This is a genomic window from Pseudomonas sp. PS01297 (genome assembly GCF_029959305.1).
Classification (GTDB): Bacteria; Pseudomonadota; Gammaproteobacteria; order Pseudomonadales; family Pseudomonadaceae; genus Aquipseudomonas; species Aquipseudomonas helleri.
The window spans coordinates 1-46325 of record NZ_JASCPQ010000039.1; the positions used below are offsets into that span (position 1 = coordinate 1).

Annotated in this window: 55 protein-coding genes and 2 pseudogenes; 30 read left to right on the forward strand and 27 right to left on the reverse strand. The window is 59.1% G+C overall.

The genetic code is table 11. The features are described 5' to 3' along the window. Positions 1 to 128 (forward strand): annotated as a pseudogene (locus QMX84_RS13385) (IS5/IS1182 family transposase); the annotation flags it as partial. Here the strand turns inward: QMX84_RS13385 and QMX84_RS13390 are convergent. From QMX84_RS13390 to QMX84_RS13410, 5 genes are all read right to left on the reverse strand, one after another. Beyond that, positions 125 to 607, reverse strand: a complete 483-nt coding sequence (locus tag QMX84_RS13390) for a hypothetical protein (protein WP_078457182.1) — start codon at positions 605 to 607, stop codon at positions 125 to 127. The pseudogene QMX84_RS13385 and the gene QMX84_RS13390 overlap by 4 nt on opposite strands. A gap of 116 nt (positions 608 to 723) precedes the next feature. Next, positions 724 to 1521: a SprT-like domain-containing protein gene (locus QMX84_RS13395; RefSeq protein ID WP_078457181.1), complete on the reverse strand. Its 798-nt coding sequence runs from the start codon at positions 1519 to 1521 to the stop codon at positions 724 to 726. 131 nt (positions 1522 to 1652) lie between these two features. After that, positions 1653 to 2045: a hypothetical protein gene (locus QMX84_RS13400; protein WP_078457180.1), complete on the reverse strand. Its 393-nt coding sequence runs from the start codon at positions 2043 to 2045 to the stop codon at positions 1653 to 1655. A gap of 3 nt (positions 2046 to 2048) precedes the next feature. Beyond that, on the reverse strand, positions 2049 to 2768 hold the full coding sequence (gene stbB / locus QMX84_RS13405; RefSeq protein ID WP_078457179.1) for a StbB family protein: 720 nt from the start codon (positions 2766 to 2768) through the stop codon (positions 2049 to 2051). Next, positions 2765 to 3238: a hypothetical protein gene (locus QMX84_RS13410; protein WP_282363997.1), complete on the reverse strand. Its 474-nt coding sequence runs from the start codon at positions 3236 to 3238 to the stop codon at positions 2765 to 2767. The genes stbB and QMX84_RS13410 overlap by 4 nt, the downstream gene beginning before the upstream one ends. A 433-nt stretch (positions 3239 to 3671) precedes the next feature. On the opposite strand from QMX84_RS13410, the gene QMX84_RS13415 reads away from it, so the two are divergent. Genes QMX84_RS13415 through mobF form a run of 3 tightly spaced genes read left to right on the forward strand, consistent with a single transcriptional unit; the run spans position 3672 to position 8553 of the window. Further along, positions 3672 to 4055: a hypothetical protein gene (locus tag QMX84_RS13415; protein WP_225231712.1), complete on the forward strand. Its 384-nt coding sequence runs from the start codon at positions 3672 to 3674 to the stop codon at positions 4053 to 4055. Beyond that, entirely contained in the window at positions 4055 to 5605 is a 1551-nt protein-coding gene (locus QMX84_RS13420) for a type IV secretion system DNA-binding domain-containing protein (protein ID WP_282363998.1), read from the forward strand. Before QMX84_RS13415 ends, QMX84_RS13420 begins: the two co-directional genes overlap by 1 nt. A gap of 11 nt (positions 5606 to 5616) precedes the next feature. Beyond that, complete coding sequence (gene mobF, locus QMX84_RS13425; RefSeq protein ID WP_078457176.1) at positions 5617 to 8553, forward strand: MobF family relaxase; 2937 nt, start codon at positions 5617 to 5619, stop codon at positions 8551 to 8553. A 135-nt stretch (positions 8554 to 8688) separates the two neighbouring features. Here the strand turns inward: mobF and QMX84_RS13430 are convergent, their stop codons facing one another. The 15 genes from QMX84_RS13430 to QMX84_RS13500 all read right to left on the reverse strand — a co-directional run bounded on the left by QMX84_RS13430 (position 8689) and on the right by QMX84_RS13500 (position 21175). Then, complete coding sequence (locus QMX84_RS13430) at positions 8689 to 9225, reverse strand: hypothetical protein (protein ID WP_078457175.1); 537 nt, start codon at positions 9223 to 9225, stop codon at positions 8689 to 8691. Positions 9226 to 9271: 46 nt separating this feature from the next. After that, complete coding sequence (locus QMX84_RS13435; protein ID WP_282363999.1) at positions 9272 to 9904, reverse strand: hypothetical protein; 633 nt, start codon at positions 9902 to 9904, stop codon at positions 9272 to 9274. A 12-nt stretch (positions 9905 to 9916) separates the two neighbouring features. Beyond that, positions 9917 to 10528, reverse strand: a complete 612-nt coding sequence (locus QMX84_RS13440) for a phospholipase D family protein (RefSeq protein WP_282364000.1) — start codon at positions 10526 to 10528, stop codon at positions 9917 to 9919. Then, positions 10518 to 10853: a TrbM/KikA/MpfK family conjugal transfer protein gene (locus QMX84_RS13445; protein WP_078457174.1), complete on the reverse strand. Its 336-nt coding sequence runs from the start codon at positions 10851 to 10853 to the stop codon at positions 10518 to 10520. The genes QMX84_RS13440 and QMX84_RS13445 overlap by 11 nt, the downstream gene beginning before the upstream one ends. A gap of 28 nt (positions 10854 to 10881) precedes the next feature. After that, the gene (locus QMX84_RS13450) at positions 10882 to 11799 is read right to left on the reverse strand and encodes a lytic transglycosylase domain-containing protein (RefSeq protein ID WP_078457173.1); all 918 of its coding nucleotides are present in this window, start codon (positions 11797 to 11799) and stop codon (positions 10882 to 10884) included. Continuing rightward, positions 11783 to 12811, reverse strand: coding sequence for a P-type DNA transfer ATPase VirB11 (gene virB11, locus QMX84_RS13455; RefSeq protein WP_282364001.1), 1029 nt, complete (start codon positions 12809 to 12811; stop codon positions 11783 to 11785). The genes QMX84_RS13450 and virB11 overlap by 17 nt, the downstream gene beginning before the upstream one ends. Before the next feature lie 9 nt (positions 12812 to 12820). Continuing rightward, positions 12821 to 14083, reverse strand: coding sequence for a TrbI/VirB10 family protein (locus tag QMX84_RS13460; protein ID WP_078457171.1), 1263 nt, complete (start codon positions 14081 to 14083; stop codon positions 12821 to 12823). Positions 14084 to 14085: 2 nt separating this feature from the next. Beyond that, a complete protein-coding gene (locus QMX84_RS13465) occupies positions 14086 to 14871 on the reverse strand; it encodes a TrbG/VirB9 family P-type conjugative transfer protein (protein WP_078457170.1) in 786 nt (261 codons plus the stop codon). 27 nt (positions 14872 to 14898) lie between these two features. Then, entirely contained in the window at positions 14899 to 15573 is a 675-nt protein-coding gene (locus tag QMX84_RS13470) for a type IV secretion system protein (protein WP_102886334.1), read from the reverse strand. Beyond that, positions 15573 to 16436, reverse strand: a complete 864-nt coding sequence (locus QMX84_RS13475) for a type IV secretion system protein (protein WP_102886335.1) — start codon at positions 16434 to 16436, stop codon at positions 15573 to 15575. Before QMX84_RS13475 ends, QMX84_RS13470 begins: the two co-directional genes overlap by 1 nt. Further along, on the reverse strand, positions 16424 to 16816 hold the full coding sequence (locus QMX84_RS13480; RefSeq protein ID WP_282364002.1) for a hypothetical protein: 393 nt from the start codon (positions 16814 to 16816) through the stop codon (positions 16424 to 16426). Before QMX84_RS13480 ends, QMX84_RS13475 begins: the two co-directional genes overlap by 13 nt. Further along, positions 16809 to 17021, reverse strand: a complete 213-nt coding sequence (locus QMX84_RS13485; protein WP_102886337.1) for a hypothetical protein — start codon at positions 17019 to 17021, stop codon at positions 16809 to 16811. Before QMX84_RS13485 ends, QMX84_RS13480 begins: the two co-directional genes overlap by 8 nt. Before the next feature lie 27 nt (positions 17022 to 17048). Continuing rightward, complete coding sequence (locus QMX84_RS13490; RefSeq protein WP_102886338.1) at positions 17049 to 17738, reverse strand: type IV secretion system protein; 690 nt, start codon at positions 17736 to 17738, stop codon at positions 17049 to 17051. Then, positions 17738 to 20422: a type VI secretion protein gene (locus tag QMX84_RS13495; protein ID WP_282364003.1), complete on the reverse strand. Its 2685-nt coding sequence runs from the start codon at positions 20420 to 20422 to the stop codon at positions 17738 to 17740. The genes QMX84_RS13490 and QMX84_RS13495 overlap by 1 nt, the downstream gene beginning before the upstream one ends. Before the next feature lie 291 nt (positions 20423 to 20713). After that, positions 20714 to 21175, reverse strand: a complete 462-nt coding sequence (locus QMX84_RS13500) for a TrbC/VirB2 family protein (protein WP_282364004.1) — start codon at positions 21173 to 21175, stop codon at positions 20714 to 20716. A 991-nt stretch (positions 21176 to 22166) separates the two neighbouring features. Between QMX84_RS13500 and QMX84_RS13505 the strand changes: the two genes are divergently transcribed. From QMX84_RS13505 to QMX84_RS13545, 9 genes are all read left to right on the forward strand, one after another. Next, on the forward strand, positions 22167 to 22934 hold the full coding sequence (locus QMX84_RS13505) for a ParA family protein (RefSeq protein WP_102886343.1): 768 nt from the start codon (positions 22167 to 22169) through the stop codon (positions 22932 to 22934). A gap of 10 nt (positions 22935 to 22944) precedes the next feature. Next, positions 22945 to 23892, forward strand: coding sequence for a ParB/RepB/Spo0J family partition protein (locus QMX84_RS13510; protein WP_282364005.1), 948 nt, complete (start codon positions 22945 to 22947; stop codon positions 23890 to 23892). Then, on the forward strand, positions 23889 to 24239 hold the full coding sequence (locus QMX84_RS13515) for a TrfB-related DNA-binding protein (RefSeq protein ID WP_102886345.1): 351 nt from the start codon (positions 23889 to 23891) through the stop codon (positions 24237 to 24239). Before QMX84_RS13510 ends, QMX84_RS13515 begins: the two co-directional genes overlap by 4 nt. Further along, on the forward strand, positions 24236 to 24643 hold the full coding sequence (locus tag QMX84_RS13520; RefSeq protein ID WP_282364006.1) for a hypothetical protein: 408 nt from the start codon (positions 24236 to 24238) through the stop codon (positions 24641 to 24643). Before QMX84_RS13515 ends, QMX84_RS13520 begins: the two co-directional genes overlap by 4 nt. A gap of 240 nt (positions 24644 to 24883) precedes the next feature. After that, positions 24884 to 25519 (forward strand): recombinase family protein, encoded by a 636-nt coding sequence (locus QMX84_RS13525; protein WP_028691927.1) that lies wholly within the window; start codon positions 24884 to 24886, stop codon positions 25517 to 25519. A gap of 456 nt (positions 25520 to 25975) precedes the next feature. Continuing rightward, the gene (locus tag QMX84_RS13530) at positions 25976 to 26533 is read left to right on the forward strand and encodes a helix-turn-helix domain-containing protein (RefSeq protein ID WP_256824074.1); all 558 of its coding nucleotides are present in this window, start codon (positions 25976 to 25978) and stop codon (positions 26531 to 26533) included. Between the two features lie 28 nt (positions 26534 to 26561). After that, the gene (locus QMX84_RS13535) at positions 26562 to 26852 is read left to right on the forward strand and encodes a hypothetical protein (protein WP_051555725.1); all 291 of its coding nucleotides are present in this window, start codon (positions 26562 to 26564) and stop codon (positions 26850 to 26852) included. Next, entirely contained in the window at positions 26845 to 27390 is a 546-nt protein-coding gene (locus tag QMX84_RS13540) for a hypothetical protein (protein ID WP_282364008.1), read from the forward strand. Before QMX84_RS13535 ends, QMX84_RS13540 begins: the two co-directional genes overlap by 8 nt. Before the next feature lie 139 nt (positions 27391 to 27529). After that, positions 27530 to 28801: a DUF1173 family protein gene (locus QMX84_RS13545; RefSeq protein ID WP_282364009.1), complete on the forward strand. Its 1272-nt coding sequence runs from the start codon at positions 27530 to 27532 to the stop codon at positions 28799 to 28801. Positions 28802 to 28835: 34 nt separating this feature from the next. Here the strand turns inward: QMX84_RS13545 and QMX84_RS13550 are convergent, their stop codons facing one another. Further along, complete coding sequence (locus tag QMX84_RS13550; protein WP_282364010.1) at positions 28836 to 30119, reverse strand: Y-family DNA polymerase; 1284 nt, start codon at positions 30117 to 30119, stop codon at positions 28836 to 28838. Next, on the reverse strand, positions 30109 to 30537 hold the full coding sequence (gene umuD / locus QMX84_RS13555) for a translesion error-prone DNA polymerase V autoproteolytic subunit (RefSeq protein WP_282364011.1): 429 nt from the start codon (positions 30535 to 30537) through the stop codon (positions 30109 to 30111). Before umuD ends, QMX84_RS13550 begins: the two co-directional genes overlap by 11 nt. Positions 30538 to 31550: 1013 nt before the next feature. Here umuD and ligD point away from each other — a divergent pair. Together ligD and QMX84_RS13565 are read left to right on the forward strand one after the other, a co-directional pair. Beyond that, a complete protein-coding gene (gene ligD / locus QMX84_RS13560; RefSeq protein ID WP_282364012.1) occupies positions 31551 to 32498 on the forward strand; it encodes a non-homologous end-joining DNA ligase in 948 nt (315 codons plus the stop codon). A 30-nt stretch (positions 32499 to 32528) separates the two neighbouring features. Next, positions 32529 to 32804 carry a hypothetical protein gene (locus QMX84_RS13565; RefSeq protein WP_282364013.1) on the forward strand — a complete coding sequence of 92 codons (276 nt, stop codon included), beginning with the start codon at positions 32529 to 32531 and terminating at the stop codon, positions 32802 to 32804. Positions 32805 to 33903: 1099 nt separating this feature from the next. Here QMX84_RS13565 and QMX84_RS13570 read toward each other — a convergent pair. The 4 genes from QMX84_RS13570 to QMX84_RS13585 all read right to left on the reverse strand — a co-directional run bounded on the left by QMX84_RS13570 (position 33904) and on the right by QMX84_RS13585 (position 35355). Further along, the gene (locus QMX84_RS13570) at positions 33904 to 34221 is read right to left on the reverse strand and encodes a hypothetical protein (RefSeq protein WP_282364014.1); all 318 of its coding nucleotides are present in this window, start codon (positions 34219 to 34221) and stop codon (positions 33904 to 33906) included. A gap of 294 nt (positions 34222 to 34515) precedes the next feature. Further along, on the reverse strand, positions 34516 to 34737 hold the full coding sequence (locus QMX84_RS13575; protein WP_282364015.1) for a hypothetical protein: 222 nt from the start codon (positions 34735 to 34737) through the stop codon (positions 34516 to 34518). A 19-nt stretch (positions 34738 to 34756) separates the two neighbouring features. Beyond that, a complete protein-coding gene (locus QMX84_RS13580; protein ID WP_028692295.1) occupies positions 34757 to 35056 on the reverse strand; it encodes an addiction module antidote protein in 300 nt (99 codons plus the stop codon). Next, the gene (locus QMX84_RS13585) at positions 35053 to 35355 is read right to left on the reverse strand and encodes a type II toxin-antitoxin system RelE/ParE family toxin (RefSeq protein WP_028692294.1); all 303 of its coding nucleotides are present in this window, start codon (positions 35353 to 35355) and stop codon (positions 35053 to 35055) included. Before QMX84_RS13585 ends, QMX84_RS13580 begins: the two co-directional genes overlap by 4 nt. A 202-nt stretch (positions 35356 to 35557) precedes the next feature. On the opposite strand from QMX84_RS13585, the gene QMX84_RS13590 reads away from it, so the two are divergent. From QMX84_RS13590 to QMX84_RS13660, 15 genes are all read left to right on the forward strand, one after another. Further along, positions 35558 to 35926: a hypothetical protein gene (locus tag QMX84_RS13590; RefSeq protein ID WP_256806710.1), complete on the forward strand. Its 369-nt coding sequence runs from the start codon at positions 35558 to 35560 to the stop codon at positions 35924 to 35926. Continuing rightward, the gene (locus QMX84_RS13595; RefSeq protein ID WP_282364016.1) at positions 35926 to 36276 is read left to right on the forward strand and encodes a theronine dehydrogenase; all 351 of its coding nucleotides are present in this window, start codon (positions 35926 to 35928) and stop codon (positions 36274 to 36276) included. Before QMX84_RS13590 ends, QMX84_RS13595 begins: the two co-directional genes overlap by 1 nt. A gap of 55 nt (positions 36277 to 36331) precedes the next feature. After that, the gene (locus QMX84_RS13600; RefSeq protein ID WP_280044012.1) at positions 36332 to 36550 is read left to right on the forward strand and encodes a hypothetical protein; all 219 of its coding nucleotides are present in this window, start codon (positions 36332 to 36334) and stop codon (positions 36548 to 36550) included. A 64-nt stretch (positions 36551 to 36614) separates the two neighbouring features. Continuing rightward, positions 36615 to 37706, forward strand: coding sequence for a hypothetical protein (locus QMX84_RS13605; protein ID WP_282364017.1), 1092 nt, complete (start codon positions 36615 to 36617; stop codon positions 37704 to 37706). Positions 37707 to 37851: 145 nt separating this feature from the next. Next, positions 37852 to 38094: a hypothetical protein gene (locus tag QMX84_RS13610; RefSeq protein WP_028692289.1), complete on the forward strand. Its 243-nt coding sequence runs from the start codon at positions 37852 to 37854 to the stop codon at positions 38092 to 38094. Positions 38095 to 38145: 51 nt separating this feature from the next. After that, a complete protein-coding gene (locus QMX84_RS13615; RefSeq protein WP_282364019.1) occupies positions 38146 to 39828 on the forward strand; it encodes a DNA cytosine methyltransferase in 1683 nt (560 codons plus the stop codon). 86 nt (positions 39829 to 39914) lie between these two features. After that, positions 39915 to 40136, forward strand: a complete 222-nt coding sequence (locus QMX84_RS13620) for a hypothetical protein (protein WP_028692287.1) — start codon at positions 39915 to 39917, stop codon at positions 40134 to 40136. 3 nt (positions 40137 to 40139) lie between these two features. After that, positions 40140 to 40580, forward strand: a complete 441-nt coding sequence (locus QMX84_RS13625) for a hypothetical protein (RefSeq protein ID WP_282364020.1) — start codon at positions 40140 to 40142, stop codon at positions 40578 to 40580. Positions 40581 to 40591: 11 nt separating this feature from the next. Then, positions 40592 to 40855, forward strand: coding sequence for a hypothetical protein (locus QMX84_RS13630; protein WP_282364021.1), 264 nt, complete (start codon positions 40592 to 40594; stop codon positions 40853 to 40855). Positions 40856 to 41524: 669 nt separating this feature from the next. Then, entirely contained in the window at positions 41525 to 41920 is a 396-nt protein-coding gene (locus tag QMX84_RS13635) for a hypothetical protein (protein ID WP_282364022.1), read from the forward strand. 24 nt (positions 41921 to 41944) lie between these two features. Beyond that, positions 41945 to 42487, forward strand: a complete 543-nt coding sequence (locus QMX84_RS13640) for a single-stranded DNA-binding protein (RefSeq protein WP_282364023.1) — start codon at positions 41945 to 41947, stop codon at positions 42485 to 42487. Positions 42488 to 42676: 189 nt separating this feature from the next. Then, positions 42677 to 43504, forward strand: a complete 828-nt coding sequence (locus tag QMX84_RS13645; RefSeq protein WP_102886353.1) for a DUF932 domain-containing protein — start codon at positions 42677 to 42679, stop codon at positions 43502 to 43504. A 58-nt stretch (positions 43505 to 43562) separates the two neighbouring features. Continuing rightward, the gene (locus QMX84_RS13650; RefSeq protein ID WP_282364024.1) at positions 43563 to 43985 is read left to right on the forward strand and encodes a hypothetical protein; all 423 of its coding nucleotides are present in this window, start codon (positions 43563 to 43565) and stop codon (positions 43983 to 43985) included. Between the two features lie 23 nt (positions 43986 to 44008). Next, positions 44009 to 44323 carry a TrfB-related DNA-binding protein gene (locus tag QMX84_RS13655; RefSeq protein ID WP_028691955.1) on the forward strand — a complete coding sequence of 105 codons (315 nt, stop codon included), beginning with the start codon at positions 44009 to 44011 and terminating at the stop codon, positions 44321 to 44323. Between the two features lie 21 nt (positions 44324 to 44344). Then, a complete protein-coding gene (locus QMX84_RS13660) occupies positions 44345 to 45364 on the forward strand; it encodes a hypothetical protein (protein ID WP_282364026.1) in 1020 nt (339 codons plus the stop codon). Positions 45365 to 46197: 833 nt separating this feature from the next. Here QMX84_RS13660 and QMX84_RS13665 read toward each other — a convergent pair. Further along, a pseudogene (locus tag QMX84_RS13665) lies at positions 46198 to 46325 on the reverse strand (IS5/IS1182 family transposase); the annotation flags it as partial.

The window sequence follows — 46325 nt, forward strand, 5'->3', positions numbered from 1 at the left end:
TTGGCTGGCTGAAAGAAAATCGCAGGATCGGCACTCGCTATGACAAGCTGGCCAAGAGCTTTGCAGCCATGGTCACCTTGGCCTGCAGCCTACGTTGCATGCGGCAATACTTTTCGTACAAAGCCTAGGGCTTGAACCGGCGATGTGCTACGCAGTCATCGAAGTCATCCCGATAGCGGACCCGGATCTCTGTCATGGCCATGACCAGGGCTTGCACCATCGGCTCCAGAGTCGCCTCCAGCTGATCCAGGATCTCAGGACCGACCTTTGATTTGTTGGCGGCTGTGCGCCCTTCCGTTGCGAATTTCTCCAGCGCAATCCGTACGTCCACCCCTCTCCCGAGCAGCTTGGCGCAGAGGTTTTCTGCCAGGGTCGGAGTTATGTCCAGCCCGTTCAGCCGTTCCACCTGCAGGAATGAAAACACCAGGTCGCGCTTGCAGCGCTTGTGCGCTGCACCGAGTTCCGCGCCGCAGTGGCTGGCCATCTGGCGCAAGCTGCCTTCCCGATTTTCCAAGTAACGGCGGTAACCATCGAGCCGGTCGGCGTACGCCGATTTAACGTCGTTTTCGTACAGCTGCAGCAAGTCGTCGCGTGACGGTATGTACATGGGAGGTGATCTCCTGCTGGTTCAAAGCCCTAACGCATACATACGTTAGGGCCTCACCGGCAGCAAGTCGCCTCGCCGGCAGCGGCCAGGCGGGGGCAACTGACGCCCTACGGTTATCAGTCGTCCCCGCCCGGCTGGGCATCAGCGTCGGGCGGCACTTCCACCAGCTCGCCGGCCTCAAGGAAACGTACGTCGCAGTCCAAACAGAGCAGCCGCCCGCTAAGGCCTGGCTTGCCCCACACGTTCAACTTGCAGCTGGGACAGGTGTACTTGCGCTTGTTCTTCGGATCCTCAGCCGGCGTTGCCGGCTGAATCAGACCCGCAACAGTCAGCGCCGGTATGTCGATGGTCGGATCCTCGGGCTGGGGTAAAGGCTCCCCACCTGGCCCGTACAGCTGCGTTGCGGACATTGGCACCCGCTGGGTGACGATATCGATCCAGGAAATCATGGCGCCGGTTGCGAGTAATTCGTCGCATGCCACATCGAAGGGACCGCCCTCGATGATGTAGTGCGTCATCTGCTGCCCGCACCGGCGCCCGCCAGGCTCACCCGTGTGCGAAGGCATCAGCCCGATGGCCTCCATTTTGTCGGCCCACTCGCGGTTGTGGTACCCGCCGCGAGACTTCTTCCCGAAGCAATCCTGCCACTGGTGCGCCTGTTCATGCACCAGCGTGGACAGCGTTTGCTTGATGCTGCGATGCGCGAAGTAGGCGCAGTTCAGCGCGATTTCATCGCTCTTACCCGAGCCATTGCGGCGCAGGAAGCGCGATGGCGAGTAGTAGCCGAAAGTGTTGGCCTTGCGCTGCAGGGTGAAGATGCAGCCAGGAAGCTGGCCACCGTACAACCGATCATTGAACCAGTTGTACGCGCCTTCGATTTCGTCATAGAGCAGCTGGCTTGGGGTTGCGGACATGCGGCCTCCATTTCTCGCACGCGAGAATCCCCTATGCTGATCGCTCGGAGTCAGGGGGGATGAACGTTACAGGCATTGTAACCTGTATCGTACGATACAGGTTACACATCAAAAAAAGGGGGCACGCCCCCTCACCGCCCGATCATAAAGCCGGCACCAACAGCAGCCAGCACAGCAGCGGCGCCGAGCGCCGCGCCGACCAGCAGCAACAGCGCCGTATACCGAATGGCCCGGCGTTCCGCCTGGGCACTGACTAGGTTCGCGGTGCTGCGGTTGATCTCGTTACCGATCCGTGCCGCCGCTTCACGCCCGGCCTGCACCAGGGCGTTGCGCTGTTCCTCCATCATCGACTCAAAGTTCAGCTGCGTTTGCAGCAGAACTTTGCCTGCTGCATCGCGTACGGCCTCGGACGTTTTAGCCGCCAGGTCGGCGTCGACCTGTTCCAGGCGCCGCACGATGGCGTCAAAGTCCTCCATCATTTGCGCGACCATCGCTTCGCGGGCCGTGGTCGGGTCCTTGGCCATCGATCACTTCCCCTTGCCGAACAGCGAGGCGTACACCTGGTCAAGGTTACGCGATGCCGACTTGGCCAGGCGCTGCGCGGAGATCATGCGAAGCGCATGATCTTTCTCGGTATCGTCCTTGGCATCGCGCAACTGGGCGCGGTAGTCCGTGGAGTCCTCCAGTACCTGCGTGACATTCATTTTCAGCGGGCGCAGGCGCTCGAAAATTTCGTTCGCGTACACCACAGCATCGCGCTTGAGGGTGAATTTCTTCTCGACTTCGTGGAAGCCGAACAGCGCCGCGAACGTCTGCGGGATATCGTCGGCGTCATCGATCTGGACCTTGTTGAAGACGACCAGGATCTTTTTCGCTGGCACGCCGAGCGCGGCCAGGGTCTTGATGGTGTTGATGGTGTCGACCTGCTGCTTTTTCTCCGGCACAGCCGGCACCACGAAGAAATCGATATCTTCGTGGGAGCCGTCGTACTGGCCCATGAACTTGAAGAAGTCTTCGACGTTGGACGCGCCAACGTCGACCACCACTTTGTCCTCGGTCAGCAGGATCTCGGACAGCTCGCCAAACTGTTTGCCCTTGAGGCGTTCGATCTCGGCGGCGGTATCCGACGCACCAGCATTGATGGTTTCAATCGCAAACCGTAAGCCGCCGACTCGCGGCCAGATCAGGTTGTCGGAGAGTGTGGTTTTACCGGAGTTGCCGGTGAAATTCACGGTGACGGTTCTCATGTGCGTTTCCTTCTGCTGCGCGCTGCGCTTTCATATCGATCCAAGTCCGAGGCGTTCTGATCGTCCCCGGGATTCATGAGCCTGCTCAACTCTGCCGGCCCCACATGGGGCCGTTCGTCCGCATCTTGGCTCGGGTCTGTATCGTACGATACACCTCCTTCAACTGGTGGCTCGACCTGCCGTGCTGGTTCTACCGTCCGTTGCTCTGGTACTGGATTTTGCGGTGCCGGTGCTGGGTTGGCCACGGGCGTGCTGTTCTCGCGCTGGGCTTTGCGATACCGGTACAGGTAGCTCTTGAGCGTGTCCATGCTCACCTCGATGCCTTGGGCCTTGAGCACATCCAGAATCGCCTGGCGTCGAACACCTGCCTTCAGTTGCTTCTCAATCACTGGCATGACCTGGCGTATTTTCGCTGCCTTGGTCACTGGTTCGACTGCCAATAGTGCTGCCTCAATATCCTTGCCTGCCATTTTGCACCCTACCTGCACCTACATTGCATTTATACAGCATCCTACTCACCCCCCACCTGTAGTCAAGCTAAACCCCCTTTGCGCTCAATCTACAGCCTTACAGCACCCTAATTGCCTACCCCTAGTCCTCCGCATGCTACGGCCTTCGGCCTAGGCCCTAAAAACGCCCTTAACAAGAGCATCAACTTCGACCCTTAACAGGGTCAAAGTCTCAATACACAACACGCACCTCCCTGGCGGGAGGTGGAAGCCGCGCCGTGCCTGCGTCAGCGGCGTTTTGTCTTGATTGGTGCCGTGATACGATTGTATTACAAAGTAGTCATTTGAGCCATATAAATCAAGGTTTTTGTGTGATACGTTTGCATTACAAGAAAAGTGCGTTACCTTTGGAGGTGTGTGACACCTATTTTCCAGGGGAATTTGAGGGAACAACGTGGGCAAAACAGTACCCATTCGATTCAACACCGAGCAGCTGGCCAGGGTTGAGGAAGCCGCTGCGCTGGCCGGCTACAAGCACTTGTCGAGCTACATTCGTGACCGCGTGCTGGCCACCGACAAGGGGGGGCGGCAGCTGGATATGGACAGCTGGGCAGAGCAGCAACGCATGCTTGGGTTGCTGGAAAACATCACCCAGGAACAGGCACGCAGCAGAACCATTCAGGCCATAGCGGTCTATCTGCTGCGACAAGGAACGGCACAGGGCAAGATCAATGCGCTACGCGCTGAACTCCAGCACCTGGTCAGCAGCGAGGATGCGCTGGCAGCACTATTGCCCGACCTGGCCGAGGACATTGAGCGTCTATCAGGAGAGGACTGATGCACAAACAAGAGGTTGATTCAGCCGCTATGACAGCGGGCTTTGGTTTACCGATCGCTGGCTGGCTGGCCGGTACCCAGTTGGCGCAGCTGCCACTGGCTCCGTTCCCCGCAGCATTCAAAGACACACTGCACAACGGCTGGCACGAACCTCTAGTGCTGGGGACAACCATTGCTGCATCCGTGGTTGCTGCAGGGCTGTGTTACTACCTGTACGAATATTGTGATGACGGTTTCCGGGGTGAACGATTCCAGCAGTGGCTGCGCGGATCCCGCATTCGCAACTGGCATTTCGTGGAACGGAAAGTCAGCGCCCGCAACGCCAAAACCAACCGTGAACGCCGCAAGAAGGGTCAGGAAAAAGCAGCGCCAATCATGATCGGCAAGCTGCCGATGCCCTTGCACCTGGAAGACCGCAACACCATGATCTGCGCGTCCATCGGCGCCGGTAAGTCGGTGACCATGGAGGGCATGATCGCCTCGGCACTCCGACGCAATGACCGGATGGCCGTGGTCGATCCCAATGGTACGTTCTACTCCAAGTTCAGTTTCAAAGGCGATTACATCCTCAATCCCTTTGACGCCCGCTCTGCAGGTTGGACGATCTTCAACGAGATCCGGGGCGTCCATGATTTCAACCGGATGGCCAAGTCGATCATTCCGCCACAGGTCGACCCCAGCGACGAGCAGTGGTGCGCGTACGCTCGCGACGTGCTGTCGGACACAATGCGCAAGCTCATGGAAACCAACAACGCCAACCAGGACACGCTGGTAAACCTGCTGGTGCGTGAGGACGGCGACACCATCCGGGCGTTCCTGGCCAACACCGACTCTGAGGGTTACTTCCGCGACAACGCGGAAAAGGCCATCGCCAGCATCCAGTTCATGATGAACAAGTACATCCGACCCCTGCGCTACATGGGCAAAGGTGACTTTTCGATCTACCGCTGGGTGAATGATCCCGACGCCGGCAACCTGTTCATTACCTGGCGTGAGGATATGCGCGACACCATGCGACCGCTGGTGGCCACCTGGATCGACACCATCTGCGCAACGATCCTCAGCTCCGAACCAATGACCGGTAAGTGCCTCTGGCTGTTCCTTGATGAACTGCAGTCGCTGGGCAAGCTGGAGAGCTTCGTACCTGCAGCGACCAAGGGCCGGAAACATGGCTTGCGCATGGTCGGCAGTCTGCAGGACTGGTCCCAGCTCAACGCCAGCTATGGCCGGGACGATGCGGAAACCCTGCTGTCTTGCTTCCGAAACTACGTCATCCTGGCCGCAGCGAACGCCAAGAATGCCGATATGGCCAAGGAAATTTTGGGTAATCAGGAGGTCAAGCGGTTCCGCAAATCGTGGACGGCAGGCCGCATGACGCGAGCCGAGGAAATCAAGCTTGAACCGGTCGTGATGGACTCGGAGATTTCGAACCTCAACGACTTGGAAGCCTACGTCAAATTTGCCGAGGACTTCCCCATCACCAAGATCAAGACGCCATACGTCGATTACAAGGAACGGGCACCGGCAATCGTCATTGGCCAAGCTGCTTGACGGGGTAAGCGATGTTCAACGTGACGCTGATCAAAGGTGACAACCAGTACGCGGCGGCGGGCTACTTCTCCAACGCTGACGATTACTACGCCAAGGAGGCACACGGCGAGTGGCAAGGCATCGGTGCCGAGCTGCTTGGCCTGGAGGGTGCCATCGACCAGAAGGAACTGGCCCGCCTGTTTGATGGAAAGTTGCCCAATGGCGACCGAATGGCCAAGACCTTCGACAAGGAAACCGGCACGCGGCGAATGGGCCTCGACCTCACGTTCTCCGCGCCAAAGTCCGTCTCGATGCAGGCCCTGATTGCCGGCGACAAGGATGTTATGGCCGCGCATGATCGGGCAGTTACCAAGAGCATGGAGGAAGTCGAGCGCCTGGCCCAAACCCGTTTGAAGGTAAACGGCAAAACCATGCTTGAGCGCTCGGGAAACCTGGTCATTGGCAAGTTCCGGCATGAAATGAGCCGGGCCAAGGACCCGCAGATGCACACGCATGCCGTGGTCATGAACATGACCCGGCGCTCTGACGGTAAATGGCGGGCCTTGCGCAATGACGACATTTACAAGATCCAACCCCAGGTCGATGCCATGTACAAGGGCATTCTGGCTCAGGAACTCCGGGCGCTGGGGTATGAAATCCGGGTGTTGGACAACCAGGGTAATTTCGAGCTTGCCCACATATCGCGTGACCAGATCGAGGCGTTTTCCAGCCGCTCCAAGGTCATCGAGGATGCGCTGGCCAAAGACGGGAAAACCCGCGCTGACGCGACTCCGCTTGAAAAGCAGATCATTGCGATGGCCACCCGGCCCCGCAAGGATGAACGCGACCGCCATCTGGTCAAAGAGTATTGGGTTACCAAAGCCCGCGAGCTGGGCATTGATTTTGGCGCCCGCAGCCACCTGGATAACCGCGAGTATGCGCCACGCAATAACAGCCACGCCGAATACAGCCTGCCCGAAGGCATCACCCCCGGCCAGGCTGTCGTTCAGTACGCCATCAACCACTTGACCGAGCGTGAACAAGTGGTCGGAGAGAACGACCTGCGCACGGTCGCTCTACGGCGAGCTGTTGGGCTGGCCACCCCGGATCAGGTCAGTGAAGAGATCCGGCGCCTGGTCAAGCAAGGGACGTTGATCGAATCCCCACCGACCTATCGCATGCCCAACGGCGATCTCGATTCGCCGGTGCTGTCGCCTGCAGGATGGCGGGCGCACCTGCAGGAGCTGAAAGGCTGGAGCGAGAAAGAGGCCCGGCAGTACGTGGACAGGGCTATCAAGCGCGGCTCGCTGGAACCCGCCGAAAAACGCTACACCACGCAGAAGGCGTTGAAGCGCGAGAAAGCCATTCTGGCTATCGAGCGGACTGGCCGTGGCCAGGTCGAACCATTGATGACCAAAGAGCAGGTGGCCAAAGCACTGGAGGGATCCACCTTGTCTGCAGGCCAGTACCAGGCCGTAGAGGTGATCGTCAGTACCAACAACCGGTTTGTGGGCATTCAGGGTGATGCGGGTACCGGCAAAACCTACTCGGTGGACCGGGCCGTCAAGCTGATCGACTCCGTGAATGCGGCGATGACCAGCCGCGACTTGCAGGCCGGTACAGGCTACCGGGTTGTTGCCCTGGCGCCGTACGGTAACCAGGTGACCGCCTTGAAAAACGAAGGACTGGACGCGCATACGCTGGCCAGCTTCTTCCACACCAAGAACAAGGCACTGGACGCCAAGACCATTGTAATTCTCGATGAAGCCGGCGTAGTCGGCGCTCGCCAGATGGAACGGCTGATGCGAGAGATCGAGCAATCAGGCGCCCGCTTGATTCAGCTGGGTGACACCAAGCAGACCGAGGCAATCGAGGCCGGCAAGCCTTTCGCCCAACTGCAGCTAAGCGGGATGCAGACCGCCCGAATCAAAGAGATCCAGCGGCAGAAAGACCCCGAGCTGAAACTGGCAGTGCAGCATGCCGCCGAGGGACAACCCACCAAGTCCCTGGACCACCTGAAACACGTTGAGGAATTGCGCACGGCCAGCGAGCGGCACCAGGCCATCGTGCGCGACTACATGGCCCTCACCCCAGACCAGCGCAAAGAGGTGCTGATCGTTGCCGGCACCAACAAGGACCGGAAAGAGATCAACCAGATGGCCCGGCAGTCGCTCGGGCTACTGGGCAAGGGCAAAGAGTTTGAAACCTTGAACCGTGTCGACTCGACCGACGCGGAACGTCGGTACGCGCCCAGCTACAAGCAGGGCATGATCATTCAGCCGGAGAAGGACTATAAGCGGGCCGGTTTGGTCCGGGGCGAGCTGTATGTGGTCGACCAGGCGCTGCCTGGCAATGTCCTTGTGGTCAAGGACCGGAGCGGCAACCGGTACGAGTTCAATCCCCGGCAGGCTACCAAGCTCAGCGTGTACAAGCTGGAAAAGCCGGAGCTGTCAGTAGGCGATCTTATCCGCATCAACCGCCAGGATCCCAAGCTAGACCTCACCAACGGCGACCGCATGCGCGTTGTCAGCATCGAGGGCGGCGTGGTGCAGCTCGCGTCACTCAAGGAAATCAACGGTCAGCCCGAGCGCACCGTGAGCCTGCCGACCAACAAGCCCTTGCACCTGGAACACGCCTATTCCGCGACCGTACACAGCGCGCAGGGCCTGACCAATGATCGCGTCATGATCTCGCTCAACACCAAGAGCCGCACCACCTCGCAGAACCTTTGGTATGTGGCGATCAGCCGGGCACGGCACGAAGCCCGCGTCTATGCGGACTCCATCAAAGGTCTGCCGGCAGCGATTGCCAAGCGCTATGACAAGACCACAGCGTTGTCGCTGCAGCAGGAACGCGAGCGTCAGCGGAGGGAGTCGATTCAGCCGCGAAATGTGGCAGACGGGCAGGCATTGGAGCGCAAGCAACGCACCCGCCTGGAAGGGCCGAGCAGCGGGCATCCGAGGGTCTAATACAGCGCCTCCCAGCTCCATCCCCCCCCCGCCTCCGTGCGGGGTTTTTATTGTGGAGTGTCGGATCGGGGCCGGTACGTCGTGATCCCCAGCAAAAAAAGGAGCCTAACGGCTCCTTTCCCTTCTTGCACCGATCTAGCGAGAGAGTCCGCCCATGCCTTTCGGCGTATGTGACAAGCTACGGTCCCCCAACTCTTTCACCTCTTTGCCGACTCCGATCCCCTGGGCAGCGTAGCGGATATCAATCACCTTGCCGGAGGGTGCGAACGTATCTGCCTTCGTGCTTACAAGGTCTTTTAATTGGTGGACTACCAGGGCGTTCTTACCTTCGTGCTTGATGGACTGGAAGGCTTTGTCTCCGTCCACATCGACAATCGGCCCCTGATAGGACTTCCCGACCTCTGGAGTCAGGTACTTCGTCTGGAGATTGTGTATCGCATCCTCTTTTCGACCAATCGCCCATTCGGTTTTTGCATCTGCTCGGCCTTCGTCAAACGCTTTGGACAGCTGCGGTATATTCGCCAACAACGGTGATTTCTCATTACCGCCGAAACCCGCAGCAACTGCGCTGTTATAGGCCTTGTCTGCATCTGCCTGGTTGCCTGTGATCCTGAATTTCTCCCAATCAGCTCTGGCGTCGATCTGATTATGCAGGTTGGATTTTTCAGCCATGCCTTCACCCTCTCAGAATTGCCCCTGACGGGGGCGTTGTGAAATCTTAAAAACCTTTGCCGCCAAATCCTTTTGGCTGGTGTGCCGGCACTTTGCGTTCGTGCTGCAGCTGGCGTTCCTGCACGATTCCAACCCCGGAGAACGGGTAGCGGATGGACAGATCCTTGCCCTGATGCAACAGGCCAGCTTTGGCGCTGCTCAAAGCTGCCCGTTCGTGCGCAACGTGGATGGTCTTCTGGCCGTCCATGACGGCTTGAATCACCTGGTTGTTGTGGAAGCCGACGATCTTGCCGTCATAGGTTTTGCCCTGCTCAGCTGCCTTGATGGCGGGCATATCCACCGGCTTCGCAATGGCCATCGGTTCGCCAGGCTTGCCCGAGGCGATGCCGGCCTGCTCGGCCTTGCGCAGCTCCAAGGCGTCCTTGAACGAGGCTTTGAACTCGGCGGCACCTGGCATGTTGTCGAACGGCAAATCCTTGTAATACTGCGTGCCCTCTTTGCCGACCTGCGCGAACACACGGGCGGCTTGCCCGCCCTGTTGAACCGTCATTACCGATTTATCTGACAGCTCAGCCTTGAACCAGGCGGCGCCGGCTTGCTTGGCGTCGGTGAACGTCTGCGGCTCCTGGCCTTTCTGGAGCAGCTGGTAAGTGGTCTGATCAGAGGTTTGCTTGTCCATGTGCATGCCTTCTCAGTAGGTTGGTTTGAATGCTTGGCCCTTTTCCCACCGGCTTTGCCAGTGGGCCAGGTACTGCTCAGCGAGTTCGGCGTCGTTCCAGACCACCAAAGCGTTTTCGCTGTTGTTGCGTGCAGCGGCGGCGGTGTAGTTGAAACTGCCCGTCTCAACGGCCTTACCGTCAATCACCATGAACTTGTCATGGTGTATGGCGTACGCCTTGACGGTGCGGGTCGGGATGCCTGCGCGGGCCAGCAGCGTCAACGCATGCTGGCCAGCCCGAGCGGCGCCGCCCTGAAGGTTGCCTTGATGATCGGCCACCACCGCCACATCGACGCCGCGCTGCTTGGCCGCGATCAACGCCTTTGTCACTTCGGGGCTGGTCATCATGTACGCCGAAAGGCGAATCGAGTTTTTCGCCACGCTGATGGTGCGCAGAACCAGGTCCTGCGCCGAACCTTCGGGAGAGAAGCCAACCTCGATCCGGCGCGCGCCGTCGATCAAAACCGGTGCAGAGGATGATTCCGGCTGATCTGCCGGCGCCTGGTCGGCCCTGCTCAGGGGAGTAGCCACGGCCATCGCCACGGCCAGGGCCAGGGATGCGAATGCGGACAACTTAGAAGCCACGCTGCACGCCCCCCCATTTGTCGTTGGCCGACTTCGCGCTGCTCTGGTCTTCCACGCACTGCGCTACAAAATCGCCCCGGGCTTCGGCAGTACGGGAAGGGCTGAACTTGCCGTGCTTGGTGCGGATGATGCTGAAATACTTGGTGACGTACTTGTCGCAATCGCCATCGCGGGTCATGCCCAGCAGGCACAACGTGGCCCCACAGGCATCGGAATCGCTTTTCGAGCCGTAGTCGTAATTGGTTGGCGGCTGCGGCAGTTCGGCGGCATGCGCCACGCTGGCGAAAGTCAGCGCAGCGAGAACAGTCAGAATTGGTGTGCGCATAGGAACTCCTTTTCTCGCGTGCGAGAAATCAGTTGATGATCTGGACAAAGGCCGGCGTCGATGGTTGTTGCTCCGCAACCGGCTGCGCCTTGGCTTGTTCGAACTGATCCGGCGACGGCTGCTCAAAGCGCTTGAATTCGCGCTTCGGCGGCTCTGCCTCGGCGTCTGTGTTCAAGTGAACCTGGATCTGCGGCTTGCTGGCTTGCTCAGGCTTCGCAGCGGCGACGGCCTGGCCGTTTTCATCGGTAAACGTCAGCCAAGCACCTTCCTGCTGATCAGAGGCCCTACGAGCGCGCTGGGGCGCTTTTCGGGCCGGTGCGCTGGTAGCGACTACCGCAATCGGCTCAACACCTTCTGCGCCCGCTACAGCCGGCACAATAGGGTCCTCAGCCGTAGGGTTCAGGGCACGGTCTACTACTTTCTCGACGTACGACATTTCACCAGGACGATCAGGCTTGAAGCCGCGCAGCTCGTTGCCGCTGTAGTACATCGAGAAGGCTTTCAACAATGCTTCCTGCTTGTCGCTGCTGGTAGTCAGCGCCTGCTTGTAATACTCCACAAGCAGGTTGCTGATGGCCTGCAGGTTGCGGCATGGCTCAAACACATCCTCATAGCTCAACCCGCGTGCGCGCATGTTGGTGACCAGCAGCTGGCCCAGGCCCATTGCGTACCGCTTGCCATCCCGTTCCAGTTGCTCAGCCGTGGCGATGGCCTCGCTCAAGGACTGCGGTTGACGCTGCAGGTGCGTGCCCACTACACCAATGGCGTATGGGTTGAAGGTCGATTCATTGCCGATCAGCGCTTTGAGCGTGGACGGGTGGACGGTCGGCGCGCATTTAGCGGCAAGCTCCGAGAACCGAGTCGGCTGGGCTTCCTCAGCATGCGCGAGCGCAGTAGCGCAGACGCTGGCCAGCAGCGCCAGGGTGAATTTAGGCAGCTTTCGCATATTGCACCTCCGTGATGATGCGTCGGCCATCAAAGCCGTACTCCCACTGGATCACTACGTCGATCAGATGCCGAGAGAACTCGATCAACTGGTTTTTGTTCATGTCCGCACCGCCACGCGAAGCCATCGACGCCAGGCGGTCAAACATCAGATCCGGCGAGTCGGCGTGAATCGAACTCATGGTGCCGCTGTGGCCGGTGTTCATCAGTTCCAGGAACGGGAACGCCTCACCGCCGCGAAGCTCGCCCATGATTGCCCTGTCGGGCGTCAGGCGCAGGATGGATTCCAGGTGATCAAACGGCGTGACACGGGCCTTGCCTTGGCCACCCCGCGAGTAGATCAGGTGAACCACGTTCTCCCCTGGCGGACGCAGCTCGCGGGTGTCCTCGATGGTGACGATTCGCTCATTGCGTTCAACGTGCTGCATCAGCTCGTTGAGGAAAGTCGTTTTGCCGGCGTTGGTACCGGCAGAAATCATGATGTTCTTGCGCGCTTTGACGATGCCCTTGAAGAACTCGACCCAACGCTTGGCCCTGTACAGCTCCACCAGGTGATCATCGCTGTACTGGCCGTGGTCGCGGGGCTGGTTGATGAACTCGAATGCGCCAGAGGCTGCGTACTGATCCAGGGAGATCTGCTTACGGCCAGGCTTACGGATACACACGATCCCGCCGATGTGCTGCTCTACAGCCGGGGCCAACACGATCTGTACGCGGTAGTCGCCGCGCTCGTTGTCAGCCACGTTGTCGTCAAGGTTGATCGGTATACGACCCGACAGGATTGGGGTGTAGGCGCTCACCTCCTGGTCAGTGTGAGCGGCAATCAGGCTGGCCAGCGATTTGATCAGCCCAAGCGATACACCTTGAACCGCGACCGGGCGCATGAACCGGCTATTGCGGTAGCCGGCAAATACGTTGTCTGGACCGTTGATGGCGATCTCCGTCACTTCCGGGTCATCCAGCATCGGGGCAAGCGGACCCAGTTTTGTGCGAAAGGATGCAATCTCAGACATAACCCGTCCTCAGTTGATGAAGGTGACGCCGCCGCTTTCGGCGCGTTCGGCCTGCTTGGTGAATACCTTGGTGAAGTCCAGGTCGCGCTGCAGGTAGATCACGACACGCGACCCATGCGGCACGGTCACAGTCGGCTGGATATTGGCGTAGCGGCCCAGGATGGTCTGTGCCGAATCGGCGGCGGCTTCCTGCACCTCACTGCGGTAGCGCGACGACGAGTTCTCCTGATCACCCGAGGAAACGCCGCTGTTGGAGGCACCGGCGCCGATGATCGATACCGCTGCAGCTACCCCGAAGATCTGCGCCCAGTGGTTGTCGACCACACCGCCCTGGCCTGCTGTCCCCAACTGGTCGGTGCCGGCGCTGTTCAGTGGAATCTCCATGGGCGGGCGACCATCCAGGCGCGGAATCCGCACAAAATTCCAGATGGTGAACAGGCGCTCTTGGCCTGGCATCAAGCTGGCGTTGTAACTGCCACACACCAACGATCCCCACGGGATCATTACGAGGCGACCTTCTGCGGCGAACACGTTCTGCGCAATGGACGCGCAGATCTGGCCCGGCAACTGGCTTTGTGCGCGTGGCTGCAAAGTCGCCTCGATGACGGCGCCCTGCAGGACCTTGTATTGCAGGTTCTCCATGGCGCGGGCTTCGGTGAATGGCACGCTTTCGCTGTAGGTGGAGGCGGCGAATGCGTCATTCGCGTTCATGTGGCCCTGTGAGCCACGGCCACCGCCCAACAGCGACCCACCACCGGCCTGCTGACCATCACCACCCTGCTCTGCCCCTTGGGCAAAGCCTTCATCCTTGGCGGTCGCGAAGATGGCGGAACGCTGCCGCGCAGCAAGCATTTTTTCCCGCTCTAACTGGGCCTGCATTTCCAGCTGTTGCCGGCGCCGTTCTTCATCGCTCATGCCGGCCCCTTGCTGCTGCCGATCAACGACCGAACGCGGCGTGTCAGCCGGAGCGCCTGGCTCGTTGCTCACCGGCGCGACCTTTGCGGCCTCCCGGCGCGGTGGCGGATCCTGCACCTTGCGCGGGCTGGCCGCGACCAGTTCTTCCTTCTTCAAGGTGTCCTTGTTCTCGGTTTCTTCATCGCCGTGGGTAACCATGTACGCGAAACCGCAAGCCACTACTGCCGCCACAGCAATCGCAATACCACTGCGCTTGCTGTTACCCGGCTTGCCCTTGAGCATCGAGTTAGATTCGTTCCACTCGCGGATCTCTTCGTCGCGGGTCTTTTCTTGAGGTTGAGTCGGTTCGTTGGCCATGCTTATGCCCCCCCGCCATCACGGGCACCACGGGTAACAGTGCGTTTGTAGGGATTAGCCAGGTTTTCAACGCAGACGTAGGCATTGCCACTGCGAACAACGAACATGCTGGCCAGGCGCTTCACGACCATGTAATCGCCTTCACGGCGAGAATCGACCATCGCCTCGGTGCCATCCGGCAGGACGCGGTAGAACTGCGGCAGATCTGCGCCCTTCTTCATCAGGAACTTGGTGAACTGCCCGTCATCCATCACGCCTTGCAGGCCGATGGCTTCCTTGTCGCCCGAGTAGCCGTAGTTGATGTTGGGCGATGCCGGCGTGCCCGAGCTGGTGACCGGCGCGGTGCCAGCTGGGGTTTCACCCTCGGGGTTGTACGAGGCAATGCGGGCGTTCGGGTAGACGAAGCGGACCAGGTACGACTGGCCCGACTTCGCCTTGGTGCTGTTCAGCTGGAAGTAGTAGGTACGCTTGGAGGTGATCACCGTCATGTTGGTGTCGGCGTTGTCTTCAACCGGCTTGAGGAACACGCGGTTGCGAAACGGCATGCTCTGCCAAGCGATGGTGTCGCCCAAGGCCACGACCTTGACCATTTCATCGGCTTCAAACTCGATAGACGTTTGATAGCCGTAAGTGCCAACCAACTCGTAGACTTGGTTCGGATCATATGGCACTTGCTTGACCCGGTTGTCACTCGACAGCGCTTTTGGCAACTTTGCCGCATGGGTGCTAAATGCGCAGAGAGACAAACTCAGGGCAATAGCGGTCGGCAAAACAAACTGTTTTTTCATGATTAGTTTCCTTGTCAGTTCAGCGAATTACCGGCGGCTCAGTTCTTCGCTTTTGCGATATACAGTGGCCAGCGTACCGAAGGGATTCTCCCAACGGTCCCCGAGGGCACGCGGGACCAAGGTATGCGCAACCTTGATAGTCGCAAGGTAACGACGCTCTACAGGTTCTTTGTCGCCCCACTTATGATTGATTGACTTGAACGAAACTTGATATTCGTCGCCAACCTTATTCATCAAGTACGGCTGTCCTTCGATCCAATCATTTTCACCCAGCAGAACATATGGGTTCTGCGGGTTTTCCGGGTTGGTGACTTCCTCATACTCCCGAGCGACTTGCTGCGTCTGGTAGGTGTGGCAAGTATCCGACAGTTGCTGCTTACGCTTGGGGTCAAAGGTTTCACAGGCGCGGATCATGTCGAATAGGGTTTTCTCGATGATCGCTTGTTCCTGATCAACGTTGTCTTGGTCGATGACGCGCTGTTTCAGGACCTCGCCGTCAGCTCCCAGCACCGTGACAACCGGGATGTAGGTCTTGGAGTTCGCCAGGCTTGCCACAGCGAAGCCAAGGCCCAGGATCACAGCTGCCTGTACACCCTGGAAGAACAGCGAGCGGTTACGCTCTTGGCGAGTCTTATTGCCCTCGACTTCACGCTTACGACGGGCTTTTTCAGCCTTATCAAATTGCTTGTCTTGTTTGTCCATTATTTACGAACTCCTAAAGTACGCAGTGCCATCAGAACCAGCGATGAACCACCAACTGCCGCGCCCGATGACAATGCTGCTGCCCAACCGCGCACCTGCAGCATGCAAATGATCATGACCCCCTCAACAATCACCAACTGGCCCCATTGCTGCGCAGTGATCAGGGCCGCATCAGTAATCGTCGCCGCTGTTGCAGCTTCCTTGATTGCGTCCCCGAACACGGAATAACCGAAACGGACAACTGCAATCGAAAGGATGTAGATCAGTGAGAAGTTGAGCATCTTGCTAAACCAGTTCATTGACCACTGACGCACCGCATCGAAGAAAATGAAACCAACCATGACCGGCAAGATGGCCATGATGATTGCCGCACCAAACTTGGCAATCAGCATGTTCAAGACCGCAGCGATGAACAGGATGCAGTTCAGTACAAACAGACCCGTTCCCATGATGATCATCGCTATCTGCCGCCAGCCAACATTCATCAACGTGCTGGAGACTTTGCCAATGTCCGTATACAACGCATCGAGCATGGTGTTGGTACTGGCACCGCCGCCCATGATCTTTGCCGCGATCCCTTCGGTCCAGGCGCCCCAGGCTTGGTAGAGCACCGTGCCGCCTTGTGACCAGTTCAGACAGGTGAACACCAGGGCAGTCAACATGGCCCGCTTGACGATATCCCAGCCTTTGACTGAAACATGGCCGTTGTACATCTGCAGGCCCAATGCGACCCAGTAGCCAACCGCCAGAGTCCATATCAGCGGCTCTACCATGCTGGCCAGGTTGGGAAAAACCTCACTGACAAAGGAAGTGGTTACTTCGTCAGTCGCCCCAACCAGGCCTTTTAACGTTAGCTGCGCCATGGATTCCCGGCCCCGTACACGGTCTTGAAGTGGGAGATCACTTCGGGCGACCGGAAGTCCTCAGCGCTCAAGGCAGCACCCGTTTGTGCTTTGATCTCCTGCGCGGTTTTGTCGATGCACCCCTTCACCAGCCCACCGTCATACGAAGGGTTCTGCATGTAGATTTCGGCAAAGCAGGTACCGGGGAACCAGTCGGCCACATCGTCCTTGCTGGCCTTGAGCAATGGGTTACCGGTCTGCACCTCGGCTACCGGGGCCGATTCGTCAGCCGGGGCCGAACTGAAGTTGATGTTGGTGATGTTGACGTAGATGATCGATCCCACGACAAAGCCGCCAACGCCCAGGCAGATGATGTTGGTCAGGGTGAAGAACTTACGCATTGCGGGACTCCTTGTGCTGGATGACGAATGGGGTGAATTCACAGGCGCATGGGGACTTGTCGATGGTGCCGCTGTTGGTCACGCAACCCGAGGCAGCTGACACCAGCACCAGGACCAGCAGGAGCTTGCCAAGCTTCCAGGTCAGCCATAGCGGCCCCCACACTGGGAAAGTGATTACTCGGAAGATCAACCAGAGCGCTTTCATAGGGTTCTCCTTTCTCGCATGCGAGAATCAGTTGTCGTCCTTCCAGCGGAAGAACTGTTCGTTCTGTGCCGTGGCTTGGTTTTCCTGGTTGGCCAGGTTCGCTTGCAGGTTCATGTTCAGGGCCTGCAGCTTCGATTGGGCCGAGGTCAACATGCCGTTTTCCGTAGCGATACGGTTCTGCAGGTCGGCGGCGTCCTTCGCATTGGTCGTAAGATCGACTTGCGATGACAGGGTGGCCAGGTTGTTCAAATGGACCTGGACCTCGCTGTACAACGCGTCACCAGCGGACAGCGCAGCGACGACCGAGTTAGAACTCAACTGGTAGTCCTTTGCGCGGCTGCTGTCTGGAGAGGCAAACAGCTCCTGCGGCAGCGTGTTGATCAGTTGCTCGTAATAGCTCTGCTTGCTGCCATAGGCGCCCGAGTTCTGGCGGGATACCACTTCCTGCCAGGAACCCGGCACGACCGAGGCCGAGTTGATCGACTCGTTCAGGCCGATGGCGCCACGGCCATAAGTGCCCTGCAGGTTATTCAGGATGTTGCCTTGCGTTTCATACTGATCTTTCAGCGTCTGGTACTGCTGCTGCAGCACAGCCAGGTTTTGCGCAAGACCAGCCCAAGTGCCGGCGTCACCAGTGGGCACGCCCGTGGCTTGCGCCTGGCCAGCAATGGCCACCGACACCGCGACCGCCAAACCGAGTTTCTTGATAGTTGTCATCATCGAACCGCCTTCAAGTTGTGGGTGTTTTTGGCCTTGGCTTCCTGCATGAACACAGGCACCCAGACCGCTGGATCGTCGGTGCCAAGGCGCTCGATGATCTGATCCATCAGGGCGACACCAACGTCATTCGAGGACAGGACCGGAATGAAATCGGACAGGTCCTCATCAGGGTTATCCGACGAGAGATCGAAGCAAGCCCGCACCGATTCCCGGCCACGACGGATCAGGAATTTGTGTTCTTTCGGATTGAGCTTGCGCAGCCATTCCCGCTCGGCCACCGTCAGGTTTTCGTGGTCTTCATCTTTCACCTGGTCGCTCGCCAGGTAGATCTTGGTAACGGTCTGTTTATCGATGGAGTCCGTTTCGCTGCGGAAGTACTTGGCATCCGGCGTCACGAAGATAATCAGCCCGTTCTTACGGCGGATCTGCATGATGAAGTTGTCGATTTTCTTCCGCCAAAACTCGTTTTTGACCAGGTTCTGGCCTTCCTCCAGCACCAGGATGAAGGGCCGGCCATTCATGGCCTGCTCGATCCGGTGCAGCGGGTAGCTCATGACGACAGGCAGTTCAGGCCGCGCCTCGCCGCCCTTGAGCAGTTCCATCATTTCAAAGCAGTAGTGCCGCGCTTGGGTGAAGTCGATGGAGTCTTCGGCATTGTCGAAGACTCCCGCATTGGCGCCGGTGACACCTTTGGCGCCATGCCAGATGGCCATAATGTCGGCCAGCTCGCCTTGACCGTAGGTCCAGACCACATTGCGCAGGCGGCGGTCTACGAACGGCAGGTCATAGTTCTCCTGCACTGCTGCCTTGAAGCGGGTGATATCTTCGGCGCTGGTTGGCGTCGAGGCGTAGCACTCGCGCATCTGGACTTGCCAGTCCACCAGGTACGCACGATTTTCTGGCGTATCGGGCAGCTTGAGCGGGTTCCAGCGCATGTGGCTGTGCGGGGAAAGCGTGGTATGGACGCCGCCCATGGACTTCATGAAGACCTTGGCGCCGTAGCGGTTATCGAACCAGAACACCAGCGGCAGGGCCTTGTCGGCCTCTGCAATCAACATGGCCAGCAGCGTGGTTTTACCCATGCCGGTATCAGCTGCCATGCCCAGGTGGCCGGCTACCATCCCTTCCATTTCACGATGGAAATTGAAGTTGTATTGCGTGTAGCTCTCGGTTTCGAAAGCCGTGATCGCAGGCCCCCACAGGTTGCCGTCGCGACGGCCACGGGCGTAGTTGTGCAGGGAAGCGAAGCCGGCAAAGTTGCTGGACTTGATCTTGCCACGGCGACCGATCAGGGCCTCTTTCTGGCCCGGCAGCTGCGACCAGAAGAAGGTTTCCAGGGCGAACCATTCCCGCACTGGCTTGACCAGCATTTCCACGAAGCAGCCTTCTACAAGGCCCACGGCATGATCCAGACGCTTGCGGTTGATCTCCCGGTTTGCTTCGGTCGTCATCGGCAGCGACGACACATGCACGAAGATAGTCAGGTGATGTGCGCCATTGACCGCGTTGCCACGGCGCAGGTCGCTGATCCCTTGCTTGAGTTCCTTCTGGTCATCCTCCGAAATGTTGTGCTTGTCATCCACCGTCATGCGGCGGGTTTCGTCCAGCATGCCCTGCTCGGCCTCGATCCTGTTCTGGAACGTGAACGACTGGGTGATGATGAACTCCACCGGCTGCTGCAGGAACTTGTCGAGCATCCGCGAGGGCGTGCGGCGCGGCCACTCACCCATGCTCAGCATCGCGCCGATTTTCGATTCGGTACTGCCCCGGATTTCGCACATATTGGCCAGCACCCGGAAATTCAGGCGGGCGTACGGTAGCGATTCCCTGATCAGCAGGTCCGACACCGGCACCTTGCGATTGTCGAGGTTGATCAGGTAGTTGAAGAAACCGCTCAGCTCACAGTGTTCCTCACCCAGGAAGTCATGCACCGCTTCTGCTTCGTAGACTTCGTGATCACCGACCGCAGCCTTGAACTCGTGCCACTGGAGCTGGAAGCGCTGGACGGCATTGAACGCGGTTTCACGATCAACCCGCCCCATGCGCGACTCAGGATGCCGTTGAACCCGCAGGCGGCGCGTGCCGTAGTCGGCCAGGCTGCGCAGTACCAGGTTGGACGCCTTGTAGAGCGAGTCAGCCATCGCATCCAGCGATTCGGCTTCGTTCTTGCTGGCCTCGGTACCGGTCATCAGCGCGATGGCCCGATCCATCAGGCCAGGCATGCCCGCGCGGAAGCGCCTTCTAACCAACGAAATGTAGATATCGTTGATGTAGAAACCACGGCTTTCGTAGCGGCGACGCAGCCGCTTGTTGAACTGCTGGGAGAACCAGGTACCGCCAACGCCGTCTGGAAAGTCAGTCACCTTGCGGCGTACGAACGTGACGTAGACAGTCAGGTCACTGCTTGCGATGGTGCGGAACACCGTGTTGCGCTGCTGCTCGAAACGCTTGATCTGCTCGGCTGAAAGCGAGTCGAACAAGAGGCCGTCCACCTTGATGACCTGCACCAGCGCTTCCTCGCTGGTGATAACGGTTTCGTCATCGTAGTGAACGTCATACGGCACCATTGCGCTCACCAGCATTTCATCATCATCCAGCGCCGCAGCTTCTGGATGTTGAACACCGAGCGAAAGATCCATATTTCGCGTCAGCTTTTTGAATGCTTTATCAACGAGGCGCATAACTGCGATACCCCCAAAGTTTGCGTAACCGTGAAGCTTTCAAGTTACTTGCTGCCTGTAAAACTCCGAACAGATATACGTCTTTGCTGCATATCCAATACGAAACGACAAACAAGACTGGGATAAGCCCCAACGGATACAGTGAACGAATCAACAGTGCTAACAGCACGGGTGCTATCAGACTTATAAGAATGCTCGACAGTGTGAATGGTCCGACCATAGATGGTCGGGCCATTGCCAATACGAGCACTTCACCTTCTTCAAGGTCGTCGTACTCGGCCATCGCTTACCTCACTTCAATGCGGTTTGCGCACCGGTTTTGATGGTATCGACCAGGTTTGGCGAGAAGAACACCAGGAACACACCGGCAACGGCCCAGCCGAACTGACCCCACGACATACGGCCCGACTTGGCCTGGAAGCCGCAGAATGCAATGGCTGCGATGCCCAGGTAGTAGCCGATATCGAAGATCAGGAAGGACACAACGTCCTTGGCCAGGTTTTTCAGGCCGCTGAAATCCATTGCCGCGTTGGCGATTTCAGGGAGAATTGCGAAGGAGAACAGCGACCCCAACACTGCGATCTTGGTGGCTTTGGCCATCCAGTCATCGCGCATCAATGCCTTGTGCGATGGAGTCTTTTGCGAGAGAACTTGTTTCAGGGTTGCAGTGGCTTTGTCCTTGAGCCAGGTCCGCCAGGTTTGTTTGTTGTTGATACCTACGTTGCGTTGAGTTTTGCGAGCAGAGAGTTGCATACCATTGCCTCTTTCATCATGACGGGGAACCCCCGTACGTTACGGTTATTGCCTTATTTGGATTGTTAGGGCAGGTTTCCTTGATGAAGTCGATAGCAGTATCGGCATTCTTAAATAACCTGGTCTTCCCTAACGCGGTTACTACACTGAAACGTTGTCCTGTCGAAGGACTCTCAATGATTAATTCCCATTTTCGACCGTCGCTTTCCGAGCGTTCATTTAGAACAACTCGATAGTCCGGCTGGGCGACGGCGAAAACCGCCAGTTCTTTCTTGTCTAGGCTCTGCATCTCTTCCCCTGGGCAGCTAGTGGCCAAATACAGGGGCGATACTGGAGTCCTCTTCGATTTTGTTCTAGATCCCACCTCTCATTTCTTCCCTCTTTCGGGTTTTATTCCATGAAATCCGTGTTTCGTGATTTACAATAGAGCTTTCATTTCACGAAATCAATGTTTCATCGCTAGAAATTGCGGGTCCATCACATTTCTCGACGAACGGACAAGCCCCTGGCCAAGGCCTGGTAAGCGTCTGTATTGGTTAACTAACTGTTTAGAAAGGAAAATATCCATTTTTCTGCATCTGCAATGCGGGCGGGCACCGGGTCCGTTCCGGGCGATGTGTATCGCAGGCGATACACCACGAGCAGAAGACAGCAGAAATGGAAAAGTGCTCAAACGAGCCGACAGATGGTCATGCAGGGAGGTCGGGTGAGCAGCTGGGAGCCGCCCCAGCTGTCACCCTGGCCAACAGATACCGAGCGCAAGGAAACCAACCCGCACGACCCATGCTGACGTGCGCGCAGTGTAGCAATACTGCTGCCTGCGTTTCTCGCACGCGAGAATGCTTGCCGCGTAATACGTGACCCCTATCAATTTCCCGCATGCGAGAAAATCCCGGTAAACCCTTTTTAGGGGTTGACTACGGGGTTTACTAATGGAAGGATGATCCCACTTTCAATCAACCGCTTCACCGGAGACAACAGGAAGGTCACCATGAAACGCACAGCCGTTGCGAACCAGAAGGGTGGCGTTGGCAAAACCACCCTTGAAGCCCACCTGGCCTGCTACGCCGCCGAACAGGGTAAGCGTGTGCTTGTCCTCGACCTGGACGAGAGCGATCTGTCGCAGTTCTTCCCGCCCATCGAGGATGACGACGACACGCCTTACCTGCTTGCTAGCCAGTTGTTCACCAATGAACATGAAGGCTACCAGCCGCGCCAGGTCGCGCAGAACATATGGCTGATTGAGGCCGATGTTGCCCTGCTCGATGTGGACGACATGGATCTTGATGTGGTGACCAACCTCGGCAAAGCCCTGGACCGCTTCAATGGCGAGTTCGATTTGTGCCTGATCGACACTCCACCAAACCTGCAGCGCCGCATGATTGCCGCGCTAGCTGCCTCGGACTCGGTTGTCACCCCCTTCAACATCAGTGCCTTCACCTTGGCGCGCATGCCCAAGCTGATGGCCACCATTGAAACCGTCCGTGAGCGGTACAACCCTGCCCTGCGTTTCCTTGGATTCATGCCGAATCTGATCAACAGCCGCTCACCCGAAGAGCTTGAGATCCTGCCAAGCCTTCGTGAAGAACACGGCGATGCCATGTTCAACGAGCAGATCACCCACCGCCCCTGCATCAACAAAGCACTCGCCAATGGCAATCCAGTGTGGCGCAAGGCTCGCAGCGGCAGTCAGCGTGACGCAGGAAAGGAAATGAAAAAGGCCTGTGCAGCGGTGCTCAGCAAGGTCTTTTCAGCGTGAGGATTGAATCATGACCGAGAAGAAAAATTCCTTTGGCCGTGTGGTTAAAGCCACGGCTCAAAAGCTTTCAGACTTCCAGAAACGCCCGGCTATCAACGATGGTTCCCGCGTCGAATCGATCAGCCCTGGCGAGATCGAATGCGTAAAGCAGATCCGCCGCAAGGACAACCCGGGATTTTCTCAAGAATCGCTTGAGGAACTGGCTAAGGACATTTTGGCCAATGGCCAAATCGAACCCTGTGTCTTGCGTCCGCACCCGAATCCAGAGTCCGGGTACAAGTTTCTGATGGTGGCCGGCGAGCGCCGCTATCGGGCTTGCATCATCGCAGGCGTATTGGTTCAGGCCGTCGTCAAAGAGCTTACCGACGCTCAGGCGAAGCGTATCCAACGCTCCGAGAACGTCCACAGCGAAAACCTCAGCCAACTGGATATCGCCCTGGCTCTGAAAGAGAGCAAGGAAGAACTGGGCACCTTGGAGAAGGTGGCCGAGGATTGGTCGAAAAGCATCAACTGGGTTGCCGAGCGCCTAGCCTATCTCGAAAACGTCACCCGTGATGGTGCGAGCCGGGAAGCCGTGACCCGTGGTGTTACTGCCGACATTTCAACGGTGAATGATATTGGCCGGTTGGAACGTCTGGACCCACAAGCCGCGGCTGATCTGGTGCAGCGCGCCGAGGACAATCTGGATCTGAACCTTCGCCAGGAAGTGCGAACCACCTTGCGCAATACCAAGGCCTTGCGCGTGCATAACGGCGGATCAAAAAAAGGCGCGGATAAGGGCGGTCCACAGGCATCGACCCAACAAACCCTGCTCGATGACCAGCTGGGCAAACTGCGCGAAGCCAACACCGTGCTTGAAGCCCAGGTCAAAACGCTTTCGTCAGAGAACACCTACCTCAAGGCCGAGCTGGAGGAAGCACGCAAGCAGCTGGCCGAGCGCTGGAAAGATTCTGAATGAGCGTCCGCCACACTGACCAGGACCTGCGGATACCGCGTGAGGAATTTGAGCGGATCCGCACCAAGTCGAAAATGCACTCACGCAGCCTCGACGTTGCCTTCGAGATCCTGGTCGAAGGCAAGGGCCTTGTTGCCGTCGCCAATGCACACGGGCTTACCAAGCAGCGTGCCTTGGCGATTCGCGACAAGATCTATTCCAGCTACCTCACACAAACGCCGGAAGGATGGCGGTGCGCGCAGATCTGCGCACCCGCCGAAATGATTGACCGCTTCGTGCTGGAGGCCGATGCCGAAAGGCTGCGGTACTGGCAGACCCATTCCATGACCACCAAGGACGTTGACCCATGACCACCTCGACAGAAAAGGACCTTGCTCAGTTACTGCAGCCGCTGCAGGAAAGTTTCGCGGGCATTAACCGCTCGCTGCGCATCCTGGCTGATAGCAAATTGCTGGAAACATTCGGGCCAGAGCTGGCTGACCGAAAGGGCTGGACTGAAAAGTTGAAGCAAGCGCACGAAGCTGATCAGCAGGCTCTGGTCGACCTGCACCAGGCTGGAGGAATGGCCCGATACCCAGGCGGCTATGACCAGATCGTGAAAGACCACGGCGAGGACGAAGCCAAAAAGCTGGCCGCGCCCGTGGTCAGCGCCTTGGAGCATCGCCAGGTTACGTCTGCAGAGCTTGCAGAACTGGAGGCCGCTCAACCGGTGCTGGCCCGGTTGTATCAGGAATATCGCCGGCTGGTTGGCTGATCCACGCGAGCGGTCCCTGAAGTGACGAATTGATTCATGAGGTATGGCATGGTCGCAGTGGTAGCGACCTGGACCGCCCTCTAATTCGTCACTCGGGGGACCAGTAGATCAGGCCGTCATTTATGGGTATACCCCATATGGCACAGATATGTCCTGCCCTGCCCCTTCGGCGCAGAAACAAAAAAAACACCCATTCTGATACACTGATTTGAGTACACCCATACTGATACGGTATCCCCAATGTTCATCCGCGCTTACCTACGAGCTTCGACCGATGATCAAGACGCTAGCCGCGCCCGTGATCAGCTGGAAGCATTCGTCGCCGGCTTCGGCCTCGCCATTGCAGCCAGTTACATGGAGAACGCCAGCGGCTCGCATGCCAACCGACCCGAGCTGATCCGACTATTGAAAGATTCAAGGCGGGGCGATGTGTTGCTGGTGGAGAGTATCGATCGACTATCGCGCATGGGCGATCAGGATTGGCGGGAACTCAAGGGCGCGATAGACCAGCGAGGTTTGCGTATCGTCGCCATCGATCTGCCGACCAGCCATCAGGGCATGACATTGCCCACCAACGATGAATTCACAGACCGCATGCTGTCGGCCATCAACTACATGATGATCGACATGATGGCGGCAATTGCCCGTAAGGACTATCAGCAGCGCCGGGAGCGACAGCACCAGGGCATCGTCAAAGCAAAGGCGGCGGGTGTGTACAAGGGCCGGCCCGTGGACGAGGATCTGCGCAAGCGTGTGCGCGAGCTGCTGGGTGCCAACCTCGGGATCCGCGCCACGGCCCGCCATGCCAACTGTTCAACCACAACTGTCATGCGTATTCGTGACGAGCTTTCAGTCGAGCCGGTCGGGAATGGTTGACTAGCGCAGGCGAAGCCGGAGTCTGTCAGCCATTCACGACTGGCCGCCGCCGGCCAGGCGACTTTGAGGCCCTAACAGCCAATACAAATGGAGCAAGCGTTAGGAGATCATAAGAACGACGACTACAAGCCCTTGTAATACGTGGCCTGCAGGGCAGCACCTCGCTCACCATATGCACGAACCTCCGATCATGATCCGTGAGCGACCATCGCTCACTATCTATGACCTACCCCTAGCTCATTATCCGTGAGCTAGGTTAGCTCACCCTATGAGCTACCCCCCCTCCGTGAGCTACCCCTAGCTCATTCGTGAGAGATATCGCACAAGATTTGAGAGATAACGTGCAAGTATGAGCTACCCATCGCTCACCATATGAGCTAGGGTATGCGTGACTCATGAACGATATCTGACAAATTTGCTCGATATCGATCAAGGAATAGCACTGTAGGAGGCCCAATGGCCAGTGACAATAACGAGATCCGCGCCTATGCGCAGCCTGCTCAGCGCGGCACTTGGGTGCAGACTGAACGCGCTGGCCACGAAGCATGGGCCGCGTTGACAGCGCAGGCTCCCCGCGCTGCCCAGTTGATGCACATCCTGGTGCAGCACATGGACAAGCAAGGCGCGCTCATTATCAGCCAGGCCACGCTGGCCAAACTGATGGAAACATCGGTGGCCACCACAAAACGCGCTATCGCCATTCTGACCAAGCACAACTGGATCCAGACCATCAGCGTAGGTGGCCAACGCGGTGGCACGCTCGCTTATGTGGTGAACAGCCGCATCGCTTGGGCCGACAAGCGGGACAATCTGCAGTACGCCCTATTCAACGCACGGGTGCTGGTTTCGACAGAGGACCAGGCCGATTTGGGCAATGCCAAGCTCAAGCAGCTGCCAACGATGGAAGACGGCGACATTCAATTGCCTGCAGGCCCTGGCATGGACCCACCCGCCCAGGAATCGCTGGACGGCATGTTGCCTGATATGCCGTCGATTCCGCACAACAACAGCTAACCGCGATCATCATTCAGGGAGATTCACGATGCCACAGCCAAGCAACAGGACTTTCGAAGAACAGGAGCTGCACGCCAAGGCCCAGTGCTTCGACTGGAACAGCGACTACCCACATGGCGCCTTGGTCAGCTACGAAGAACTATATGGCCAGGGTGAAACGCACCGCGACGAAACGCGAGGCAAAGCGTGGGTGATGTGTGGCCAAGCCGTGATTTTTGTTGCTGGTTTGTCCGGTGCTGTATCGCTCGACCACTGCACCGTCGTTGCGGCCCTGGAGGCCAAGCAAGAACCGGCAGCTGGGGAAGTCGATCATGTCTGACGAGCGCTATGCACAGCTGCAGCGGACGCTGATCGAATCCGCCAAGCAGCACCTGGTCGAGCTGACCGGTGCCTTGGCGCTGCCCAACGGTGTGGACCGCAACGAGGGTGTTTCTTCGGCCTGGTGGCAACTGACCGCCCTCACCCAGCTGACCAACTTCGACAGCGGGCTGGACGAGGCGACCAAGCATGAACTGCGTGCCATCGATCAGTTAGCCATCCAGGCGACAACTCAGCCGGTAGACAAGGCACTGGTGGCCAGCGAGGCGGACAGTGATATTGCAGCTGCGTTGGCCGATCCCACCAGCTCGAACTGGTTTAGGCACAGCTTGCAGCAAGCGTTACCGCGTGATCCGGTGGATGCGGTCAATGATGCCGAGTGGCTTTTCGAGTTGTTGAACAAGCGCTGCGTGGCCCAGCTGCAGGACGATCCTGCACCGCCTATGAACATGGCTTTTCGTACGGCTGATGGTCGCACCACGCAGATCGACATTGCACAGGCTACGCCAGTCATCGAGCTTGGCGACTTCAAGGCCTGATTTAGCCAGGCCCCAAAAAGACGAAACCCGCAGCACGGCAATGCTTGCGGGTTTCTAGGTTTTTGCGAAGGAGCAAAAATCCACGTGCTCATTGTACATCGAGCACAGGAGATTTCACAGCGTCACGGAGGAAGCAGCTATGGCAGATCAACGGTATGCGGTAAGCATCGGGCTTGGCGAAAAGGCCGAGCAGTATTCGGAGGCTTACCAGACCCAGCCAAGCTATGCGGTGCAGTGGAAAGGCGTGCTGCAGAAGGCACACGGCCATGCCCTGGTCCGCTGCCTGTGCCCAGGCAAAGGCACGCGGAGGTTGGCCGTACGGCACAGGTCAGATAAGGATTCGTTCCACCTATCCCGTTATCCCCACACCGGCGCCGAGCATGCGCTTGATTGCCTGTACTACTCGCCCGACCCCGACAAGTCTGGCTTAGGCGGCTACAGCAAAGGTGTGGTCGAGGAAACCAAGGACGGGGACCTCAAGGTCAAACTCACCTTATCGCTGCGCAAGAAGGATCCGGCAGAAGTTCAGCCGATGGAGGGCACCGCCCCTGCCCCATCAAGCGGAAAGCCCACGAAGCCGGCGATGACCTTGGGCGGCTTGCTGCATCTGCTATGGAGCGAAGCGGGCCTCAATCAGTGGGTGCCAGGCATGGCCGGCAAGCGCGGCCTCGGGCTGATTCACAGTCGGCTGCAGCAAGCTGCCGACCGCATGCTGGCTTCGCGCATGAGGATTGGCGATGCCCTGGTCATTGCGACGAACTCAGCTGGCCAGCAGGCCGACGCCAACAGCCTCAAGGTGGCCAGCGCAATGAGGAACAGCCGCCGCTTGGTCGTCATTGCCCCGCTGGCCGGCTACTCCGAGGAACGCGAGCAGACCATGGACCGGTACATCACCATCACCGGCTTCAACGGTATTCCGCGTCTGTTCACTGACGGCGATCTTTGGCAGAGAACCGCCCGGAGCTACGAGGCTGCGTTGCGCGGTTGGCGTGAAGGCCGGCGCGTCATCGCTATTGTTCAGACCGATCAGCCCACCTCAGCCAGCAAAGCCCAGGCGCTCAACGTCGCCCTGATGGTCGTCAGTGATGAATGGATCCCCATTGAATCTGGCTACGAGGGTGTGATCGAGGCGCTGTTGCGCGAGCAAGGGCGCCGGTTCGTCAAACCCATGCGATTCGATGCAGGGCAGGAGCAGGTCTTTCCCGATTTCTGGCTTATGGACGTCGGCGCCGGCAGAGAGGTGCCGATGGAAGTGTATGGCCGTCAGGATCCGAAGTACCTGGCCCGCAAGCAGGTCAAATGCGCTTACTACGCCCAGCACTACGGGCCAACCGGCTGGTGGTCTTGGGATGCCAGTTCAGATCCGCGTGGCCTGAATATTCCAGCCTTCCCACCAGCTCGGCATCCGTAGCATGGCGACGAAAGCTGATTCTCGCACGCGAGAATTACCGGCATTGTACTTTCCACAGCTGGTCCCAGCTGGTCATGTAACTGGGGCTTAGCAATGCTCGCCGCATCCCCCAATCCGGCGTCAGCGGGACTGCGGCAGTCCGCAAACAGTCGTGGCCCCATCGTCGGTTGATCTTGTCCATGGTGGCCATCAGAGCGTCCGAGCGCTCGGGTTGGCTCGGGCTGAACAGGTCCTGCGTGTACTCCCCCCGCTTGCGCAGATCCATCAGCAGTACCTCGGCCTTGCTGTAAGCAAAGCCGGGCCGATAGATCTCCCCTACCGCCTGCAGCGCGTACTTAGTCAGCTGCCGAACGTCATCAGTTGGGTATGCGGGTATGCAGGTAGCCGCGTTGGCGTACTTTGGCCCGTCGCCATGGAATGAAGTCTGGATGCCGATGCGCAGGGCACCGCACAGCGAGCGCTGCCGGCGCAGCTTCTCGGCGGCGCGGTGAATGTAGGTCGCCAGCGCCTCCTGCAGGCCCTGGAGCGTATGCACACGCTGGCCAAACATCCTGCTTGAGCAGATCGATTGCTTGGCAGGCGTGGACTGTTCAAGGTCCATGCAGGATTCGCCCTGCAGCTCCCTGATGGTCCGTTCAAGCACAACGCTGTACTTGCGGCCCATCGCTCGCGCTTCGGCCTGCGACAGCTCCCAGGCCGTGCTTATTCCGTCGCGGGCCAGGTTGTCACGCATACGGCGACCGATCCCCCACACTTCATCAACCGGCATTCGCCGGAGCAGCCATTCGACCGCCTCGGGCTTGCGCAGGTCGACCACGCCGCCTGTTTTCTCTCGCCACACTTTCGAGGCGTGCTGCGCCGCCTTTGCCAGGGTCTTCGTGTGGCCGATGCCTACTCCTACCGGTAGGGCAGTCCACTGCAGCACTCGGGCTTGAATCGCCCGGCCTACATCAATGATCGGCTCAGGTAGCCCGTCGAGTCGCACGAACAGTTCGTCAATCGAATACCGTTCCCAGTCCGGTACCAGGGATTCGATGGCCACACCCACGCGATGACTCAGCTCGCCATACAACGTGTAATTGCTGCTGAAAACGGCGACGCCGTTCTGCTCCAAGAAGCCGCGCACCTTGAAGTAGGGGTCCCCCATCTTCAACCCAAGGGCTTTCGCCTCGTTCGTACGAGCCACAATGCAACCGTCCGAGTTGCTCAAAACAACGACTGGGCGTTGCCGTAGCTCCGGTCTGAAAATGCGCTCACAACTGCAGTAGAACGAGTTCACATCCACCAGGCCGAAGACGGGCCGAGGTTCACTGTGCATGCTGCGTGAGATCCCAAGTCACAACCCCGAACACCTCGATGGTGCCGTACTCGCTGGGCGCGATGCTCTTGTACGCCGGGTTTGCCGATTCAAGAATCCAGCCTGCCGGCGACCTGGCCAGCCGCTTCACCAGCGGCTGGTTATCGACGTAGGCCAGCACGATATGGCCAGAGCTGGGCGTGATCGAGCGGTCGACCACCAGGCGGCTCCCATCGAAGATGCCGGCATCGCGCATGCTGTCGCCTTCTACCTGGACGATCCAGACATGCGGGGCGCGGATGTTCATCAGTTCATCCAGGGAAAGCGGTGGCTCGTAGTAGTCAGCTGCTGGACTCGGAAAGCCGCCTGCAGCACAGCCGGCAAGCACCTGCAGCAGCTGATCGGAAGCCGCGAGGGGGAGGGGAGTAAGCGCGTTCATAAGGCACCGTGAATTACTGTATCCATATACAGTAATTCAGGTCGAGCGATGCGGCTAGAGCCGCTGGTATAAAAGGCTCAGCCCACACCGGCGAAGGTATAGTCGTTCTCGGTCATGGTGTTCGTGCAAACCTGGGAACGAACGGCCTATGATAGGCGCTGCTACGCACCGAACGCCGAATTGACCGGCGAATTCACCGGCGAAGTCGGCGGCGAATTTCGGGCACAAAAAAACCGCCTGGACGGGCGGTTCGTTTGTGCGAATCGAATGGACGTTCGTTTCGCGGTTCGCTGATAGCGTCAACAAGGCCGATAGTAAATACAGTGGTACTGTTGCGCAATAGCCGAACAGCGACCGGCGCAATGATCAAAATTGATCATCGGAAGATTCACCGAAGCACCGAGTAAAGCGATCATCATTTTGGCTAACGCAATTTTTTTGGGAGTTTGGGCGAATATGCCCAGTTTATCAGCCTGTTGCCGCCACCTAGCGGCATTGCTAGGCATCGTCAAGCCCCCGTCGTCATTCGGAAAAATAAACTTCACAAACACGTAAAAAGGCTTTTTTCGGTCATGGTTTTTGCAGTATGAAGTAAAGCACCGGGCGGCTTGCTGCCTTGGGGGGCCTTTCCACCGCGTCTGGACAACGCGCCGGGAATGGAGAGGGCCGATGAACACTCTGGTTCGCTGATAGCGTCAACACCCTTACGGGGCTGATCAGTGAAACCGTTGCACTGTCCGGTAAGTGCGGCGGGCCAGGGACCTACCTTTTTGGGGGTTCTATGAAAACGCTAAAGCGTCTCATAGAGGTGGTCAACGTGGCTGATTTCCTGGCCAAGCTGACAAACGTTTACAGGGCCTGGCTCTGGATTCGTGACCACCTTGATTGATAAGTAACACAGCTGCAGGCCCCGCTACTTGTTAGCGGGGTTTTTTTTGCCCGTGGGCGGGCCGGTGGACCTTTTCAACGCTACCAGGCATCCATCGCATATACCCGGCATGAGGCGCAGCACTATGCGAGGAGCCAAGAACTTTCCACACCGCATCCAGCCCCAATTGGTCAGCCTGCTAACCAGGCCACCACGCGGCGATTGGGTGTACGAAATCAAGTTTGATGGTTACCGCATGTTTGCGCGCATCGATGGTGGCGTGGGCCTGTTCACTAAGAACGGCTATGACTGGACGAAGCGCATGCCGCGACTTGCCCAGGATCTGCAGTCGCTTCCCGTCCGTGGCACCTGGCTGGACGGTGAAGTGGTGGTGCAGGACGATGATGACCGTCCAGCCTTTCAGGCGTTGCAAGAGGCCTTTGCATCCGGCAAGACCGACCGCTTGATCTACTACGTCTTTGACCTGCTTTTCATAGACGGCGTGGACCTGCGGCCACGGCCCGTCGAGCAGCGAAGGGACCTGCTGCGCGTGCTGCTGGAGCAGGTCGATCTTGATCAGGTCCGCTTCTCCGAAACCCTCGACGCGGATCCGGCCCACTTGCTGGCCAGCGCTTGCGCAATCGGGATCGAGGGCATCGTCGGTAAGCGACTGGGCAGCTCATACGTGGGGGAGCGCGACGGTTCATGGATCAAGCTCAAGTGCCAGCAGCGCCAAGAGTTCGTGGTCCTCGGCTTCACCCGAAGTTCTGCCGGCATCGGTTCGCTGCTGATCGGCCTGCACGACGACGCCGGCCAGCTGCAGTACGCTGGCCGTGTGAGATCCGGTTTCACAGGGCGCGAGCTGGAAAGGCTCATGGACCGGCTACGCCCCTTGATTCGGACCACACCCCCACTGCAGGCGCCGCCAAAGTTGAGTGTCGCCGTGGTGTGGGTAGACCCGCAGCTGGTGTGCGAAGTGAAATTCGCGGAACTAACACCCGCAGGCAAGGTGCGCCACGCCGTTTACATTGCGCTACGCGAGGATAAGCCCGCCTCCGCAATCAGCCTGGAAAGTGACACCGACCCTGTTTGACCCACGGCCCCGTTGGGCCGGGAGGCGAGCGTGTATGAGGTGCATATCGATGCCGAGTCGTGCGTCATCCAATGTGAGATTCTGGATGTGATCGAGGCCGAGTCCAACCCAGGACTTTGGACCAGCGACTGGGATGCCCAGGGCTACCGCGAGCTGGAGTTTCGAGTGGAATCGGGCGTGGCGTACGACGCTGACGGGCAACCCAGTGAGCTGGGACGCAACGGGTGCGCCGAGTTGGTGGACAGGTACGCCGAGTTCATCGAGGACGAACTGTGGTTGCAGCTGGACAAGGAGAGGGGAGGGTAGCGAGCAAAAGAAAACCCGCGTTGGCCAGGCCGCAGCGGGTTCCTCCGTCAGTCAGGTGTTAGCCGTTCCAACTATCGCGGATCCACTCAACCAGGAGCTTTGCAACAACCTGGATGGTGAGATCTTTAAGGAATTTATGCATTCCAAGGACCCTCACGGTGCAGGCCTCTGTCTCTATCGCAGCTTTTCCGGAACACAGGCCGACGACGAGATAGCAAGTCAGATGATCTCTGCGAGACGCGGGCGGGGCTGATGTTAACCAGGGATCAAATCCGCGCGGATTCCTAGGCCCGCGTCCCCAGCAGTGTTTTGAATCTTTAGAACGGGGGCACCCCACCCGGTACAAACATGCCACATACGACTGCCCGCGATATTACCGGCTCCGCTGTCGCTGTGCCATCACAAAAGGGGTTGACCAGGCTTTTTTTGGGCGAAAAAAAACCGCCGTAGGAGGGCGGTTTTCTTCGGCATCGCGGTTAGGAGCCGCTTTGCCAGGTCTCGCAAAGATCATCTGACTGGGTTAATAGTCGCAAGAGTTGACAGGTATGGCAACTATTTTTTGAGTAATCCACCAGTAAACGCTGGGGTAAATGGGCCTGCGCGCCATGGGCGTGCCCCCATCCGGGGGGCGGCTGTCGTGAACCAAGCCCCGGCCAAAAGCACGCCGGGTCTTGGCCCTGCGGGCTTCCATCCTCACGCCTCCGGCCTTCGGCCTGCGCGCTCCGCTTGCCGGTCGTTCCAGGGACCATCGCGGCTAGCTCAACAGCCCTCGGCAGGAAGCGGACGCCCCAATGGCCTATCCGCCACCAGGCCTTGCCTGCAAGGGGCTTTCGCGGCATATCCTCACTCGCTGCGCTCCCTGCGGTATTCCACGGTCCCCTTGCACGCGGCCTGGCTCTGGATAGTCCGGGCTTACCGCGTCCTACCGAAGGCTGCCGAGCAGATCCACCCAGCGGTGGCGCGCTTCCATTCCCAAAGAGCAGGGCGGCATCCGCTTCGCGGCTGCTGCTTTGAAAAGCGTTTGTTTCCCGCGCCCAAACGCTCGGCATTAAAGCAGATCTGCAAGAGCGCCTGCGGTCAAGCGCTCTGAACAGTTGATTCAGCCGATGAATACACGCACCAGGGGGCTGTCGAGAATGGAGACGTGCCGTGACAGCAAACAGGCAAAAAGCCCCAGCGTGATCAGCGTGTAGATGTAGCGGCGTTTTCTCTCCGGCGTCAGATCAAGATCCGTCATCGCAGGGAAGTCACCCATAATCCCCTTGGGGACTATGACCAGGAAGGCGAATAACACATAGTCCCAGCCAGTGAATCCAGGGTAGGGGGAATGTAGCGATGCCCACGCGGCGACACCCACCCATACCGCCCAAGCGAGGGCGTAGCGCGGCCTTTTGGTCATGCAAGCGATGTTTTCCATGTGCCAAATACTCCTTGTGTGGATGGTGCCTATTTCACGTAATAGCAGGGGTCTTGAGCACGGGCAGCTTTGGTTTTACCAGGTAGCTTGGCCATTGCCTCAGCCAGATCTCGCCAAGGAAACTGATGGTTTGGGGTTTGAAGGCTGCACCCATATCCATGCACGAATATTCTGTCCGGTTCACTGGCTCGGGTTGCCATCCGGCATTCCTGGCAGGAAATGTCGTCGCCTTGCAGTATCCATAAGCGAGACCAGTCACGCAGTCTGTTGCTAAGGCTTATTCTCGGCATGGGCCTATTCCTCCCGCTTGGCCGAGCGACCTTCCTTCCAGGTCATCGCGTAGAAAATGACGATGCCCACAATGGCGCCGATAGGGCCAGCGCGCTCAATCCATGTGCTTGAAAATGTCGGGAAGGCCAGTTTTAGCCCTATGAGAATCATGGCGGCAACGAGCCACCCAAAGCCTGCTGCCACGGGTGTGAGCAAAATCCGTTTGACGATCAGATCCGTGTTCATAGCGACTCCATTTGGGTTGTTAGTGTGCCGGTTCAACGTGCTTGCGAGTTGTCAGGTCCAGGCCAACGGCACGCATCACGGCCAGCAGGGTTTTCAAGGTCGGGTTGCCCTTGTCCGAGAACGACCGGTAAAGGTGTTCGCGGGAAAGGCCAGATTCATTGGCAAGGGCGGTCATCCCTTTGGCGCGGGCCACGACACCCAGGCATTTTGCGATATAGGCCGCATCGCCTGTTTCGAATGCGTCTTCCATGAATACCGCGATGGACTCAGCATCGGTCAGCGCATCAGCGGGGTCGTAGTCGTAAAATTGTTCTTTCATTCATCGTCACTCCACTGGCTGGCCAAGGACTTGGCGGTTTCGATATCCCGCGCTTGGCTGCTCTTGTCCCCACCACACAGCAACAGGACCAGCTGGTTACCGCGCTGCTGGAAATACACGCGGTAGCCGGGGCCGTGGTGGATACGCAGTTCGCTGATCCCTTGGCCCACTGGTTGAACGTCTCCAAGCAGACCATGCGCAACGCGGAAGACTCGCGCAGCGATGATGGCTTTGGCCTGCTTGTCTCGCAGCTTGCGTTCCCAGTTCCTGTACGTGGCGGTTTGTTTAATTGTCTTCATGGGATTGATTGTAGCTTATAAATCACGAACGGACAAGATTCTCGCATGCGAGAAAGTCAATTAATGGTAAATATAGATTTGACTTAAAGTTGACGCAAGCGGTTTTTTTTGGGATACTGAATCCGTCGAAGTAATCCCGCCTCGACAGCGAGCCTGGAACCAGCGGCGGCAACCGCTCCGGGCACACTGCGAAGGAGTTTCCATGAGCGCCTATATCATCAATCGTTTTCACATCTCCGCCATTCTCATGTTCCGCTGCAACGGCAAGCCGGACGCAACCACCTACCAGATCCTTGCCGATCAAGGCCAGCAGCTGCTTGACGAAAACATCCGCTCCGTACGCACGCGCTACCCTGGCGAAACGTTCAAGGCCGAGCTGTTCGGCCTGGATGAAACTGTGCGCAAGCCCAGCCCGCTCGAAGTCCTCAAGCTCATCCAGTGCCTGGAATATCAGTCCAATCAAAACCCCGACTATTACGCGACCCAGGCATTCCGCACGCTGCATGAAATTCGCCGCATAGCCCAGTCCAAGCTGCCGGGCTGGGATCAGGCGAGTTGGGATTTGGTCTGATGGCTGGCAATGCCCAGCAGGTAGCGCCGCCCATGTGGCGCTACTCCCTGCGCTGGTGTATGCCTCACCTGCCTTGCCCTGGCGACTTTGAGTTGCTGGTGATCGAGGCGCCGGCAGGGCAGAAGCTCCCCGAGGAAATGCGCAAGGCGTGGGAGGCCCGCCCAGCAGGTTATGGCGTCTGCCTGGACTTCCCAGCCTCGCAAGCGGTAAGGCGCTGGAGCGACGAGGCCAAGGGCAAGGTACGGCGCAAGAACCTTGAGCGGCGGATAGAGAAACAAGCGCCATTGTTTGCGGATGAATTGATTGCCCGCGAGCTGGCCCAGCGACCCACCTATTTCGAAGACAAGTAACCCTAGCCGGTACACGCGGCGGCAACCGCTCCGGCACTGCGAAGGAGAAACCCCAATGCCTAGCTATCGAGTTGTATGGACTGTTGATGTTGACGTTGAAGGCGACCACCGGGCGGCAGCACAGGCCTGTGCCCGCCACTACTTCCAATCGCGTATTGCAGATGGCGATCCCGACAGCGCCTGCGTGTTTGAGGTGACAGGACCGAACAACAGGCCGGCCATTGTCGATCTGGCCCCCAGCCTGTGCGACCTGATAGGCGACGACACCGAGTAATCACGCCCCACAGTGCCCGGATCCAGCGGCGGCAACCGCTCCGGGCACTTGCGAAGGAGTACGCATGAACGCGATCAGCCGCGGCTGTCCACCGGACAGCGCTCAGCCCATTTTATCCCTGGCCCAGGTCGAGGCCCTGCGCACTGCGTTGGCAGGGCGGCTGCTGGCCGTCTGTTTCGGATCTGGCGTGGACTCTACGGCCATGCTGGTAGCTCTGCACGCGGCAGGGTTGCGCCCGGATATCATCACCTTTGCCGACACCGGCGCAGAGAAGCCCGAGACGCTGGCCCACATCGAGGCGATGGATTCCGTGCTGCGGGCGTGGGGCTGGCCGACTGTCAGCGTGTGCCGGAAAAAGCCCAAGCCGACCACTGATTACCAGGATCTCTACGGCAACTGCATGGCCAACGAAACGTTGCCCAGCCTGGCCTTTGGCATGAAGTCCTGTTCGGTGAAGTGGAAGCAGGTGCCCCAGGATCAGTTTCTCAAGGGCGCTCGCTCCGGCCCCAACGCCAGGTCCCCCCACCCACTTTGGAAGCATGCCCAGGCAACCGGGCAGCGCATCGTCAAGCTGATCGGGTATGACTGCGGCAAAGCCGACCTGCGCCGGTCTAAGGCGCTCAAACCAGCCGACGCCGACTTCGATTATGTCTATCCCTTGCAACTGGTCCGCTGGACCCGGCGCGATTGCGTACGGTCGATCACCCAGGCCCTCGGTGCAGACCTGGTGCCGATCAAATCGGCCTGCTTTTTCTGCCCAGCTTCCAAGCACTGGGAGTTGTATTGGCTTGCCGCGAATCACCCGGATCTGCTGGAGCGTGCCCTGTTGCTGGAACGCAACGCGCTCACCGGCAAGCACAGTCGTTTCGACGCGGTGCAGTTCGGTGCCTCATGGGAAGACCTGGTGCGCAATGCCGATGGATTCCCCAGCACGACGACCACGGTAGGGCTGGGCCGTAGCTTCGCCTGGAATCAGTGGGCACGGGTCAACGACGTTGTGGACGAGAGTTTCAACGTCAAGCGCACCGCTACTGATCGAGCACGGTTCGCCAAGCTATCCGACACCCTGCGAGATCCTGACAACGCCTTGGACTCACGCACACCAGGAATACCCGTGGTCGACATCACCGCCGAGCAGATGGAGCTATGGCAGTAATCAACTTGTGGTCACATTAGATTTGACCGATAGTTGACAGTAGATTTTGCTTTTGCGATACTGGGTACGTCGAAGCAATCCTGCTTCGACAGCCTGGAACCAGCGGCGGCAACCGCTCCGGGCACACAGCGAAGGAGATTCACCAATGGCTATCGAAACCCACCTGTTCTATTTCAGCTCAGCCGCGCAGCTGCGCGAGTTCGCCGGCTTCACCGTCGAGCCATCCCACCAGGCCCGCCCAGGCCAAGACCCCGCCACCGTCACCATGTACACCGTTGTCGCTCAGCGTTCCGGCATCGGCCAGCGCGAAGTCATCGCGGAGTTCCCGCTGGAACTGCACGCCGAGATCTTCCGCGATATGGCCGAGGCAACTGCCCGCGCCCTCTGACCACAGCCCCGCCCGGACCTGGTGTCCGGGCATTCGTGACGGATGACGAACATGCTTACAAGGTATGTGCTCAAGCACTTTCATTTCTGCTGCGGGCTTGGCGGCGGCGCCAAGGGTTTCAACCAGAACAAAGAGGTAGTCGGCCACCTGCAGGCTGAATGGCGCTGCATTGGCGGCGTCGATGTGGACGCCGGCGCGCTGCGCGACTTCGACCGCTTGGCCGGCGTACCAGGTACACAAATGGACCTGTTCACCCGCGAGCAGTACACCGCCTTTCATGGCAAGGAGCCGCCCGCCGACTGGCGAGAGGCTACGCCGGCAGACATACGCCGCGCTGCGGGTTTTCAGGATCCCGATGTGGTGTTCATCAGCAGCCCCTGCAAGGGCGCTTCTGGCCTGTTGTCCGAGGCTTTGAGTCTCACCCCCAAATACCAGGCCCTCAATGAACTGACGTTGCGCTGCGTGTGGCTCATGTGCGAAGCCTGGCAGCACAACCCGGTGAGCCTGATCGTGTTCGAGAATGTGCCACGCCTGGCCACCCGTGGTCGCCACCTGCTCGATCAGATCGTCCAGGTGCTGAACTTCTTCGGCTATGCCGTGAACGAGACAACCCACGACTGCGGGGAGCTGGGCGGGTTGGCCCAAAGCCGCAAGCGCTTCCTGCTGGTGGCCCGGCACGTCGAGAAGGTGCCGCCGTTCCTCTACGAGCCAGAGAAAAAGTCCCTGCAATCGGTCGGTGCTGTTCTTGGCCGCATGCCGCTGCCGGGCGATATCGAGCGCGCCGGCCCGATGCACCGCGTTCCTGCACTGCAATGGAAAACGTGGGTACGCCTTGCCCTGGTCGAGGCCGGTAAGGACTGGCGCAGCCTCGATCAGTTGGCCATCGAAGATGGCTACCTGCGCGACTTTGTGATTGTGCCGGAAGCATTCTCCGGTTATCTCGGCGTGCGCGGCTGGGGTGACTCAGTGGGCACGGTCGCCGGTCAAACTGGCCCCACCAATGGCGCATTTTCCGTCGCGGATCCGCGCAGCCCAGCCAGTGCGGCGCAGTACCAACAATATGGCGTACGGCGCTGGGAGGACCCGAGCGGCGCAATCATCGGCATCAAGTCGCCAGGGCAGGGCACGTTCAGCGTGGCAGATCCGCGTGGTGCAGCTGGTGGCCATGGCAAATACAACGTGACCCGCTGGGATGGTGCCGCACGTACGGTCATTGCAGGCAGCACGACAGGGCAGGGCGCCTTTGCAGTACAAGACCCGCGCTCAGGATTGCGGCGAGTGAAAGGCGATGCCTACCTCAGCGGGGGGCATTATGGCGTGGTGCCGTGGGAGGGCCTGGCCGGCGCTGTTTCCGCCAGTGCGCGCTTGGACAATGGCCGGTGGAGCGTGGCAGATCCGCGAATGCCAGCCGCGAATGATCGGCTGACCTGCGTGATTCGAAGCCTCGACGGAACCTGGCACCGGCCATTCACCACCCTGGAAATGGCCGCGCTGCAAAGCCTGGTCGACCCCGAGGAAATGCTTGAGCTGGACGGCTTGAGCGATCAGGCGTGGCGCGAGCGGATCGGTAATGCCGTGCCGCCGAAAGCCGCCGAGGCCATTGCAGGCGTCATGGCGCAAACCCTCCTGCTGGCCAAGCAGGGCGAAACCTTCTTGCTCAGCCACATGCCGGTGTGGGTACGACCTGTTGCGGTCGGCCTATCGCTGGCCAGCAATCTCGAAAAGGCAGCATAACGACTGGCGCCCCGCCCGGGGCGCCTCACCTTCCCGGTCAAGACGGCGGCAACCGTCCCCGGGAAACCACGCGAAGGAGATACACCATGTTCCGCGATCTCACCATGAGCAAAGCCCAACGTTCCAGCCAGGCCCTGCATACCGCTGCGCGCTTGGCAGAGCATCGGAAGAAGTGGTATTCAGCCGCCGAGCTGTACGAAGCCGCCGCGTCACTCTGGCCAGGTAAGGGCATCAGTTTGATGCGGCGTGCCGAACAGTGCCGCTCCCTGGTTGTCGATGCCAGCGATGAAATGGATTTTGAGGATTGAGCCATGGACGAACGAACGGAACAGGAATTGACCGCGTACCTCGATGTGCTGCTGTGGCTGGAGACGGCTTCGGTTGCCGAGATCGAGGGGGCTTTGTCGGTGGCCACCGCTCCCGCCCGCGAAGATCTGGAGCTGGGTATTCAGTGCCTGATGGACTCGGATCGGCCCGGCCTGGCCAACTACTTCCCGAACCTGGTAAACCGGCCCACCACCCTCAATGAGATCCGCCAAAAGTTCTCAGCGATGGCCCAGTCCATGGATCAGTTGGAGGATTCGTTGCGTCGGCGGCGAACCGATCCGACCTATCCCCTCATGGGTTACGGCGCTGTACTCGGCACATTGGCCAAGCTGCAGTACCTCAACAAAATCACACCGTCGCAGCGCGAGCTGCTGCTCAGCGAGCTGGCCAGCCTCAAAGGCGGCGGGCTGCGCCTGGACAACTGACGAGGCTCGCCATGAAACGCAAGACCAAACGGCGCAACTGGCTACCCGTGGTTCTCTGTGCGATTGCCGGTGTAGCAATTTTGACGGTCGAAATGCTCGCTTCGCGGCATATGCTTCAACGTCGGCTTGATCAGAAGCACCAGGAAAAAGTGCGCTATCTGCAGGAGCATCCACCGACCACCACTCGCATCGAAATATTGGTGCCGGATGCTGCATCCTCCATGACGCCGAAACGCATTGATGAAGCGCTGCATCCGGCTGGACGGACCCAGTAAGGTGCAGTCCTGTGCGTGCCCCCTCCGGGGGGCGGCTGTCGTGAACCAAGCCCCGGCCAGAAGCACGCCGGGTCTTGGCCCTTCGGGCTTCCATCCTCACGCCTCCGGCCTTCGGCCTGCGCGCTCCGCTTGCCGGTCGTTCCATGGCAACCACTGCGGCTAGCTCAGCAACCATCGGTAGGAAGCGGACGCCCCAATGGCCTATCCGCCACCAGGCCTTGCCTGCAAGGGGCTTTCGCGGCATATCCTCGCTCGCTGCGCTCCCTGCGGTATTCCACGGTCCCCTTGCACGCGGCCTGGCTCTGGATAGTCCGGGCTTACCGCGTCCTACCGAAGGCTGCCGAGCAGATCCACCCAGCGGTGGCGCGCTTCCATTCCCAAAGAGCAGGGCGGCATCCGCTCCGCGGCTGCTGCTTTGAAAAGCGTTTGTTTCCCGCGCCCAAACGCTCGGCATTAAAGCAGCTCGGTAGAGCCGTCAAGCGTACGGCGCAGAAAAAGCATGATTTCTCGCACGCGAGAAAGTGCGACAAACGGTCAATTTAGATTTGACCAATAGTTGACTTTGGTTAGGCTCTTTGCGATACTGAACCTGTCGAAGCAATCCCGCTTCGATAGCCTGGAATCCAGCGGCGGCAACCGCTCCAGGGTAGTCGCGAAGGAGTTTCACACATGAATATCACCGCTCAGGCCCCCGCAGTCAGCGCCCACAATTGGCTCACTACCGGCGACTTTCTGAACTTCGCCAAAAAGATTTGGGCGCCGGTCGCTTCGAATAGCGAGGCGATGGAGCGCAAGGTTGATGACCTGTACGGCGCAGCATGCGAACGCTTCCCTACCTATGACACGATGGTGCATAACGCCTTCTGTGCGAGCATGGACGCAGAGTTCGGCGCCGATGACCAGGCCGAGGGAGTGGCAGAAATCTTTGCGTATGCCCGCGAGGCTTACGGCTATATGTCTGCCAGTGAAAACGAAGCACAACGCCAGGAAGACGCCGACAACGGCTTTTGCTGGCACGGCCTGGACAGCATGACCTGCCCTTGCGGTTGCTTCGAAAACGACTAATCCAGACGGAAAAGGAGATTCATCATGGCCCGTGGCGTAAATAAAGTGATCCTGGTCGGGACTTGCGGACAGGACCCCGAAGTCCGTTACCTGCCAAACGGCAACGCGGTAACTAACCTCAGCCTGGCCACCAGCGAGCAGTGGACCGACAAGCAAACCGGGCAGAAGGTCGAGCGCACCGAGTGGCACCGCGTGTCGTTGTTCGGCAAGGTGGCCGAGATCGCCGGCGAGTACCTGCGCAAAGGTTCCCAATGTTACATCGAAGGCAAGCTGCAAACCCGCGAGTGGGAGAAGGACGGCATCAAGCGTTACACCACTGAAATCATTGTCGACATCAACGGCACCATGCAGTTGCTAGGCGGCCGCCCGCAGAACCAGCAGCAGGGCGGCGATCCGTACAACCAGGGCAGCGGCCAAGCACCCCGCCAGCAGGCGCCACGGCAGCAGCGCCCGCCAGCTCAGCAGCAACCGCCGCAACCTGCACCACAGCCAGCAGCCGACTTTGACAGCTTTGACGACGACATTCCCTTCATGGACCCGTACCGTTTCAGCTGGCAGCTTCAGTAAACACCGCAGGACCAGGCCCGGCGCAATGTCGGGCTTTTTTCTGCGCGACAAACGGTCAAATTAGATTTGACCAATAGTTGACTTCGGTTCGACCCTTTGCGATACTAACCCTGTCGAAGCAATCCCGCCTCGACAGCCTGGAACCAGCGGCGGCAACCGCTCCAGGCAAATCGCGAAGGAGATTCAAAAATGCGTCTATCCAGCAACTTCCGTAACCCTTGCATGGTCCGCAGCGACAGCCCGCTGACCAATGACGATATCGCCCGCGTGGCGCCCTCGATCTTTGCCGAGGAAGCTCACGAAAGCCGCTCCGATCGTTACCGCTACATTCCCACCGTCGACGTACTGGAGGCACTGCGCAGCGAAGGGTTCATGCCGTTCATGGCCTGCCAAACCCGCGTGCGCAACACCGACAAACGCGAGCACACCAAGCACATGATCCGCCTGCGCCACGCCAACACCATCGTGGCGAAGGAAGCCAACGAAATCATTCTGCTGAACAGCCACGACGGCACCAGCAGCTACCAGATGATGGGCGGTTGCTTCCGTTTCGTGTGCGCCAATGGCCTGGTACTGGGCGATGCCGCGATGGATCAGAAAGTCCGCCACAGCGGGCGTCAGGATGTTATCGGGGATGTGATCGAGGGCGCGTATGAAGTTCTGAATCAGTTCCAGCTGATCGAGGAACAACGCGAAACCATGAAGGGTATCCAGCTGGGCGGCGACCTGCAGCACGCCTTTGCCGAGGCTGCACTTGCCTACCGCTACGACCCGGCAGACGGCCCGGCTCCGGTGACCGCTAGCCAGCTTCTGGCACCACGCCGCCGCGAAGACGCCACCAATGACCTATGGTCGACCTTCAACCGCGTACAGGAAAACACCATCAAGGGAGGGCTGCGAGGCCGCAACAAACAAGGGCGCCGCACCAGCACCCGTGCCGTTTCCGGCATTGACCAGGACGTGAAATTGAATCGCGCCCTGTGGGTACTGGCCCAGCACCTGCGCCAAGCCGCCTAACAGCCCCAGGCCGGGCGCCCAGCGCGCCCGGTCTGCACCATGCAAGGAGATCGCAGCCATGCAAAAAGTTTTCTATGTACCCGGCCAAACCGCAATCATCGACTATGCCCGCCAGATCGGCCCCAATGCTTGGGCCGCTCGCGCAACCTGGCTGATGCTGCCAGAGATCCAGGTAAGGCACCCCGGCGCTGTGCTGGGCGATGAAGTAGGCTTTCTGCAAGCGCAGGAAGCCGCCCACGGCACCCAGCCGGCGCGCATCACCGAAACCCGGTATGACTTCGCGCTCAGCCGCGCTCAGGTGCTCGACTACAACGCCGGCGAGGCCGGCGATTCGTTCATACTGCAAGCCCCCGAGGTTGGCGACCTGGTGCGCGTGTACGCCCGTTCAAGCGGTCGTTACTGGACGTTCCTGGCGCTGCCGACCATCACGCATTGCGAGATCTGGCAGCGGATTCGCCAGCAGGGGGCCGCGGCTGATTGACTACCGACACTAGGAGCTGATGAATGCAGCCGATGTACACCAAAGAAGAATGGAAGAAGGTTGCGCCCCTGTTTGCTTCCAAGCGCCTGGCCATCTCGACTGTCGAGGTGGCCAAGGCCGTTCTGGTCGATGGCCAGCGCATCACCGACGTAGCCGAGGCCAGGGGGATGACCAAGCAGACCGCGCACGCAGCGGTAAAGCGTGTGCGGAAAATCCTGGAAGAGCAGGGCGCCGGCGAGCTGGTCCCCGTCCTGGTGTGGCTGCCCCCCGAGTTGGCCGAGCAGGTGCGGGAAATGGCCAAGCCATTCCCCCAGCCTGCCGCCCAAAAATCGAAATGAAGAATCACAAGGAGAGACGAAATGTCGTCTGATGAACTCATTTTCCAGGCTGGCCGAATTCACTCAGTTTCCATTCATAACGTCACCCTGGTTGCTAACCAGATCAATGAGGACGGGAAAACGGTTGACCTGGTTATCGAGTACCAAGGAAAGCAGCACACGTTGCGCGCCGCTCATTACGTGAATGAGAGTGACGTAGGCAAAGTGGGCTATGTACTGCCTGCGCATTTTGCGTCGTCGGCAGCAGGGTACGGCACCTTGATTTTCCGGGCTTACCAGGATCAAAGCCTGCGCCGCGTGTACGAGCTGGACACCACGAACGATGAATTTCAGATGGTGCCGCTTAACCAAGGGAAGTGGCCGCACCACCGCGCTCATTTGACATGCGGTTGGCGGTGCGACAGTCGACCTACCGGCTTTCTCGCGCCGGCAGGGCTTGTGCCTGGTGCCAAAGGCGAGTTCGTGCCGGATGAAACAGAAGTTGTTTCCGTACGCATCCCGCCTGAATTCGAATGGGAAGCACGCCGGCATCAGATGAAACCTGCGGAACTGCTCGAAAGCTTTATTGGCGACCTGGCCGGCATCCAGAACTTTGGCAACAGGCCCCGGGCTGACCGCTTCGGCAGCAACGGCAGCGATGAACGCATGCTGGCTGATCACTGGCTGGAGCGGGCGCATGGAATGAAAGCCATAGACCCGGACCAGATGAACCAGCAGGACGAGGAAGCAGTGGAATGGGATGCGCAGCAGGACGAGTGGTCGGAGCTGCTGGGCGAGTATGCTGATCGAGGCGGGGATCCTCGCCAATTGTTGGAAGCCGTTGACGGTGTGCTGACCAAGCTGGACGAGTTGGGGCCTGATTTTGTGCTGGATCTGCAGGCCGAGGTTGAAGCGACTCAAACCCTGCCCAAACTCACCGAGTTGAATCCCTCGCAGCTGGCGTACCTTGAGAAATGGCTGGCCAGCAACGGCCCGAACAACCTCCTAAAGTGGCCAGGTTGGCATGACGCCCGAGTTGGCCAGGCTCCGAAAGACGTTTGATTCCCCCTCTTGAGCGTGCCCCCTCCGGGGGGCGGCTGTCGTGAACCAAGCCCCGGCCAGAAGCACGCCGGGTCTTGGCCCTTCGGGCTTCCATCCTCACGCCTCCGGCCTTCGGCCTGCGCGCTCCGCTTGCCGTTTGTATCGTACGGCCGAGGGGGCAACTCCTAACCCGGCCTCACGGCCGGGATGGCCCATCCCACCTGGTAATCAAGATCGAGGGCGAGCCGGCCAGCAGGCCGGGCGCTGCAGCAGCTCGCGTGGGGAGCAAGTGCACGGCTCGGGAAATCGCCCTGCAGTTGCCCACCGCCCAGGTGATGATGCGCACCTGGTCCGTGGACAACTGCACCGCTCGCTCTGGCCCTTGTTGGGGCCTCGCTCGCTGGACGATTTTGCGTGCGCGAGCTGCTGCAGCGCAGAAGCACCTTCGGTGACCAAGAGCTGCGCCGGATCCGCAAACCAAAAGCGCGGAGAGGCCCTAACACATATATGCGTTAGGGTATCGTAAAGAACCGTTACTTTGGCCTGGATCGGCTACGGCAGAGCGCTTGGGGGCCGGCCAGGAGGCCGGGCGCTGCCGCCCAGCCCAATCAGGACCGCGCTCGGCTCAGGAAATCGCCCTGCAGTTGCCCACCGCCCAGGCGATGATGCGCGCCTGGGCCGTGGACAACTGCACCGTTCACTCTGGCCCTTGTTGGGGCCCCGCTCACTGGACGATTTTTGTGTGTGGGCTGGGCGACTGCGCAAGAGCGGCCTTCGGCGAGCAAGGGCTGCGCCCTTGGATCCGCAAGCCCAACGCGCCGGCCTCCGAATGGAGGCCCTAACACATATATGCGTTAGGCTTTGTACGAAAAGTATTGCCGCATGCAACGTAGGCTGCAGGCCAAGGTGACCATGGCTGCAAAGCTCTTGGCCAGCTTGTCATAGCGAGTGCCGATCCTGCGATTTTCTTTCAGCCAGCCAA

Bases quoted from the DNA above. Each gene is read 5' to 3' on its own strand.
- QMX84_RS13500 (WP_282364004.1), bottom strand. From the start codon at position 21,175: ATGCAACTCTCTGCTCGCAAAACTCAACGCAACGTAGGTATCAACAAC.
- QMX84_RS13465 (WP_078457170.1), bottom strand. From the start codon at position 14,871: ATGAAAAAACAGTTTGTTTTGCCGACCGCTATTGCCCTGAGTTTGTCT.
- QMX84_RS13625 (WP_282364020.1), top strand. From the start codon at position 40,140: ATGGACGAACGAACGGAACAGGAATTGACCGCGTACCTCGATGTGCTG.
- QMX84_RS13605 (WP_282364017.1), top strand. From the start codon at position 36,615: ATGAACGCGATCAGCCGCGGCTGTCCACCGGACAGCGCTCAGCCCATT.
- QMX84_RS13400 (WP_078457180.1), bottom strand. From the start codon at position 2,045: ATGGCCAAGGACCCGACCACGGCCCGCGAAGCGATGGTCGCGCAAATG.
- ligD (WP_282364012.1), top strand. From the start codon at position 31,551: ATGCGAGGAGCCAAGAACTTTCCACACCGCATCCAGCCCCAATTGGTC.
- QMX84_RS13510 (WP_282364005.1), top strand. From the start codon at position 22,945: ATGACCGAGAAGAAAAATTCCTTTGGCCGTGTGGTTAAAGCCACGGCT.
- QMX84_RS13580 (WP_028692295.1), bottom strand. From the start codon at position 35,056: ATGAAAGAACAATTTTACGACTACGACCCCGCTGATGCGCTGACCGAT.
- QMX84_RS13655 (WP_028691955.1), top strand. From the start codon at position 44,009: ATGCAGCCGATGTACACCAAAGAAGAATGGAAGAAGGTTGCGCCCCTG.
- QMX84_RS13435 (WP_282363999.1), bottom strand. From the start codon at position 9,904: ATGGACAAGCAAACCTCTGATCAGACCACTTACCAGCTGCTCCAGAAA.
- QMX84_RS13635 (WP_282364022.1), top strand. From the start codon at position 41,525: ATGAATATCACCGCTCAGGCCCCCGCAGTCAGCGCCCACAATTGGCTC.
- QMX84_RS13485 (WP_102886337.1), bottom strand. From the start codon at position 17,021: ATGAAAGCGCTCTGGTTGATCTTCCGAGTAATCACTTTCCCAGTGTGG.
- QMX84_RS13520 (WP_282364006.1), top strand. From the start codon at position 24,236: ATGACCACCTCGACAGAAAAGGACCTTGCTCAGTTACTGCAGCCGCTG.
- QMX84_RS13550 (WP_282364010.1), bottom strand. From the start codon at position 30,119: ATGCACAGTGAACCTCGGCCCGTCTTCGGCCTGGTGGATGTGAACTCG.
- virB11 (WP_282364001.1), bottom strand. From the start codon at position 12,811: ATGTCTGAGATTGCATCCTTTCGCACAAAACTGGGTCCGCTTGCCCCG.
- QMX84_RS13640 (WP_282364023.1), top strand. From the start codon at position 41,945: ATGGCCCGTGGCGTAAATAAAGTGATCCTGGTCGGGACTTGCGGACAG.
- QMX84_RS13600 (WP_280044012.1), top strand. From the start codon at position 36,332: ATGCCTAGCTATCGAGTTGTATGGACTGTTGATGTTGACGTTGAAGGC.
- QMX84_RS13515 (WP_102886345.1), top strand. From the start codon at position 23,889: ATGAGCGTCCGCCACACTGACCAGGACCTGCGGATACCGCGTGAGGAA.
- QMX84_RS13620 (WP_028692287.1), top strand. From the start codon at position 39,915: ATGTTCCGCGATCTCACCATGAGCAAAGCCCAACGTTCCAGCCAGGCC.
- QMX84_RS13445 (WP_078457174.1), bottom strand. From the start codon at position 10,853: ATGCGCACACCAATTCTGACTGTTCTCGCTGCGCTGACTTTCGCCAGC.
- QMX84_RS13610 (WP_028692289.1), top strand. From the start codon at position 37,852: ATGGCTATCGAAACCCACCTGTTCTATTTCAGCTCAGCCGCGCAGCTG.
- QMX84_RS13530 (WP_256824074.1), top strand. From the start codon at position 25,976: ATGGCCAGTGACAATAACGAGATCCGCGCCTATGCGCAGCCTGCTCAG.
- QMX84_RS13590 (WP_256806710.1), top strand. From the start codon at position 35,558: ATGAGCGCCTATATCATCAATCGTTTTCACATCTCCGCCATTCTCATG.
- QMX84_RS13615 (WP_282364019.1), top strand. From the start codon at position 38,146: ATGCTTACAAGGTATGTGCTCAAGCACTTTCATTTCTGCTGCGGGCTT.
- QMX84_RS13490 (WP_102886338.1), bottom strand. From the start codon at position 17,738: ATGACAACTATCAAGAAACTCGGTTTGGCGGTCGCGGTGTCGGTGGCC.
- stbB (WP_078457179.1), bottom strand. From the start codon at position 2,768: ATGAGAACCGTCACCGTGAATTTCACCGGCAACTCCGGTAAAACCACA.
- QMX84_RS13575 (WP_282364015.1), bottom strand. From the start codon at position 34,737: ATGAACACGGATCTGATCGTCAAACGGATTTTGCTCACACCCGTGGCA.
- QMX84_RS13545 (WP_282364009.1), top strand. From the start codon at position 27,530: ATGGCAGATCAACGGTATGCGGTAAGCATCGGGCTTGGCGAAAAGGCC.
- QMX84_RS13495 (WP_282364003.1), bottom strand. From the start codon at position 20,422: ATGCGCCTCGTTGATAAAGCATTCAAAAAGCTGACGCGAAATATGGAT.
- QMX84_RS13570 (WP_282364014.1), bottom strand. From the start codon at position 34,221: ATGGAAAACATCGCTTGCATGACCAAAAGGCCGCGCTACGCCCTCGCT.
- QMX84_RS13480 (WP_282364002.1), bottom strand. From the start codon at position 16,816: ATGCGTAAGTTCTTCACCCTGACCAACATCATCTGCCTGGGCGTTGGC.
- QMX84_RS13650 (WP_282364024.1), top strand. From the start codon at position 43,563: ATGCAAAAAGTTTTCTATGTACCCGGCCAAACCGCAATCATCGACTAT.
- QMX84_RS13450 (WP_078457173.1), bottom strand. From the start codon at position 11,799: ATGCGAAAGCTGCCTAAATTCACCCTGGCGCTGCTGGCCAGCGTCTGC.
- QMX84_RS13475 (WP_102886335.1), bottom strand. From the start codon at position 16,436: ATGGCGCAGCTAACGTTAAAAGGCCTGGTTGGGGCGACTGACGAAGTA.
- QMX84_RS13460 (WP_078457171.1), bottom strand. From the start codon at position 14,083: ATGGCCAACGAACCGACTCAACCTCAAGAAAAGACCCGCGACGAAGAG.
- QMX84_RS13430 (WP_078457175.1), bottom strand. From the start codon at position 9,225: ATGGCTGAAAAATCCAACCTGCATAATCAGATCGACGCCAGAGCTGAT.
- QMX84_RS13660 (WP_282364026.1), top strand. From the start codon at position 44,345: ATGTCGTCTGATGAACTCATTTTCCAGGCTGGCCGAATTCACTCAGTT.
- QMX84_RS13525 (WP_028691927.1), top strand. From the start codon at position 24,884: ATGTTCATCCGCGCTTACCTACGAGCTTCGACCGATGATCAAGACGCT.
- umuD (WP_282364011.1), bottom strand. From the start codon at position 30,537: ATGAACGCGCTTACTCCCCTCCCCCTCGCGGCTTCCGATCAGCTGCTG.
- QMX84_RS13410 (WP_282363997.1), bottom strand. From the start codon at position 3,238: ATGGCAGGCAAGGATATTGAGGCAGCACTATTGGCAGTCGAACCAGTG.
- QMX84_RS13390 (WP_078457182.1), bottom strand. From the start codon at position 607: ATGTACATACCGTCACGCGACGACTTGCTGCAGCTGTACGAAAACGAC.
- mobF (WP_078457176.1), top strand. From the start codon at position 5,617: ATGTTCAACGTGACGCTGATCAAAGGTGACAACCAGTACGCGGCGGCG.
- QMX84_RS13395 (WP_078457181.1), bottom strand. From the start codon at position 1,521: ATGTCCGCAACCCCAAGCCAGCTGCTCTATGACGAAATCGAAGGCGCG.
- QMX84_RS13535 (WP_051555725.1), top strand. From the start codon at position 26,562: ATGCCACAGCCAAGCAACAGGACTTTCGAAGAACAGGAGCTGCACGCC.
- QMX84_RS13595 (WP_282364016.1), top strand. From the start codon at position 35,926: ATGGCTGGCAATGCCCAGCAGGTAGCGCCGCCCATGTGGCGCTACTCC.
- QMX84_RS13420 (WP_282363998.1), top strand. From the start codon at position 4,055: ATGCACAAACAAGAGGTTGATTCAGCCGCTATGACAGCGGGCTTTGGT.
- QMX84_RS13585 (WP_028692294.1), bottom strand. From the start codon at position 35,355: ATGAAGACAATTAAACAAACCGCCACGTACAGGAACTGGGAACGCAAG.
- QMX84_RS13540 (WP_282364008.1), top strand. From the start codon at position 26,845: ATGTCTGACGAGCGCTATGCACAGCTGCAGCGGACGCTGATCGAATCC.
- QMX84_RS13630 (WP_282364021.1), top strand. From the start codon at position 40,592: ATGAAACGCAAGACCAAACGGCGCAACTGGCTACCCGTGGTTCTCTGT.
- QMX84_RS13645 (WP_102886353.1), top strand. From the start codon at position 42,677: ATGCGTCTATCCAGCAACTTCCGTAACCCTTGCATGGTCCGCAGCGAC.
- QMX84_RS13470 (WP_102886334.1), bottom strand. From the start codon at position 15,573: ATGGACAAACAAGACAAGCAATTTGATAAGGCTGAAAAAGCCCGTCGT.
- QMX84_RS13505 (WP_102886343.1), top strand. From the start codon at position 22,167: ATGAAACGCACAGCCGTTGCGAACCAGAAGGGTGGCGTTGGCAAAACC.